The sequence below is a fragment of the Streptomyces fulvoviolaceus genome (genome assembly GCF_000718165.1).
GTDB classification, from domain to species: Bacteria; Actinomycetota; Actinomycetes; order Streptomycetales; family Streptomycetaceae; genus Streptomyces; species Streptomyces fulvoviolaceus.
Genome location: NZ_JOEY01000009.1, coordinates 113,091 through 169,322, shown reverse-complemented (window position 1 = coordinate 169,322; position 56,232 = coordinate 113,091). Strand labels below are relative to the sequence as shown.

Below are 56,232 nucleotides of genomic sequence, written 5' to 3'. Positions count from 1 at the left end.
ATGCGACGGAAGCTGGAGACGGATCCGGGGCGGCCGCATCTCCTGGAGACGGTGTATGGGCGCGGGTACCGGCTCGCGGACGGTTCGGATCCGGCGCGCCCCTGAGACACCCGGTGCGCTAGTGAGCCCTGGGCAGTACGACCGTGAAGGTCGTGCCCACGCCGACCGTGCTGCGTACCTCGATCGTCCCCCGGTGGTCGGTGACGATCTGGCGTGCGATGGACAGCCCCAGGCCGCTGCCGCCGGTCGCCCGGCCCCGGGACGCGTCCGCCCGCCAGAAGCGGTCGAAGAGGTGCGGCAGGTCCTGCGCCGATATCCCCTTGCCGGTGTCCCGTACCTCCACGACGGCCAGCTCGCCCCGCGGGACCAGGGACAGGGCCACGGTGCCGCCCGCCGCGGTGGCCCCCAGCGCGTTGCCGACCAGATTGCCGACGACCTGGCGCAGCCGGTCCGGGTCCGCGGTCACGAACACCGGCCGCGGCGCTTCCAGTTCGAGCGTGATGCCCGCCGTCTCGGCCTGGGCGTGGTGCGCCGTACGGCCGGCCTCCAGAAGCTCACGCAGGTCGATCTCGGCGGGGTGGTAGGTGAGCGCGCCGGCCTCCGCCAGGGCGAGGTCCTGGAGGTCGTCCACGATCCGCTGCTGCAGCAGTGTCTCCTCGTGGAGGGAGGCGAGCAGTTCGGGGGTCGGGTCGACGACCCCGTCCCGCAGCGCCTCCAGATAGCCGCGCAGATTGGCCAGCGGGGTGCGCAGCTCGTGCGCGATGTCACCGGTGAGACGGCGCTGGCGCTCCTCGCCGGCCTGGATGGAGTCGGCCATGCGGTTGAACGCGCCGCCGAGCTGCGCGATCTCGTCCCGGCCGGAGACGGGGACCCGCCGGGCCAGATCACCCTCGCCCAGCTCCTTGGCGGCGAGTGTCATGGCCCGCACCGGATGCAGGACGGCCCTGCTCAGCAGCAGGGCGCCGAGGATGACCGCGAGGGCGACCCCCACCGCGACGGCCACGGTGGGCGCGGTGGCCAGGGCGGGCGGTGACTCGTTGCGGACCCCGAGGCGGATCTCGAGGCGGGGCGGGGCGGCGGAACCGACGCGCTCGTTGAACACCCGCTGCAGACAGGCCGTGATCGGCTGCTCGGACTCGCACGGCCGGAGCGCGTCGAGATCCTGCTGGATCCGCGGGTCCGCTGTTCCTTTCGGCTCCCGGCACTGCGAGGGGCGACGGTCCGTGCTGATCCGGGGCACACCCATGGTGTCCGGCCGGGCCGTCACCTCGGCTCCCGCCCGCGTCAGGCAGGCCGCGTACGCCACGGTGGCGCGGTAGTCGGCGATCGCGGCGGCGGTCTGCTTCAGCGTCAACCGGGGCACCTGGCCCTCGGGGACGCTCAGGACGGGGCGTGCGTCGACCAGCACCGCGGGCTGGCCGCTCAGTGCGCGGGGATCGCGGCCGGCGAGGGCGTCGGAGTCGGCGAGCAGGACGTCGGACTCCGTGGCGACCCGGATGCGCTGGCCGGTGTCCTTCGCGAGCTCGGCCACCGTGGGCGAGAGCCCGTCCCAGGTGCCGTGGGCGAATCCGTACGCACGGAGCTGGCCCGTGATCCGGGAGACCTCCTGCCGGCCGGCCGTGACGGTCTCCTGGACCTGGCGGTTCGCCTGCCGCAGGGTCAGCCAGGCGGTGGCGGCGGTGGCGGCCAGCGCGACCAGCATGAGCAGGCCGAGGACGCGGAGGCGGAAGCTCATCGCGTCCCGTCGGGTCCGGTCGGGGTGCCGGGTCCGCTCACCGTGGCTCCTTCTTTCGGCTCTGTCGGTTCTCTGCTCATGCACCTGGCTCTTTGCTCATACGCCGGACAGCGCCTCCGTCGGCGCGAGCCTGCTCGCCCGGACCGCCGGATACAACCCGGCGATCATGCCGATGACCAGGGTCGAGCCGATACCCGCCGAGCTCGCCCACACCGGGACGACCGTAGGCCAGTCGCGGCCGAGGGCGTACCCCGCCGTGATGAGCGTCCCGAGCACCGTCCCCGCCAGACCGCCGAGGAGCGAGAGCAGCAGTGACTCCGTCACGAACTGCGTACGGATCTGGCCCCGGGTCGCTCCGAGGGCGCGGCGCAGGCCGATCTCCGGACGCCGTTCCAGGACCGAGATGACCATGGTGTTGCCCACGCCCACGCCACCGACGAGCAGGGCGACCCCACCGAGGCCGAGCAGCAGCCCGGTCAGCGCCGACTCGGTGGCCTCGCGGGCCGCGAGTGCGTCGGAGGGCCGTGAGATCCGTACCTCGCCCGGGTTCTCGGGGTAGGCGGTGGCCGGGAGTACCGCGCGTACCGCCGTGACCTCGCTGTCCTGGGCGCGGACGTACACCGTCGACGGATGGCCCTCGAAGCGCAGATAGGTCCGGGCGGCCGACCAGCCGACGAGCGCGGCGCTGTCGAGCTCGGGCGCGAGCGCCACCGGATCGAGGACGCCGATCAGCGAGAACCAGCGACCGCCGAGCCAGAGCCGGGTTCCCGGGGTGTACACGTCGAGCCGCTGGGCGGCCGTGGCCCCGAGGACGACCGCGGGATACCCGTCGGTGGCGGAGTCCAGCCAGCGGCCCTTGCCGACCTGACCACCGACGGCGGGGAGGAGTTCGCGGCCGGCCGCGAGAACGGTCAGTGAGCCGGTGCGGCCGATGGCGATGCGCTCGTTGCGGTACACGTGGGCGGCGACCGCGCCGGTGGCCGCGACCTGCTGGACCGGTGGAATCCGGCGGATCATCGGGACGGCCTCGTACGGCAGTTCGACCTTTCCGCCCTCGAGCGACTCGCCGGGCGCGACCCGCAGCAGGTTCGTCCCGAGGGCGTCGAGCCGCCGGTCCACCTCCGCCTGTCCGGAGCCCGAGATCCCGACCACCGCGATCATGGCGGCGACGCCGATGGCGATACCGAGCGCGGACAGGAAGACCCGCAGCGGCCGGGTCCGCAGTCCGGTCCCACCGAGCCGTACGACATCGGCGGGCCGGAGCCGCGCGGCGCGCAGCGGCCTGGAATGCGTCCCGCGGTCCGTCACCGGTGCGCCCCGATCGTCGTGTTCTGCGCCGTGTCGCCGACCAGCCGGCCGTCGCGCATCTCGATACGGCGGGGGAGCCGGGCGGCGATCTCCCGGTCATGGGTGATGACCACGACCGTCGTACCGCCCGCGTGCAGTTCGCGCAGCAGGTCCAGTACGGCGGCCCCCGACCCGGAGTCGAGGTTTCCGGTCGGTTCGTCCGCCAGCAGAACCGACGGTCCGCCGACCACCGCGCGGGCGACCGCGACCCGCTGCCGCTCGCCGCCGGAGAGCTGGTGCGGCAGATGACGGACGCGGTGGCTGAGCCCGACCCGGGCCAGCGCGGCCGCGGCCCTGGCGCGGCGGAGGCGCAACGGGACGCCCGCGTAGAGCAGGCCGTCCGCCACCGAGTCCAGCACCGGCACACCGACCGCCAGATGGAACTGCTGGAAGACGAAGCCGATCCGGGTGGCCCGCAGTGCGGAGACCTCGCGGTCGGACAGCTTCGCCACGTCGTGGCCGTCGATCAGGACGCGGCCCGTGGAGGGCCGGTCGAGGCTGCCCATGAGATGGAGCACGCTGGACTTGCCGGAGCCCGACGGGCCGACCACGCCGACCAGTTCGCCGCGCCCGATGCGCAGACTCACATCCCGGACCGCGGCCACCGGGCCCGGATACGTCTTGGAGACCGCGTCGAACTCCACGACCGCGGGCGGACCTTCGCTCACTCCGGGATCCTCACCTTCATGCCCTCGCGGACCGCGGAGCCGCTGACCTCCACCTCGCCGTCCGCGAAGAGCCCCGTCCGCACGGCGACGAACCGGCCCTCCGCGGTCTCCAGGCCGTGCCCGCCCTCGGCGAGGGCGACCAGCGCGGCGACCGGAACGGCCAGGGCGTCCTTGACCTCACGGCCCACGTACTCGACGGTGACGGGTCCGCTCTCCAAGCGCCCCACGGACTTCTGGTCCTTGATGGTGACGGTCACCGGCACCGTGGCGGTGTCGCCTTCGGCGCCCCCCTCGGGCGCGGTCGCCTGCTTCCCCACCGACGCCACCTCGCCCTTCACGGTCTTCCCGTCGGGCAGTTGGACACGGACCGCCGTGCCGCGTACGGCCCAGGAGGCGTCCCCGGCCGAGGCGTCGACGACGACCTTCCGGGTCGTACCGGTGTACGTGAGGGTGTTCTCGCCGGCGGCGTCACCGAGCCGGACGCCCGGCTGACCGATCCTCACCGCTCCCGCGGAGTAGAGGACGTCACCGATGCCGACCGTGCCGGTCTCGGGCAGGCCGAGCGACCTCTGCCAGCGCTCTACCGCCTGGGCGGTACTCGCGGTGAAGGTCTCGTCCACCGTGAAGCCGGTGTAGCCGAGGGCGGCGAGGTTGGTCTCGAACTGCAGGACGTCCATGCCGGTGAGCTCGGTCGGCGCCGCGCTCTCACCGTCTTCCCGGGACTCCGTGGCTGTGGTGGCGGTCAGCCCCAGGTCCCGGTACATGGGCAGCCTCCCGTAGAGGAGCACCACAGGGCGGTCGTCGACACGCAACAGCGTGTCGCCACGCTTCGCCGAACTGCCCGGCTCGGGCAGCCAGGTCACCGTGCCGGCCGCCTTGACCGGCAACGGTATCTCCGTGCCGTATCCCAACTGGCCGTCCACCTGGGTGCGTTCGGTCAGCGTCGCGCGGGTGACCGGGACGACCGAGCCGGCCCGGGACGGTGCGCTCGGCCCCTCCTCCCCACCACCGCCGAGCCCGAGAGCACCGACCACGGCGACGGCCGTCACGATGAGGACGGCGGAGGCGATGAGCGCGGTACGCCGCCCTGCTCTGCCACGCGCCGGCTCCGGCAACGTATCTGTTGTGTTGGCCATGATCAGCCCTTGCCGGGGCTCGGAGTCGCCGGAACTCCGATGATCGGCCCACAGATACGGGTGGCCCGCTGCGCGCCGGCCGAGGTCTGGTCCCACTCGCCCTGACCGAGACCGTCGGGCCCCGGGTCGGGGAAGTCGGCGGCGCCGTTCTTCCGCATGCACTCGGCGTACTCGCGCTCCACCTCGATCTGCTCGGCAGAGAGCGGGGGCTGGTTGTCCTTCTCGATGCTCTCGGGGACGGCCGGCAGATCCTTGCCGCACTTCTCCGTGGCGGCCAGGAACTTCGGGTCCTTCTTCAAGGTGCGCAGAATGTCGCCGCTACCGAAGTCGATGTTCCCCTTGGCGTCCGGATCCGGCGCGTCGACCCCGTTCTCCCGCAGGCACTTCACGTACTCCCGCCGGGCCTGCACATACGCGGCCACATCGTCCCCACCACTCGGCGAGGCCGACACACCGGTCCCGCCGTCGACCGTCGGAACGCCCGCCCCGCCACCACCGCTCCCACAACCACCCAACACAAAGACGACAACCGAGGCCGCCACGACTGGCACTATCCGATACGTCCCCATCGGTTCCCCCCGCTCTCCCACCAAACCCGTCCGCGACCACGCCGGGCAGGCCGACCGTAGGCCGGACCCGATGAAGAACCGTTGAAGAACCTGTCAGCCGATCATGCGGCTGCCGGACGGGGGGCGAGGGCAGGGCCGGCAAGGGGGCCGCCGTACCTCGAACGACTTCACTCGGCCCGCTGCTCGGCCTCTCACGTGTCGCTTTCAGCTACCGCAGGTGCAGGTGCAGGCGCAGCGGCTGGGGCGCCGAGATCTACTTCCCTTGGCCCCCTGTTTGGCCCCCGGGCATGACAGAGGGCACATACGGATCTCCGAATGTGCCCTCTGACCAGCGTCGGGGTGGCGGGATTTGAACCCACGACCTCTTCGTCCCGAACGAAGCGCGCTGCCAAGCTGCGCTACACCCCGATCGTCGCTGCTTGTCGCGGCGACGTCGTTTACTTTAGCCCACCGGTGGCTGGAGGCGAAATCCGGTTTTGGCGCGGTGGCGGACCGGGTTCGGGCGGGCGTGGTCGAGGGCGACGAGGAGGATGGCGAGGGCGTAGAAGGAGAGACCGAGGAGGAGGGCGTTGCCGAGGACGCTCTTGTAGCCGAGCTGGTCGACGTCCAGGAACGGGTAGAGATAGCGGTCCGCGGTGCCGGGTGGGATCAGCTCGCCGCGGGTGAAGGAGAAGGTCAGGTAGGCCAGCGGATAGAGCAGCCAGGTCGCGGCCTGGCGCAGGTGCAGGCGGCCGGGGGCGGTGAGCAGGAGCCAGTCCAGGAGTGCGGCCGCGGGGACCGCCGTATGCAGGATCAGGTTGGTGAGGGCGTGCCAGCCGGTCGGTGTCGACGTCTCGTCCGTGATCGCGAACGGGCTTGAGGCGTTCGCCAGGAGCAGGTGGTACACCAGGCCCGTGAGGGTGATGTAGAGGAGGGCCGCGCCGGCCAGGGCCGATGGCAGAGGACGGCGGGCCGACCATGCGCGGCGGGCCGAGACCGCGAGGACCAGGGCCAGCAGGATGTTGCTCTGGATCGAGAAGTAGCTCAGGGTCCGGAGCGGGCTGCCCAGGACCAGTTCGATCGTCACGGCCGCCGACGCCGCGAGGGCGACCAGCAGGCGGTAGACGGCGGCCAGCGGGTGGCGTACGGGAGTCACCACCGCCGTGGCGGGGACGGGGGACGGCAGCAGCGCGGGCATGCGCGGGACGGCGGGGAGGTCCGGGATGTCCCTGGGTATCGGGGCGGTCATGCCCTCACGCTAAGCAGGGCCGACAAAAGGGGCGATACGGGCGGGCCGTGCGGGTTAACCCCGGCCCGCCCGCCCCGGTCACCTCCGAGGCGCCGGCGTCAGCTCCGCGGCACCAGTGTCAGCAGCGTCGCCTCCGGCGGGCACGCGAAGCGCACCGGCGTGTAGCGGTTCGTGCCGCAGCCCGCCGACACGTGCAGATACGACGTACGGCCCTCCGACGTGTGCGTGGACAGGCCCTTCACCCGCTCCGTGTCCAGGTCGCAGTTGGTGACGAAGGCGCCGTAGAAGGGCAGGCACAGCTGGCCGCCGTGGGTGTGGCCGGCCAGGACCAGGGGGTAGTCGTCGGCCGTGAAGGAGTCCAGGACGCGGAGATACGGGGCGTGGACGACCCCCATCGAGAAGTCGGCGACGCCCGACGGGCCGCCGGCCACCTCCGCGTAGCGGTCCCTCTTGATGTGCGGGTCGTCCAGGCCCGTCAGCTCCACGGACACGCCCTCGATCTTCAGCGTGCCCCGCGTGTTCGTCAGGTTCTGCCAGCCCGCCGCGTCGAAGCCGTCGCGCAGGTTCTCCCACGGGTTGTGGATCGCGTGTACGGCGGGGGCGTTGCCGTTCAGGCCGTGGCGACCCTGGGCCTTCTCGATCAAGTAGAGGGCGGGGTTGCGGAGTTTGGGGCCGTAGTAGTCGTTGGAGCCGAAGACGTACGCCCCCGGGAACTCCATGAGGGGGCCGAGTGCGTCCAGGACCTCCGGCACGCCCTCCGGGTCCGACAGGTTGTCGCCCGTGTTGATCACGAAGTCGGGGCGCAGCCCCGCCAGTGAGCGCAGCCAGCGCTGCTTCTTGTGCTGGCCGCCGACCATGTGGATGTCGGAGACCTGGAGCACGCGCAGCGGGCGCATTCCGGAGGGGAGGACGGGGACGGTCACCCGTCGGAGGCGGAAGGAGCGGGCCTCGAAGCCCGCCGCGTACACCAGACCGGCGGCGCCGGCCGCCGCAATCGACAGAGGTACTCCGTATCGCGCGCGCATACGTCCATCGTGTCAGACCCCGCGGGTGCCCCTGAACGTCTGTGCCCCATCGCCCTTTAAATGAAGGGGCGTCCACGCCGAGACACCTGCGACAATCAAACGCATGACCACGCTCAAGTCGAAGCTGCAGGAAGACCTCAACGCCGCGATCAAGGAGCGCGACGAGCTCCGCTCCTCGACGCTCAGGCTGACGCTCACCGCGATCACCAAGGAGGAGGTCGCGGGCAAGACCAAGCGCGAGCTCTCCGACGACGAGGTGCAGAAGGTGATCACCCGCGAGGCGAAGAAGCGCCGCGAGGCGGCCGAGGCCTTCGCGCAGGGTGGTCGTGCCGAGTCGGCCGAGCGGGAGAAGGCGGAGGGCGAGGTGCTCGCCACGTACCTGCCCAAGCAGCTCAGCGACGAGGAGCTGAACGACATCGTCGCCCAGGCCGTCGAGGAGGCGAAGGCGGCCGGTGCCGAGGGGCCGCGGGCCATGGGCGCCGTCATGAAGATCGTGAACCCGAAGGTGGCCGGCCTGGCCGAGGGCGGCCGTGTCGCCGCCGTGGTCAAGCAGCTCCTGGCGGGCTGAGAGGGCGATCAGCAGCCCCGTCCCGCACTTCTCCGCAGGCCGAAAGGTGCCGGGGGTCGCTCTCTCGGCGGCCCCCGGCACAGTTCGTGAAGGAGCCGATCATGGGCGCGGGCATCCTCATCGTGCCGCTGACCGTCTACCTCGTCCTGATGGCGCTGTTGTGCGTCAAGGTGGGTGACAGGACCTCATGGAAGGTGGGCTGGCTCATGGCCGCGGCGGGCGTGTTCCTGCCGATCGGCGTCGCCATCGCCGCCATCGTCCCCTGAGGCCGGCCCGACCTGGTGCAGCAGCACTGAGCCCGACCGGGCGCAGCAGCCGCGACCTCGATCGGGCACAGCAGCCCCGAGGTCAGCCGCGCCCGCCCCCGTTGCTGTTCCCGTTGCTCGTGCCCTGGATGAAGTTCTCCGGGATGGAGAAGGTGGGCGTCGGGAACGTGGTGCCGCCGTCGGTGCCGCCGTTGTTCTGGCCGTCGTCGTCGCCGTCATTGCCGCCGTTGTCACCGTTGTCGCCGTCGTCGTTGCCCTTGTCCTTCTGGCGGTCGGGGATGTTGACGTAGGTGAAGTCGGGGGCGTCCTTGCCTTCCAGCGCGCCGTTCATCATGTCCCGCCAGATCGGGCCGGGGACCTGACCGCCGTACACCTTCTCGTTCCAGACACCACCGATGGTGATGTTCGTCATCTGGCGCTTGTGCGCGGGGTCGCCGACCCAGACGGCGCCGGCCATGTTCGGCGTGTAGCCCACGAACCAGGCCGCGTAACGGAAGTCGGTCGTACCGGTCTTACCGGCGCTGGGGCGGCTGCCGAGGCCCGCCTGCGTGCCCGTACCGTCCTCGACCACGCCCCTCAGGAGCGTGTTGATGGTGTCGGCGGTGGTCTCGGACATCGCCCGCGAGCAGGTCGACTTCGGAACCTCGAGCGACTTCGTCTTCTCGCCGACGCGCTGGGTGATCGACTCGATGGCCACCGGCGTGCAGTACATACCGCGCGAGGCGAAGGTCGCGTACGCGTTCGCCATGGTCAGCGGCGACATCTCCTGGGTGCCGAGGGCGATCGACGGGGCCTGCGCCAGCGCCTTGCCGTTGGCCCGCTCGGCGCCCATCTTCTGCGCCATCTCCGTGACCGGGCAGATGCCGATGTCGCTGATCAGCTGCACGTAGTAGGTGTTGACCGACTTGGCGGTCGCTTCCTTCATCGAGTACGGGCCGACCTCGGACTCGTTCTCGTTGGCGAGCTTGACTCCCTTTTCGTTCCAGGTCTTGCCGTCGCAGGCCGAGACCGGGGTCGGGTAGTCCATCTCGTACGGCGAGGCGTACTCCTTCGTCGCCGGCATCCCGCCCTCGATCGCGGCCGCGGCCACGATCGGCTTGAACGTCGAACCGGGCTGGTAGCCCGCGCCGCCGCCCATGTCCTGGTCGACGGAGAGGTTGATCGTCGTCTCGTTCTTCTTGTTGTTGATGCCGTACGGCCGCGACTGGCCCATCGCCAGGATCTTGCCGGTGCCGGGCTCGACGATGGTGGCGGCGGTGGCCACGTCGTCGCTCTGGTAGACGTGCTCCTTGATGGAGGCCTGGGCCGACTTCTGCGCCTGCGGGTCCAGCGTCGTACGGATCGTCAGGCCGCCCCGGTTCCAGACCTTGGCCCGGGCCTCCTGGGTCTTGCCGAAGACCGGGTTGTTCAGGAAGATCTCGCGGACGTAGTCACAGAAGAAGCCCGCGCCCTTGACCGCCGTGATGCAGCCGTTCTTGGGCTGGCTGACCTTGAGGCCCAGCGGCTGCTTCTTGGCCTTGTCGGCCTCCGCCTGGGAGACGTCGCCGACGTCGGCCATGCGCTGCAGCACGGTGTTACGGCGCTTGGTGGCCTCGGCCTCGTCGTTGACCGGGTCGTACCGGCTGGGCGACTGGACGATGCCGGCGAGCAGCGCGGACTGCTGGAGGTTGAGGTCCTTGGCGGACGTCGAGAAGTAGCGCTGGGCGGCGGCCTCGACGCCGTACGCCTGCTGGCCGAAGAACGTGATGTTCAGGTAGTTCTCGAGGATCTTCTTCTTGCCGAGCTCCTCCTCGACCTGGATCGCGTACTTCAGCTCCGCGATCTTGCGGCCGAGGGTCTGCTGGGTGGCCTGCGCGACCTTCGTCGGGTCGTCGCCGGCCTCCTCGACGAAGACGTTCTTCACGTACTGCTGCGTGAGCGTGGACGCGCCCTGGGAGACCCCGCCGCTCTGCGCGTTCTTGTTGAGCGCGCGCAGGATGCCCTTCAGGTCGACCGCGCCGTGCTGGTAGAAGCGCGAGTCCTCGATCGCGACGATCGCCTTCTGCATGTACGGCGAGATCTCCTTGAGATCGACCACCGTACGGTCGCGCGAGTACACCGTGGCGATCTGCTTGCCCTTGTTGTCGAGGATCGTGGTGCGCTGGCTCAGCGGCGGCGTCTTCAGGTTGGCCGGGAGCTCGTCGAAGCTCTCCACCGACCCCTTGGCCGCAAGGCCCAGCGCACCGGCCGCGGGCAGCGCGATGCCGGCCATCACGGCTCCTGCGAGCACACTGACACCGAGGAACTTCGCGGCCTGCTGTGTTGTCGACAGACCACCACCGGAGCGCTTCTTAGGCATAGGGGCAGCCTACGTTCTCATTCGCCGGACACGCGTATAGGCCTTGGCCTAAGCTGCTCTCAACTGTCACAGCAGTAGGGCCACGTATCAATACGTCCGGCGACCCCGAATCGTTCCGGAGGTTCCCCAACTTTTTTGGTGGGGGCGTGTCCGAATCGGCCTTGTGTGTCATCAGGTGCCCGTTGTGACGCAACACAATTGTCCCGTTCTGTCGGGATAGTCACGTATGCCGTCAGCTCACTCCCCCGGGTGATCTGCCGCTTACGCATAGTCCGTTCGGGCCATTCAAGATTGGGCCCGAAGGGGGTGTTGCGCTGTGCCCACCTTCCGTAACGTCCTCAACTGGCGGCGGTGAATATGCCGCTGCCGCCGTGGGGGAGCCTCGATTCGGGAGAGGACGGCGCCGGTATGGGCTGGGTAACCGACTGGAGTGCGCAGGCGGCCTGCCGCACTACCGATCCGGATGAACTGTTCGTTCAAGGAGCAGCGCAGAACCGGGCGAAGGCAGTGTGCACCGGATGTCCGGTGCGCACGGAGTGCCTCGCCGATGCGCTCGACAACCGCGTCGAGTTCGGCGTGTGGGGAGGCATGACGGAACGGGAGCGTCGCGCACTGCTGCGCAGGCGTCCCACTGTCACCTCGTGGCGCCGGCTGCTTGAGACCGCGCGTACGGAATACGAGCGAGGGGTCGGCATCCTGCCCCTCGACGACGACGAGGTGTACGAGAACTACGCGGCGGTGGGCTGAGGGCAACGCCCCTCGGTTCACTCCCCGGCAGCCTCGGGCAGCTCAGGCCGCCCGGCCGCGAGCCGGTTTCCGATGTCCCGCAGCCCTGCGAGATCGTGTACATCGCCGGGCAGCGCGGCCACTTCGGCCACCGCCACCTCGGGGTGGAGCGCGGTGAAGCGGTCACGCGTGCGCTGCTCGCGGGAGAGCAGCTGCATGCGCTCGGCATGCAGCCTCAAGAGGTCTGCGGTGAGTTGGTCGACGGACCGCTCCTTCTCCGTGTTCTCCGCGACGGCGGGGGAGCCTTCGTCAGGAGCCGGTGTTTCGGAAGCGGGAGATTCTGAACTGCCGTACGTGTCGGGAGAGTTACGAAGTCCAGCTTTCCCGCCCTCCTGATCCACAATGCGGGGCTCTTCAAGATTTTCTGCGGCGGCGAGCGCACGCTCGGCCGACAGCCGGTCGGCGCCGCTGCCGTGGACCCGGTTGAGCACCAGACCGGCCAGCGGCATGTCCTCCGCGGCCAGCCGCTCCACGAAGTACGCGGCCTCGCGCAGCGCGTCCCGCTCCGGCGCCGCGACCACCAGGAACGCCGTCCCGGGCGCCTGCAGCAGCTTGTACGTCGCGTCCGCGCGCGTACGGAACCCGCCGAAGGTCGTGTCCATCGCGGCCACGAAGGTCTGGACGTCCTTCAGCAACTGCCCTCCGAGCAGCTTGCCGAGGGTGCCGGTCATCATCGACATCCCGACGTTCAGGAACTTCATCCCCGCGCGACCGCCCAGCTTGGCCGGGGCGGTGAGCAGCCGGATCAGCCGGCCGTCGAGGAACGACCCGAGCCGCTTGGGCGCGTCCAGGAAGTCGAGCGCCGAGCGGGACGGCGGAGTGTCGACCACGATCAGGTCCCACTCGTCCCGGGCCCGCAGCTGCCCCAGCTTCTCCATCGCCATGTACTCCTGCGTGCCCGCGAAGCCCGCCGAAAGCGACTGGTAGAAGGGGTTGTTCAGGATCGCGGCCGCCCGCTCGGCATCCGCGTGCGCCTCGACGATCTCGTCGAAGGTGCGCTTCATGTCGAGCATCATGGCGTCCAACTGGCCCTCGCCGTCGACGTCCTTGACCCGGCGAGGGGTGTTGTCGAGCGAGTCGATGCCCATGGACTGGGCGAGCCGGCGGGCCGGGTCGATGGTGAGGACGACGACCTTGCGGCCCCGCTCGGCGGCCCGCAGCCCGAGAGCGGCCGCGGTGGTGGTCTTGCCGACCCCGCCCGAGCCGCAGCACACGACGATGCGGGTCTTCGGGTCGTCGATCAGGGGATCGAGAGCGAGCACGCGCGCGGGGGAGAGGCGATGGTGGGTGTGCGCCGGGTCCGGACTCATTTCATCCCCTGTTCCCGAAGCTCGGTGGCCAGTTCGTACAGTCCCGCCAGGTCCATGCCCTCGGCGAGCAGCGGCAGTTCGTGCAGCGGCAGGCCCAGTTCGCCGAGGGCCGCCCGCTGTTCGTGCTCCAGCTCGTACCGCTCGGCGTACTCCTCGGCCTGCCGCAGCAGCGGGGCCACCAGCTTCTCGGCGTTCCCGCCGCGGCGCGCCCCGCCGAGCCCGGCCGCGGACAGTGACTTCGCTACGGCAGAACGCGGCGCGTCGCGTACGAGTTCCAGATCTGCCCGGTCCAACACCTCGGGGCGCACCATGTTCACGATGATCCGCCCCACCGGCAGCCGCGCCGCCTGCAGCTCGGCGATCCCGTCCGCGGTCTCCTGGACGGGCATCTCCTCGAGCAGCGTCACCAGGTGCACGGCCGTCTCCGGCGACTTCAGCACCCGCATCACGGCCTGCGCCTGATTGTGTATCGGGCCGATCTTGGCGAGGCCGGCGACCTCGTCGTTGACGTTGAGGAAGCGGGTGATGCGCCCGGTCGGGGGCGCGTCCATGACGACGTAGTCGTAGGCGAACCGCCCGCTCTTCTCCTTGCGCCGCACCGCCTCGCACGCCTTGCCGGTGAGGAGCACGTCTCTGAGCCCGGGCGCGATGGTGGTGGCGAAGTCGATCGCGCCGAGCTTCTTCAGGGCCCGTCCGGCGCCTCCCAGCTTGTAGAACATCTGGAGGTAGTCCAGAAGGGCCAGTTCGGGGTCGATGGCGAGGGCGTACACCTCCCCGCCCCCCGGAGCGACGGCGATCTTCCGCTCCTCGTAGGGCAGCGCTTCCGTTTCGAAGAGCTGCGCGATGCCCTGCCGGCCCTCGACCTCGACGAGAAGCGTCCGCTTCCCCTCGGTGGCGAGAGCCAGCGCGAGGGCGGCGGCGACCGTGGTCTTTCCGGTCCCACCCTTGCCGCTGACGACCTGGAGCCTGCTCACGTATTCGAGCGTAACCAGTCGGCGCGCGGACTAAGCAGCAGGCTGTGGATAACGCGGGCAGTGCCTGTGGGTGAGCAGCGGCTAAAGTCGGCCGCATGACCAAGTGGGAATACTCGACTGTGCCGCTGCTCGTCCACGCCACGAAGCAGATTCTGGACACCTGGGGCGAAGATGGCTGGGAGCTCGTCCAGGTCGTGCCCGGGCCGAACAACCCCGAGCAGCTCGTGGCCTACCTGAAGCGGGAGAAGGCGTGAGTGCGGTCGAGGCGCGCCTGGCCGAACTGGGCCTGACCTTGCCGGCGGTCGTCCCGCCGCTCGCCGCGTACCAGCCGGCCGTGCAGTCCGGTGTGTACGTGTACACCTCCGGCCAGCTCCCCATGGTGGACGGCAAGCTTCCGGTCACCGGCAAGGTGGGCGGGGAGGTCACCCCGGAGGAGGCCAAGGAACTGGCCCGCACCTGCGCGCTGAACGCCCTCGCGGCGGTCAAGTCGGTCGCGGGTGACCTCGACCGCATCGCGCGCGTGGTGAAGGTCGTGGGCTTCGTGGCGTCCGCCTCGGACTTCACGGGCCAGCCTGCCGTGATCAACGGCGCGAGCGAACTCCTCGGCGAGGTCCTCGGCGACAAGGGCGTGCACGCCCGCAGTGCGGTGGGCGTGGCGGTCCTGCCGCTGGACGCGCCGGTCGAGGTCGAGGTGCAGGTGGAACTGGCCGAGGTGTGATGCCTGCGGCGGCCTGTGCGGGTGTGGTGGGGGTGTGTGTAGCGCGTTCGGTTGTGTGGTGGGTCGGGGCCGTGCCGGGGGGTGTCCGTCCTCGGTCGGGCGGTGCTGTTTCTCCAACTGTGCTCGGTGTCGGACGCCCACCGCTGCGGGCGGACACCCGCCGGCACGTCCCCTTGCCGCCGTACGCGGCTGACGACGCCCACGCCCGCGCCGGGTTGCTCAGCGTCGGCGGCTGACGCCGAGGCCTGTGCGGGGTTGCTCGCCGTGCGCAGTTGATGCTCATGCCCGTGTCGGGTTGCTTGCCGTACGCGGGTGGCGCCCTGGCCCCTGCCGGGTTGCTCGCCGTATGCGGCTGATGCCCCCGCCCGTGCGGGGTTGCTCGCCGTCGGCGGCCGCGGCAACGCCCCTCAGGGGCGCGGGGAACTGCGCGACCAGCCACGACGGTGCCGCAGGCGCCCTACGACCTCATGTGGCACCCCCAGCGGCGCCACTCTCGAACATCCGCGCTCCAAGAGTTAGCCTCCGCCCATGGCAAACGGGCAGTGGTACCCAGCGGAGTGGCCGGACCGTATCCGCGCCCTTGCGGACGGCACGCTCACGCCGGCGGTCCCCAGGCGCGCGGCGACCGTGATGCTGTTGAAGGACACGGCGGCCGGCACTGTCGTGCACATGCTGCGCAGACGCGCCTCCATGGCCTTCGCCGGAGGCGCGTACGCGTACCCGGGCGGTGGCGTGGACCCCCGCGACGACGAGCACCACATCCGCTGGGCGGGCCCCACGCGCGCGTGGTGGGCCGAGCGGCTCGGCGTCGACGAGACAGGGGCCCAGGCGATCGTCTGCGCGGCCGTACGGGAGACGTACGAGGAGGCAGGCGTCCTTCTCGCCGGCCCGGCCCCCGACTCCGTGGTCGGCGACACGACGGGCGAGGAGTGGGAGGCCGACCGCGCCGCCCTGGTCGCCCGGGACGTCTCCTTCGCCGAGTTCCTGGACCGCCGTGGCCTGGTCCTGCGTTCGGACCTCCTCGGCGCCTGGACCCGCTGGATCACCCCCGAGTTCGAACCCCGCCGCTACGACACCTTCTTCTTCGTCGCCGCCCTCCCTCAGGGCCAGCGCACCCGCAACGCCTCCACGGAGGCCGATCGCACGGTGTGGATCCGGCCGCAGGAGGCGGGGGACGGCTATGACAAGGGCGAGTTGCTGATGATGCCGCCCACCATCGCGACCCTGCGCCAGCTGGCCCCGTACGCCACCGCGGCCGACGCCCTCGCCGCCGCGCCCGCGCGGGACCTGACCCCGGTCCTGGCCAAGGCCCGCCTGGAGGACGACGAGATCGTCCTGTCCTGGCCGGGGCACGACGAGTTCACCAAGCACATCCCGACCGGTGGAGCCTCCGCATGACCGACGCAGCAGCCCTTCCCGGCCAGCCGAGGGGCGGCGTGCTCTCGGGCCCCGCCACCCCGCGGGCCGTCAACGTCCTCGCGCCCAACGCCTCCGCGATGACCCTGGACGGGACGAACACCTGGATCCTGTCGGAGCCGGACTCCGAACTGGCCGTCGTGGTCGACCCGGGTCCGCTGGACGAGGGCCACCTGCGTCACGTCGTCGACACCGCCGAGAGGGCCGGCAAGCGCATCGCCCTCACCCTGCTCACCCACGGCCACCCGGACCACGCGGAGGGCGCCGTCCGCTTCGCCGGGCTGACCGGCACGAAGGTGCGGGCGCTGGACCCGGCGCTGCGGCTGGGGGAGGAGGGGCTGGGCGCCGGGGACGTCGTGAGCGTCGGCGGACTGGAGCTGAGGGTCGTACCGACGCCCGGGCACACCGCGGACTCCCTGTGCTTCCATCTCCCGGCCGATCAGGCGGTCCTGACCGGTGACACCATCCTGGGGCGCGGTACGACGGTCGTGGCCCATCCCGACGGCCGTCTCGGCGACTACCTGGACTCGCTGCGGCGGCTCAGATCCCTCACGGTCGACGACGGCGTGCACACCGTTCTCCCGGGCCACGGGCCCGTCCTGGAGGACGCCCAAGGCGTCGTCGAGTTCTACCTCGCCCACCGCGCCCACCGGCTCGCCCAGGTCGAGACGGCCGTGGAAAACGGGTATCGGGCGCCTTCCGAGGTCGTCGCCCATGTGTACGCGGACGTGGACCGCTCCCTGTGGCCGGCTGCGGAGCTGTCGGTACGGGCGCAGCTGGAGTACCTGGAGGAGCACGGCCTGATCTAGTCGGGCCTCGGGGCCTTCACGCCGTGCACGCGCGCGTACTCCTCCGCGAGCCACGGACCGAGGTCGTCGACGTAGGACCGCAGGACGGCCGGGTCACCGCTCGGCTCGTGACCCAGGACGGCCGCGGCACGCATCTGCTCGGCGCGCTCCGGGTAGTACGCGCCGAAGACCTCGGCCATCTCCCCGAGGTCGCTCGTCCAGCCGTTCCAGCGGGGCATGACGAGGGTGAAGCCGGTGCGGACGAGGTGGCGGGACATGAAGCGGACGAGGGGGCGGCGGGCGTCATCCGTGTCCTCCACCCCGGCGATGCGCTGCCGCCAGCGGGGCAGCAGCAGTGCGAGATCCCCGTTGGTCTCGCGGGCGACGAGCGAGTCGGGTCGGTAGCGGGGCAGGTATTCGGCCAGGTCCTCGCCCAGCAGCGGTGTGCACAGACACGCGACGAACCAGCCCAGGTCGTACCGCTCCAGGTCGCTCAGCAGCCGCGCCCTGCCGAACAGCAGCGTCCCGGCCCCGTCGATCTCCGGGAACTCCTTGTCCAGCGCCTCGCCGAGCGCCCGCACGGTGTCCCGGTCCGCGTCCGTCGGCTCCTCGCGCAGGGCGACCAGCAGGTCGAGGTCGCTGCGCCCCACACGCGCGGTGCCGCGCGGAATCGACCCGTAGAGGTACGCGCTGTGCAGCCGCGCCCCGAACAGATCGAGCAGCCGGTCGCGCGCGACGGCGACGACGGGGCGGAAGGCGTGCGGCACGCGCGCGAGGGCCCCCTCGCGCTCGATGTATCCCTGGGTGTCGAGACCCGTGCGCAGAACGGTTTCGGCCATGGGTTCACTGTGCCCCGAGGCGAGTGCCGGAGCAGGGGATTTACGGCACCGCCGAACGGGGTCATCTCCAGCGGAACACGCGGAGGCGACCCGTGTCGTCGACGGCATCACAGCTCAAGGCGATCACATCGCCCCGCGCGGCCGCCCGTGAATGGAATCCGTGGCCGCGCAGCCGGCGACGGGTCACGACCCGGCCGTCGGCGGGATCGAGCACGCTGAGGCGGTCGCCGTAGCGGTGCAGGACCAGCAGCCAGCCGCGGTGGGCCAGGACGGTGGCGTACGAGGACCCCTTGCCCCGCCACTCCCACAGCAGCCGGCCCGAGGAGAGGGAGAACGCCCCGATCTTGGTGCCCTTGTCGTATTCGTCCTCCTTGGTGGGCGCCAGCCTCACCGCGAGGACGTTTCCAGCCACCGCGAGCCGCTCCCCGAACCGTTCGTACCCCTTCGGCAGCGCGATGTTCACGCCTTCAGCCCCGCCCTCGCCCACGACGAGCAGCCGGGGCCTGCTCCGCGCGCCACGCCCCTCCAACCGCGCCACGAGGCTCTGCAAGCAGGGCGGACGCCTTCTCGATCCGAGGGTTCGTGAGCGGATGCTCCCACTCGATCTCGCCGGTACGCGGGTCGAGGGCGCGCAGGGTCCTGCGGCCGTCCCAGTGGTGGTCCTCGGTGGCGATACGGCCTCCGCCGAGGGCCGTGCCGCTCGGGTGCGTGCCGATGTACCCGAGCCGTTCCTTGTCCTGCTCCCGGCTCCAGGCGACCGTGCCCGAGCCGAGGTCCAGGGCGGTGAGGCCGACGTGCTTCGGGTCCCGGGCGCCGTCGTCGTAGTGCAGGACCACTCCCAGGCCGTCCCGCACGTCGGCGGAGGCCAGCACGACCACCTCCTCGCCGGGCGGCCGCCACGTCCACAGCGGCACGCCCGTGGTGACGCGGAAGGCCTGCACCCGGTCGAGACGGACGACCACGACGGCGTCGTCCGTCACCCACAGCCCCAGCGGTCTGTCACCCCGCTCGCCCTTCACATACGGCGATCTCCACAGCCGCCGCGGCGAGCGCCGCCACCACGAGCGCCGCCAGACCGACTCCGGCGCCTTGTCCTCGTACATCCCCACCCCTGGACATGAGAAGAACCCTGCTGCGGGTACGCGAAGGGCCCTGCCGCGCGGCAGGGCCCTTCGTACGACGTGACGCGCCTAGCGGGAGCGCTTCGCGAGCCGCTCCACGTCCAGCAGGATCACGGCCCGCGCCTCCAGGCGGAGCCAGCCGCGCTGGGCGAAGTCGGCGAGGGCCTTGTTGACCGTCTCGCGGGATGCGCCGACCAGCTGGGCCAGCTCCTCCTGCGTCAGGTCGTGGACGACGTGGATGCCCTCCTCGGACTGCACGCCGAAGCGGCGCGAGAGGTCGAGGAGCGCACGGGCCACGCGGCCGGGGACGTCCGAGAAGACCAGGTCGGACATCTGGTCGTTGGTCTTGCGCAGGCGCCGGGCGACGGCGCGCAGCAGGGCGCCGGCGACCTCGGGGCGCACGTTCAGCCAGGGCTGCAGGTCGCCGTGGCCGAGGCCGAGCAGCTTGACCTCGGTCAGCGCGGTGGCCGTGGCCGTGCGCGGGCCCGGGTCGAACAGCGACAGCTCGCCGATGAGTTCACCGGGGCCGACGACGGCCAGCATGTTCTCGCGGCCGTCGGGCGACGTGCGGTGAAGCTTGACCTTGCCCTCGGTGACGACATAGAGCCGGTCGCCGGGGTCGCCCTCGTGGAACAGCGAGTCACCGCGTGCGAGGGTCACCTCACTCATAGAGGCGCGCAGCTCCGCGGACTGCTCGTCGTCGAGCGTCGCGAAGAGCGGATTGCGCCGCAGAACGTCGTCCACGAGTTCTCTCCTTGTCGACCTGCTCAGGGGATCTTGCTCCCCCGCTTACCAGGGGTCCGTGTTCCCCATTTTGCCGGACGGTCCAAACAGTGTGATCTGTCACAAGGATGCCGCACACGTGTCCCGAGGTAAGCGGCAGGGGTCCAATTGGGGGCCGGTCTTCGGGGTCCGGGGCGGATGTCGGTGCCGGGCTCTAGGCTGGCCGGGTGTCCAAATCGCCGGTGAGAGCACAGGCCAAGGGGGCTGGGCGGGTGGCTGTACGTCGAGATTCCGCTGTGGGCGAACAGGGCTCCGGTGGCGGAAAGAAAACGGCAAAAGCGGCAGGGAAGGCTCCGGTGAGCGCGGCGAAGAAGGCCCCGGCGAAGACGACGGCTGCGGTGAAGAAGGCGACGGTGGCTCCCAGGAAGGCCACGGCCGCGGTCAAGAAGGCGGCGCCCGCGGTCAAGAAGGCGGCGCCCGCGAAGACCGTCGCCAAGAAGCCCCCGGCGAAGTCGAACGAGTCGCAGACCGCGCTCGTCCGCCGCGCCCGCCGCATCAACCGCGAACTCGCGGAGGTGTATCCGTACGCCCACCCCGAACTGGACTTCGAGAACCCCTTCCAACTGGTCGTCGCCACGGTCCTGTCCGCCCAGACCACCGACCTCAGGGTCAACCAGACGACACCCGCCCTCTTCGCCAAGTACCCGACCCCTGAGGACCTGGCCGCGGCCAACCCCGAGGAGGTCGAGGAGATCCTCCGCCCGACCGGCTTCTTCCGGGCCAAGACCAAGTCGGTGATAGGGCTGTCGAAGGCGCTGGTGGAGCAGTTCGGCGGTGAGGTGCCCGGCCGGCTGGAGGACCTCGTCAAGCTGCCCGGCGTAGGCCGCAAGACCGCCTTCGTCGTCCTCGGCAACGCCTTCGGGCGGCCCGGCATCACCGTGGACACGCACTTCCAGCGGCTGGTGCGGCGCTGGCAGTGGACCGACGAGACCGACCCCGACAAGATCGAGGCCGCGATCGGCGCGCTCTTCCCGAAGAGTGAGTGGACGGACCTCTCGCACCACGTGATCTGGCACGGCCGCCGTATCTGCCACGCCCGCAAGCCGGCCTGCGGCGCCTGCCCCATCACCCCGCTCTGCCCGGCGTACGGCGAGGGCGAGACGGACCCGGAGAAGGCGCGGAAGCTCCTCAAGTACGAGAAGGGCGGCTTCCCCGGCCAGCGCCTCAACCCTCCGCAGGCCTACCTGGACGCGGGCGGGAAGCCGGCGCCGCCACTGGGGGCCGGATGACACCCGGTTGGGTACGTTCCCAGGAACGATCTCGGGGCGGTCAGGCGTTGGACTCGGCAGAACGGGGGTGGCGATGACGCGCGCGAGCCATACGGAGGGCGTGACGGAGGACGTGACGCTCAGCAAGGAGGGTCTGCCGAACTGGCTGGATCCGGTGGTGCACGCCGTGGAGACGGTCGAGCCGCTGCAGCTGAGCCGCTTCCTGCCGCCGGAGGACGGCGCGGGGCGGCAGTCGGCCGTCCTGATCCTCTTCGGGGACGGCGACAGGGGTCCCGAGCTGCTGCTCATGGAGCGCGCGAGCTCGCTGCGCTCCCACGCGGGCCAGCCCTCCTTCCCCGGCGGTGCCCTCGACCCCGAGGACGGCGACCCGAAGGGCGACGGGCCGCTGCGGGCCGCCCTGCGCGAGGCCGAGGAGGAGACGGGGCTCGACCCGGCCGGCGTCCAGCTCTTCGGTGCGCTGCCCAAGCTGTACATCCCGGTCAGCGGCTTCGTCGTGACGCCGGTCCTGGGCTGGTGGCGCGAGCCGAGCCCGGTCGGGGTCGTCGATCCGAACGAGACGGCGCGCGTCTTCACCGTTCCCGTGTCGGATCTCACCGATCCCGACAACAGAGCCACAACCGTCCACCCCAGCGGTCACCGAGGTCCGGCATTTCTGGTCGAATCGGCACTCGTGTGGGGTTTCACGGCCGGCGTCATCGACCGGTTGCTCCACTACTCGGGCTGGGAACTGCCCTGGGACCGCGAGAAGCAGGTCCCCCTCGACTGGCGCGCATGACAGGGTGACCTTTGTGCTGTGTCTTCCCGGGGGACAACCCCCGGACCCCCGGTCGACCTGTAGTGGATGTGAAGTGATGAGGCGAGGCTTGAACCGGTGAACGTGCTGGACATCCTGCTGCTGGTCGCCGCCGTGTGGTTCGCGATCGTCGGCTATCGCCAGGGGTTCGTCGTCGGCATCTTGTCGGTGATCGGCTTCCTGGGCGGCGGTCTCGTCGCCGTCTACACCCTGCCCGTCATCTGGGACGCGCTGACCGACAACGCGGAGGTCAGCACGACCGCCGCCGTCGTCGCGGTGGTCGTCGTCATCGTCTGCGCCTCCGTCGGCCAGGCGTTGACCACCCATCTGGGCAACAAGCTGCGCCGCTTCATCACCTGGTCCCCGGCCCGCGCCCTGGACGCGACCGGCGGCGCCCTGGTCAACGTCGTGGCGATGCTCCTGGTCGCCTGGCTGATCGGCTCCGCCCTCGCCGGCACCACCCTGCCGACGCTCGGCAAGGAGGTCCGTAACTCCAAGGTGCTGCTCGGCGTCTCCCGGGCGCTGCCCAACGCGGCCGACACCTGGTTCGCCGACTTCTCCTCGGTCCTCGCGCAGAACGGCTTCCCGCAGGTCTTCAGCCCGTTCGCGAACGAGCCGATCAAGGAGGTCCAGCCCCCGGACCCGGCCCTCGCGAGCAGCGCGGTCGCCACCCGCGCCCAGCGCTCCATCGTCAAGGTCATGGGCACCGCCCAGAGCTGCGGCAAGGTCCTGGAGGGCACCGGCTTCGTCTTCGGCGACCGCCGCGTCATGACCAACGCGCATGTCGTCGGCGGCGTCGACGAGCCCACCGTCCAGATAGGAGGCGAGGGCAGGAAGTACGACGCGACAGTCGTCCTCTACGACTGGCAGCGCGACATCGCCGTACTCGACGTACCCGATCTGGACGCGCCCGCCCTGCAGTTCACGACCAAGGACGCGGCCGGCGGGGACAGCGCGATCGTCGCGGGCTTCCCGGAGAACGGTGCGTACGACGTCCGTGCCGCTCGCGTGCGCGGGCGCATCACGGCCAACGGCCCGGACATCTACCACCGCGGCACCGTGCGCCGCGATGTGTACTCCCTCTACGCGACCGTCCGCCAGGGCAACTCAGGCGGCCCGCTGCTCACACCCCAAGGCAAGGTGTACGGCGTGGTCTTCGCGAAGTCGCTCGACGACGCCGACACCGGCTACGCGCTCACCACGGACGAGATCCAGGAGGACATCACCAAGGGGCGCACCGCGAACCAGCAGGTGGACAGCGACAGCTGCGCGTTGTGAGGTCTAGGGGCGCGTCAGCCTCGAGGATGACGCAGGCGTACCGAGACCCATCGGGCCCGGCGGCGCAGGATGCGCGGGATGCCCACCCGGAGGTCCGTGCCGCCCGGCATCTGCGGGCCACCGCCTCGCTGGTGGGAGCTCAGGCCCGAGGCCGAGCGTCGATTGCGTGCTGCGTCACTGTAGTCGTGCGTCCAGCCCATACCCCGACGTCTGCCCCTGCCCCAAGGTCGATAACCGCCCCCACGCCCCCCAATTGGCCTATGCGCCGGGCAAGTGGCTGTTCGTAGTACAGGTGTTCAGATCCGGATACCGGGCGCGATGACTCGGTCACCGATCGGGTTCGGGATCCTTCAGCCAATTGATCAGTTCGGTCGAGAAAGCGACCGGATCCTCTTCGTGTGGGAAGTGCCCCAGTCCGTCGAACAGCCGCCAGCGGTACGGCGCTTCGACGTACTCCCCGGACCCCGCCGCGCTTCGCGTCCGCATCACCGGGTCCAGCGAGCCGTGCAGATGCAGCGTCGGCACCCGCACCGGCCGCTTCATGCGCCGGTTGAACTGGATGCCGTCGGGACGCGCCATCGACCGGACCATCCACCGGTACGGCTCGACCGCGCAGTGCGCCGTCGACGGGATGCACATCGCCTTGCGGTACGTCTCCACCGCCTCGTCGTCCGGCAGGCTCGGCCCGGACCAGTCCCGGATGAGACGGGCGACGAGCGCGCCGTCGTCCGCGGTCAGCTGCCGCTCCGGAATCCAGGGCCGCTGAAACCCCCAGATGTAGGAACCCGCACGCGTCTGCTTGACGTCCGAGAGCATCGCCGAGCGCCAGCGCCGGGGATGCGGCATCGAGGCCACCGCGAGCCGCCGTACGAGCTTCGGGCGCATCGCGGCCGCCGTCCACGCCAGGTATCCGCCGAGGTCGTGGCCGACCAGCGCGGCGTCCGGCTCGCCGAGGGAGCGGATCACGCCGGTGATGTCGAGGGCGAGGTTGGCGGGGTCGTAACCGCGCGGGGTCCGGTCGCTGCCGCCGACGCCCCTGAGGTCCATGGCCACGGCCCGGAAGCCCGCGTCGGCGAGTGCGGGCAGCTGGTGCCGCCAGGTCCACCAGAACTGGGGGAAGCCGTGCAGCAGCAGGACCAGCGGCCCGTCCCCCATCTCGGCGATGTGGAAGCGCGCGCCGTTGGCGGCGACCTCCCGGTGCGTCACCTTTTTCCCGTCGAGGGTGTCAGGCCGTACGACCGAAGCAGGTTGCGCCGAAGGTGTGGCGGGATCCGTCATGACGACGAGCGTGCCACAGCCTCGATGACCTTCGCGTCACGCACCCGCTCCTCCAGGACCTTGTTGTCCGCCCGCGCGTGCGGCTTGGCCTTCTGCAGAACGCCCGCCGACTCCTTCACGGAGGCGGCGACCTTCTGCGGGCCGCCACCCTTCTTGGCCTTCTTCGCGAAGACGACGCCGATCAGCGCGAGGCCGACCGCGACGAGCACGTTCGCCGCGAAGGACAGCAGGAAGCAGATCGCGAGGTTCCAGTCGCTCCAGGTCCGGATGCCGTACGCGAGCGCGAAGTTCAGCATCGGCAGGGAGAACACCAGCACGCCGCCCGCCACCATGAAGGCGCCGCCGCTCGTCGCACCGCGCTTCACATCTCGCTTGAGCTGCGCCTTGGCCAGCGCGATCTCGTCGTGCACCAGCGCCGACATATCGGTCGTCGCCGAGGCGAACAGCTGGCCGATGCTGCGTTCGGCGCCGACCGGGCTGCCGTCGGGCTCGCTCATCGCGGTCTCCCTCATTCTCTTTTGTACCGTCCCGTCAGATCATGCCGGACTGCCGTCCCCGTCGCCTGCCCCGCCCGCCACTTCGGCAAGCCCGTGGCGCGCCGAGGCCTTCTCCTGGGCGATCCGGCGGTGCTCGGCGGCCTTGTTCTCGTAGATCTCGGCCATCCGCAGGTGGTACGCGGGGTCGTGCTCCTCGTAGATGTCCGGGATGCCGTCGAGGTCGTCGTCGCGCTCCTCGGCCTCGACCATGCGGCGGTACTTGGCGTTCCGTATCTTCAGCAGCGCCGTGGCCAGGGTCGCCGCGATGAGGGAGCCGATCAGTACGGCGGCCTTGACCTCGTCGGTGAGCGCCGCGTCCCCGTTGAAGGCGAGCTCGCCGATCAGCAGCGAGACGGTGAAGCCGATGCCGGCGAGGGTCGCCACCGCGAACACGTCGGCCCACTCGAGGTCGTCGCTGAGTGAGGCCCGGGTGAAGCGGGCCGTCAGCCACGTCCCTCCGAAGATGCCGAACGCCTTGCCGACGACGAGCCCGAGGACCACGCCGAGCGTCTCCGGCTTGGTGAACACGTCGCCCAGCGCGCTGCCGGAGAGGGCGACCCCCGCGCTGAAGAGGGCGAAGAGCGGTACGGCCAGGCCCGCCGACAGCGGACGTACGAGATGCTCGATGTGCTCGCCCGGCGAGTGCTTCTCACCTTCGCGGGTGGTGCAGCGCAGCATCAGACCCATCGCGACGCCCGCGATGGTGGCGTGGATGCCGCTGTTGTACATCAGCGCCCAGATGACGACCGCGAGCGGGACGTACACGTACCAGCCGCGTACGCCCTTGCGCAGCAGCAGCCAGAAGACGGCGAGGCCGACCACCGCGCCGCCGAGCGCGACGAAGTCGATGTCCGCCGTGAAGAAGACCGCGATGATCAGGATCGCGAAGAGGTCGTCGACGACGGCGAGGGTGAGCAGGAACGCGCGCAGGGCGCTCGGCAGCGACGTACCGATGACGGCGAGCACGGCCAGCGCGAAGGCGATGTCGGTGGCGGTGGGGACGGCCCAGCCGTCGAGCGATCCGCCGCCGGTGACGTTGGTGAGCGTGTAGACGAGCGCCGGTACGGCCATGCCGCACAGGGCCGCGACCACGGGCAGCGCGGCCGCCCTGGGGTCCTTGAGGTCACCGGCGACGAGCTCGCGCTTGAGCTCGATGCCGGCGACGAAGAAGAAGATCGCGAGGAGGCCGTCGGCCGCCCAGTGCGCGATGGAGAGGTCGAGTCCGAGGGCCGCGGGGCCGAGGTGGAAGTGGCTGACGCTCTCGTAACTGTCGTGCAGCGCCGGGACGTTCGCCCAGACCAGCGCCGCGATGGCGGCGACGAGCAGCAGCACACCGCCGACCGTCTCGGTCCGCAGGGCGTCCGCGACGAAGGTCCGCTCGGGCAGGGACAGCCGTCCGAGGACCTTGCGGGTGGGGGTGGTGCGGGGCGCGGCCACGGGGGAGACCTCCGGTCGGTGGGCATGACTGAGCACTTGCCGACCAGACTTCCCGGCGCACCTTGATTGTTTAGTTTACCTAAAGCGCGCGGGGAGGAATCCGGCGATCACCACGTTAGGTGTGAAAAGGGCACCCGGCGCGTTTGCTGCCGGGTGCCCTTCATCGTCCTGCTCGGTCAGTCCTCGCTGGGCGCCGCCGGCAGTTTCGCCTGGATGAGGTCCATGACCGTCGAGTCGGTCAGCGTCGTCACGTCGCCGAGCTGGCGGTTCTCGGCGACGTCCCGCAGCAGGCGGCGCATGATCTTGCCGGAGCGGGTCTTCGGCAGCTCGGCCACCGGCAGGACCCGCTTCGGTTTGGCGATCGGGCCGAGGGTCGCGCCGACGTGGTTGCGCAGGTCGGCGACGAGGCCCTCGTCCTCGGCGTTCGCCGTGCCGCGCAGGATGACGAAGGCGACGATGGCCTGCCCGGTCGTCTCGTCCGCGGCGCCCACCACGGCCGCCTCGGCGACGGACGGGTGGGAGACGAGGGCCGACTCGACCTCCGTGGTGGAGATGTTGTGCCCGGAGACGAGCATGACGTCGTCCACGCGCCCGAGGAGCCAGATGTCCCCGTCGTCGTCCTTCTTCGCCCCGTCGCCGGCGAAGTACTTGCCCTCGAAGCGCGACCAGTACGTGTCGAGGAACCGCTGGTCGTCGCCCCAGATGGTGCGCAGCATCGACGGCCACGGCTCGGTGAGGACCAGATAGCCACCGCCGCCGTTCGGGACCTCGTTGGCGTCGTCGTCGACGACGGTCGCGGAGATGCCGGGCAGCGGGGTCTGCGCGGAACCGGGCTTGGTCTCGGTCACGCCCGGCAGCGGCGAGATCATCATCGCGCCGGTCTCGGTCTGCCACCAGGTGTCGACGATCGGCGTCCGGTCCGCCCCGATGTGCTTGCGGTACCAGATCCAGGCCTCGGGGTTGATGGGCTCACCGACGGAGCCGAGGACACGGAGGGAGGACAGATCGAACTTCGCGGGGATGTCGTCGCCCCACTTCATGAACGTACGGATGGCGGTGGGCGCCGTGTACAGGATGGTGACCCCGTACTTCTGCACGATCTCCCAGAAGCGGCCCTGGTGCGGGGTGTCCGGCGTGCCCTCGTACATGACCTGGGTCGCGCCGTTCGCCAGCGGGCCGTAGACGATGTACGAGTGCCCGGTGACCCAGCCGACGTCGGCCGTGCACCAGTACACGTCGGTCTCCGGCTTGAGGTCGAAGACGGCGTGGTGGGTGTACGCGGCCTGGGTGAGGTAGCCGCCGGAGGTGTGCAGGATGCCCTTCGGCTTACCCGTCGTACCGGACGTGTAGAGGATGAAGAGCGGCTGCTCGGCTTCGAACGCCTCGGGGGTGTGCTCGGCGGACTGCCGGTCGACGATCTCGTGCCACCAGACGTCGCGGCTGTCGTTCCAGGCGACCTCCTGGCCGGTACGGCGGACCACGAGCACGTGCTCGACATTGCCCGCCTTGTCGGCGGCCTCGTCGACGGCCGGCTTGAGCGCGGACGGCTTGCCGCGCCGCCAGCCGCCGTCGGTGGTGATGACGACCTTGGCGTCGGCGTCCTGGATGCGCGTGGCGAGCGCGTCCGCCGAGAAGCCGCCGAAGACGACGGAGTGCGCGGCGCCGATCCGGGCGCAGGCCAGCATCGCGACCGCCGTCTCCGGGATCATCGGCATGTAGACGGCGACCCGGTCGCCCTTCTGGACGCCGAGCTCCAGCAGGGCGTTTGCGGCCTTGGAGACCTCGTCCTTCAACTCGGCGTAGGTGATCGCACGGCTGTCGCCGGGCTCCCCTTCGAAGTGGATGGCGACGCGGTCGCCGTTGCCCGCCTCGACGTGCCGGTCGACGCAGTTGTACGCCACGTTGAGTTCGCCGTCCTTGAACCACTTGGCGAACGGCGGGTTCGACCAGTCCAGCGTCTCGGTCGGTTCCTTGGCCCAGGTCAGTCGGCGGGCCTGCTCGGCCCAGAAGCCGAGCCTGTCAGCCTTGGCCTGCTCATACGCCTCCGCGATGACATTGGCGTTCGCGGCCAGGTCGGCGGGTGGCGCGAACCTGCGCTCTTCCTTGAGCAGGTTGGCCAGGCTTTCGTTGCTCACGGCATCTGCCTTTCCCAGGGTGTCCGTTGTGTCCCAGGCCACAGCTCATCAGACCGGGGGGTGAGATGACAAGGGTCGACCGAAAATTGGTTTAGACCTGTGTGTCCGTCTGCTTCTACGGTCTGCTTCCACGACTCTTTCGGCGGCCGGGGTCATCCGTACCCACGTACGCCGACCAGGCAGAGTTCAGCCCCTGTAACGCCTTTCACACTCCGGCCCAAGTACGGGTGAAGCACCACCGACGAGAGGGGAGACCTGGTGGAAGGGATACGGGGCGGGCCGGCTGCGGCGGCACGCGACCCACAGCTCTTCGAGGAGTTCTACCGGCGCCATGTGGACGCGATGACGTCTTTCGTGGCCCGGCGTGTCGCGGACCCGCACACCGTCGCCGACCTGACCGCCGAGATCTTCCTCGCGGTCCTGGACTCGGCCCACACCTACCGCCCCGGCCGGGGCAGCGAGACGGCCTGGCTCTACGGCATCGCCCGCAATGTCGTCTCCTCCGAGCACCGGCGCGTGGCCCGCGAGGCGACGCGCGACCGGCGCATCTCGGGGCGCCGGCTGCTGGAGCCCGACGACATCGCCCGCCTCGAGGACAAGCTCGACGCCGAGAGCCCGGGCCGCCGTGCCCTCGCCGCCCTGGAACGGCTCCCCGCGGGGGAGCGAGCCGTCCTGGAACTGATCGCGGTCGACCAGCTCACGGTCGCCGAGGCGGCGGCCGCGCTGGGCACCAGCCAGGTCGCGGCCCGCGTACGACTGCACAGGGCCCGCAAGTCCCTGCGCGAGCAGGCGGATCCGGCCGCCGAGAGCCGGCACAGCACATCCCTGCCATACGTCACCGAAGGAACCGGGGGAGAGGCATGACCGCGAAGACGACGTTCGAGGACCGACTGCTGGCCGAGCTGCAGGGCGAGATCGAGCGACGGGAGGCCACGGTCCCGGCACCTCCTGCCGGGCGCCGCCTGCTCACCGGCCGCCGTCTCGCCCTGGCCGCCGCGGCCTGCGCGGTGGCCGGGCTCGCGGTGGTGCTCGTGCCGGGCTCACCGGCCGACTCACCGGCGTACGCGGTGGAGCGGCACAGCGACGGCACCGTCACGCTCACCCTCAAGGACCTGAACCCCGACCTCGACGACCAGCGCGCACTCGCCGAGCGGCTCCGCTCGAGCGGGATCAACGTGGACATCGAGAACCACGACGGCGACCACGTGTGCCAACAGCCCCGCGGCGAGAGCCTCTCGGAGGGCGAGCCCGTCCGCCAGGGGGACATCTGGAAGGTCACGCTCCAGCGCGGCGACTCCGTGGCCTTCGAGAACCGGAAGGACTCCGGCGGTCACGCGTGGGTCCTGAACTTCTACGCGATCAAGGGCAAGGTCGAGCCCTGCGTGTTGACGGAGAGGAATGTGCCCTCTGTGGAGTTGACGGCTGCTCCCTCGGCCACCGTGCGATGACCTCGGGTGCGCGGCCCCACCTGCCGGGGCCGCGCACCCGCACCGGGGTCACACGGACAGGTCCGCCGCCTCCACGTGGTCGAAGACCTCACCCTTATCGGCCTCCGCCAGCAGATACGCCTGCGCCTCGCCCACGTGGAAGTACATCCCGTGCAGCTCCAGCGCACCTTCCCGCAGGGCCCGGGCGACCGACTCGTGGGCGCTCAGGTGCTCCAACTGCTGGACGACGTTGGTCAGGCACAGCTGCTCGACCGCGTCGGCGGGCGCCCGTCCGGCGAGCCGGGCCCAGGGCCGGCTGTCGTCGGCCATGCGATCCAGGCTGGGCAGCCCGTGCCGCAGCCATCGCTTGAGCGGCGTCTGGGCGCCCCCTGGCTCGGAGTTGAGCAGCGCCTGCATGGCTCCGCACCCGGAGTGCCCGCACACCGTGATGGAGCGCACCTTCAGCACGTCCACCGCGTACTCGATCGCGGCCGCCACCGAGTCGTCCCCGCTCTCCTGGCCGGGGAGCGGGACGAGGTTGCCCACGTTGCGCACCACGAACAGATCGCCCGGACCACTGGAGGTGATCATCGAGGTGACCAGCCGCGAGTCGGCGCAGGTGAGGAAGAGCTGGGACGGCCGCTGGCCCTCACGCGCCAGCCGGGCCAGCTCACCCCGCACGAGCGGTGCGGTGTTGCGCTGGAACGCGCTGATGCCACGCGCCAGTTCATGTCCGCTCGGCCCCCGCGAACCGCTGGGTCTGCCGGTCGAGCCGGTCGCGCCGGGATGCCCGGCCGGCGGCGCGGACTGCGGGCGCTCGCACTGGTGGTTGCGCCACGGCGTCCAGGGACGGCAGCGGCAGTTGGCGGAATCGGACGGCTCGGCGATGCGGGTGCCCGGTCGGCGGCCGGTCACCTCGACGGAGCCGCCCTGCGCGGTGTGCGCGTTCTGCCAGTCCTGCAGTGACTCGTACGCCGCGTGGTCCATGAACGACCCGTCCAACTCGACGACGGCGTCGGCCCCTTGGGGGACGAGATGCAGGGTCCGGCTGAGCCGTGGCACCGCGAGGAACGTCAACTGGCCTCGTACGTGTACGTAATGGACTCCTTCCTGCTCGTCGTGCGTGATGCGGGTGCGGGTGAGGCGGTGCAGGGAGACGGCGACGGCCACGGCGATCCCCAGCGTCACGCCCTCCAGGACGCCGAGGAACACCACGCCGAGTGTGGTGACGGCGTACACCAGCACTTCTCGGTGGCGGGTCACCGTGCGGATGTGGTGCAGGGACACCATCTGGATGCCGACGGCCATCACCAGGGCGGCGAGCGAGGCGAGCGGGATGAGCTCCAGGACCGGGACCATCAGCAGCGCGGCGACTACTACGAGAACGCCGTGCAGCATCGTGGAGTTCCGGCTGACGGCACCGGCCTGGACATTCGCCGAACTCCGCACGGCGACACCGGCGACGGGCAGTCCGCCGAGCGTGCCGGAGACGATGTTGGCGGCGCCCTGCCCGAGCAGTTCGCGGTCCAGGCGGGAGCGTCCGACGCGGGCGGACAGGCTCGAACGGCCGGCCACCATCTTGTCCACGGCGACCGCGCCGAGCAGCGACTGCACGCTGCACACCAGCGTGGTGGTGAGCACGGCGGCGACCAGCCCGAGCACCGGGCCCTCGGGCAGTCCGGCCAGGGCGTGGCTGCTCCAGGACGGCAGGTCGACCTTGGGCAGGACCAGCCCGGCGAGCGAGGCGACGGCGGTGGCCCCGGCGACGGCGACGAGCGCGGCCGGGACCCTGCGCAGCAGACGGCCGACCCGGCCGGGGATGCGCGGCCACAGCAGAAGCAGGGCCAGCGTCAGCACGCTCACCGACACGGCGGCCAGCTGCAGACCCGCCAACTGGGCGGGCAGCGCACGGAGGTTGGCGAGGACGGAGCTCTGCGGGGTGCCGCCGAGGACGATGTGCAGCTGGGCGACGGCGATGGTGACGCCGATGCCGGCGAGCATGCCGTGCACGATCGCGGGGCTGACGGCGAGCGCGGTGCGGGCCACCCGCAGGCAGCCGAGGCCGAGTTGGGCGAGGCCGGCCAGGACGGTGATGGCGCAGGTCGTACGCCATCCGTAGCGGTGGATGAGGTCGGCGGTGACGACCGTGAGTCCGGCGGCGGGGCCGCTGACCTGGAGCGGGGAGCCGCCGAGCCAGCCGGCGACGAGGCCTCCGACGGCGGCGGCGACGAGGCCGGCCTGGAGGGGCGCGCCGGTGGCGAGGGCGATGCCGAGGGACAGGGGGAGGGCGATCAGGAAGACCGCGATCGAGGCGGACACGTCGGCGCCCGCGATCCGGAAGCGGCGGGGCGGGGTCGGCGGTGGGCTGTGGGGCTGGTGGATGCGCTTTTGAGTCGAGTTCGAGTCGGTGGCGCGGGTGGGGACGCAGGCTGACATGTTTTCCCGTCTCCTCCGGGGCAGCGCGGTCGCGGAACAGGGTCGCGGCCGTGGGTCACGGCGTGCAGCGGCGGGATGAATCAACGCTCGGTAAACGGATCGTAATGCAGAGTAAAGGCCAGGCATAGACTTTTCTGGCAAATGGGTTAATAAGTCACTCTGCCGAGTGAAGTGGATATTTCATCGGCTTGTCGTACTAATTCCTTCTCGGTCCCGTGCGAACTTGACGGCGCTCTCGTTGGCCCGAGTAAGGAAGAAGGTGGGCGGAACATGGCCGCCACCCAGAGGATCACCGTGTGCGCCGTGGTCGCCGCGGCCTGTGCCGCGTCCCTCGCCGGTTGCTCGATCGGCACCGACGGTTCCAAGGCGGGCGTGCCCGGCCCGCAGAAGGCGAAGCCGGCCCAGGCGCCGCCCAAGAGCGTGGTCCGCCTGATCGGCGACGGCTCCACCTCGTACACCGGAGCCCAGCCGCACCTGCCCAGGGCCGAACGTCTCAAGCCCGGCCAGAAGCCCCCGCAGTTCGTGGTGTTCTCCTGGGACGGCGCGGGTGAGGACGGCCAGCGGCTGTTCTCCCACTTCCGCAAGGTCGCCAAGGCGAACAACGCGACCATGACGTACTTCCTGAGCGGCGTGTACATGCTGCCGGAGGACAAGCGCGACGAGTACAAGCCGCCGCAGCACTCCCCGGGCCGCTCCGACATCGGCTTCAACGACGAGCAGGGCATCGCCGACACCGTGAAACAGCTGCGCCTGGCGTGGCTGGAGGGCAACGAGATCGGCACCCACTTCAACGGCCACTTCTGCGGCAGCGCGGGCGGGGTCGGCCAGTGGTCGGTGGCGGACTGGAAGGACGAGATCGGCCAGGCGAAGAAGTTCGTGAAGTCATGGAAGACCAACACGGGCATGTCGAAGGCCGCACCCCTGCCCTTCGACTACGACAAGGAGCTCGTCGGAGCTCGGACACCCTGCCTCGAGGGCCAGAAGAACTTCATGAAGGCCGCCCGCGAACTGGGCTTTCGCTACGACACCAGCGGCGTCAACAACCAGGTCTGGCCGAAGAAGAAGGGAGGCCTGTGGGACCTGTCGATGCAGCTCGTGCCCTTCCCCGGGCACCGCTACGAGCAGCTCACCATGGACTACAACTTCATGGTCAACCAGTCCGGCACCACGACCCAGGGCGACCCCGGCAAGTACGAGTTCTGGGGCGACCAGATGCGTGACGGACTGCTCAAGGGCTTCCACCGGGCCTACGACGGCAACCGCGCGCCCCTGATCATCGGCAACCACTTCGAGTCCTGGAACGGCGGCACCTACATGCGCGCCGTCGAGGAGACCATCGAGCGGGTGTGCAACAAGCCGGACGTGCGCTGCGTCTCCTTCAGGCAGCTCGCCGACTGGCTGGACGCCCAGGACCCGAAGACCGTGGCCAAGCTGGGCCACCTGAACGTCGGCGAGTCCCCGAAGCAGGGCTGGACGTCCTTCCTCTCGGGCCGCCCCGCCCCGGCCCCGAAGGGCGTGCCCGGGGCGCCGGCGGCCAAGCGGTAGGAGCCGTACGGCAGTCGGCGCCGGCCGTCAGGCCGTCGCCACGACACTCTCGCCGAGCACGAAGGAGGGGTCGACCTGCGCCGCCAGGTCGGCCCCTGTGCGTTCGTTGCCCCAGGACCGGGCGTTCTTCAGGTGGAAGTGGACCATCTGGTGCGTGTAGCGCTCCCGGTCACGCAGGTCGTACGTCGCGTCCACGGCCGTCTGCAGCAGGCGCAGGGCGCGGCGGTTGGTGTCCTCCAGGAGCTCGAACCGGGGCGGCCGGCCCTTCTCCAGGGCACGCACCCAGTCGGAGTGCCCGACCGTCACGAGCAGGTCGTCCCCGACCTCGGCGCGGAGGAAGTCGAGGTCGTCCTGGCCCTGCACCTTGTTGCCGACGACCTTCAGTACGACGCCGAAGTCGCGGGCGTACTCCTTGTACTGGCGATAGACGGAGACTCCCTTCCGGGTCGGCTCGGCGACGAGAAACGTGATGTCGAAGCGGGTGAACATGCCGGAGGCGAAGGAGTCCGAGCCCGCCGTCATGTCCACCACGACGTACTCGCCCTGCCCGTCCACCAGGTGGTTCAGGCACAGCTCCACCGCTCCCGTCTTGGAGTGGTAGCAGGCGACCCCCAGGTCGGCGTCCGTGAAGGGGCCCGTGACCATCAAACGGACGGCGCCACCGTCGAGTTCCACCGGCCGGGCGCAGGCGTCGTAGACCGGATTGTCCTCGCGCACCCGCAGCAGCCGGGAGCCCTCGCCGGGCGGTGTGGTCTTGATCATCGTCTCGGCGGAGGCGATGCGCGGGTTGGCGCCGCGCAGGTACTCCTTGATCAACGGCAGCCGCTCGCCCATCGCCGGCAGCGCGGCCGCCTCCGCCTCGTCCAGGCCGAGTGCCGGCCCCAGGTGCTGGTTGATGTCCGCGTCGACGGCGACGACCGGCGCGCCGGTCGTGGCGAGATGGCGGATGAACAGGGAGGACAGGGTGGTCTTGCCGCTGCCGCCCTTCCCGACGAAAGCAATTTTCATGTTCACAAAGGGTAGTGGGGTGATAGCTGTACGTGGCAGGCGTGCGTGAAGAAGACCACTCCTTCGTGGGGTGTGAGCCCTGGTTGCGTAGTGTCGTACTTATGAGTACGACAGGCGCGTCCGCCGATCCGCTCGCGGCCCTGGGTTCGCTGCCCGGTGTGGCCGAGTCCGTGGAGTCCATGCGCAAGGCCGTGGACCGGGTCTATGGGCACCGGGTCATGCGGCGCCGCAGCAACGAGATCACTTCCGAGGCGGCGCTGCGCGGCGCGCGCGGCTCCGCGGCGCTGTCCGGCGCGGACTGGGCCCTCGAAGAGGTGCGCCGGCGTACGGACTTCAGCGGCGACGACGAGGCGCGCGTCATGGGCGCGTCCCTCCGGCTGACCGCCGAGGCCGGTCAACTGCTGTCCATCTGGCGGCAGTCGCCCCTCAGGGTGCTGGCCCGGCTGCACCTGGTGGCCGCGGCGACCAACGAGGACGAGGTCGGGCGTCCGCGCCAGGCGGGCGAGGTGGTCGACGAGCCGCTGATCGAGCTGCCGCCGCCGAGTGCGGCCGAGGTCTCCGGTCGGCTGGAGGGCCTGTCCGACCTGATCATCGCGGGCGGCTCCGCCCCCGCCCTGGTGACGGCCGCCGTCGTACACGGCGAACTCCTCGCGCTACGGCCCTTCGTGTCCCACAACGGTCTGATCGCGCGCGCGGCCGCGCGCATCGTCCTGGTCGGCAGCGGCCTCGACCCGAAGTCCGTGTGCCCCGCGGAGGTCGGCCACGCCGAGCTGGGACGGGCGGCCTACCTGGCGGCGCTCGACGGTTACGTCTCCGGCACCCCGGAGGGCATGGCCGCGTGGATCGCGCACTGCGGCAGCGCGGTCGAACTTGGCGCGCGCGAGTCGACGGCGGTGTGCGAGGCGCTGCAGCGCGGGGCGGCGTAGGGAGAAGTCCCGGCAAAGGGTTGCGGCGGTACGAGGATTCGTACCGCCGCTGGCATGTTCACCCGGTTACCAAGCGTCCTCGAAATATTGCCCATCAGGTCGGAAACTTCGCCCGTCCCTGGTGCGGCTGGCCCGTAATCGACGGGTCGACGTCGCGTGGGTGCCCAGTGTTCATGCTCGGTCCGTGTGGCCAAATGCGATTTAAAGGTGATCCTCTCGGATGTCCTTGGTCCCGCGGGCCGTTAACTTCTTTCTACTCCAGGTCCGGAGTAAGCGGAAGCCCTGGCCGTGGTTCTTTACTTTTACTCTCAAACAGGGCCAAACGGTCACACGGCCGTCGCCCGCCGCCGGCTCGCGTACCAGACAAGGCCCGCGGTGGCCGCAGCGGCGCCTATCGCGGCAACCGCGACGAGCGCCGGGCGGGGCGGTACGGAGAATCCGGGAAGCCGCTGCTTGAGCCGGACGGGCCGGTGGAAATCGAGAATCGGCCACCCGCGCGCGAGTGCCTCGCGGCGCAGGGTGCGGTCCGGGTTGACCGCATGGGGATGGCCCACGGCCTGGAGCATCGGCAGGTCGGTCGCCGAGTCGCTGTATGCGTAGCAGCGCTCCAGGCCGTATCCCTCCGACTCGGCCAGCTCCTTGATCGCCTCGGCCTTCGTCGGGCCGTACGCGTAGTACTCCACCTCTCCGGTGAAGCAGCCGTCCTCGCCCACGACCATCCGGGTGGCCACCACGCGGTCCGCGCCGAGCAGTTCGCCGATCGGCTCGACCACCTCGGCGCCCGACGTGGACACGATGACGACGTCGCGTCCGGCGGTGTGGTGCTCCTCGATGAGAGAGGCGGCCTCGTCGTAGATGATCGGGTCGATCAGGTCGTGGAGGGTCTCGGCGACGATCTCCTTGACCTGCTGGACGTTCCAGCCACGCACGAGCGCGGACAGGTACTCGCGCGTGCGCTCCATCTGGTCGTGGTCCATACCGCCCACGAGGAAGACGAACTGGGCATATGCGGTCCGCAAGGCGGCCCTGCGGTTGATCAGCCCGCCCTGGTAGAACGACTTGCTGAACGTGAGCGTGCTCGACTTCGCAATGACCGTCTTGTCCAGGTCAAAGAAGGCCGCTGTGCGGGGCAAGGAGTGGTTTTCCACAACCCAGAGCATAGGGGCAGCCCATTCGGCGTAAGGTGTGGCGCGTGGGTTTGCCTGAGAGGGCTCTCGGGTACACCATGGAAGTCACGGATCGTTCGCGACCGTGCTAACCCGGCCCGGCTCCTCCCCCCCCGAGTCGTGCCGTGGAGGCGACCCCCACTCTCCCCCCCGGTGGGGGTCGTCGCACGTCCGGGTGGGTTTCTTCTCTTCCTTTCGCGGTGGTACGACCGTGTCGAGGCGGCTGCGGCCGCCTCTTTCGCATGCCCATGATTCATCACTGTGCGTAGCCGTCAGGCTGCTCTGAGGGAGTCGCACAGGGGGCGGTGCGGGGCCCACCGGTTTGGGTGACGGCGATATTCACAACCGCCGAGTTGTCCACAGTTATCGACCAAGATCCACACGATTTCCGGGATCGCTGCACCGTGATTCCGACGCGTCCCGCTCGCACCGACTTCATGACCGGTTCCGGTTAGTCGGGTTAGTCGGGGACGTCGTTTGGCCGGTTCGTATCGGCCGTTCATATGGAGGCCGGTTGCCGGTTCTTCACACGTTGGGGAATCGCGGCGCCGCAAGGGCCGCGTGAGAGACGCGACTTACGGGGTTCACGGAGCCCCGCGGGACGCAGCGAAGGGGGATGAGAACCGTGGCCGCAGCCGTCACACACGATCCGCCGCCCGCCGCCGGAGGGCGACAGGGCAAGCCGTTGATCGTCACGGAGGACACCGAACTGCTGGACGACCTGCTGCGCCTGTGCGCGGCGGCCGGCGCCACACCCGAGGTCCATCACGGGGTGCCGGAGCACAGAGGCGGCTGGGAGGCCCCGCCGCTCGTCCTGGTCGGCGACGACGCCGCACGCCGGGTGCGCGGGGCCGCGCGCCGCCGTGGAGTGGTGCTGGTCGGCCGGGACCAGGACGACTCCGGGGTGTGGAAACGGGCCGTCGAGATCGGCGCCGATCACGTCCTGATGCTCCCGGACGGCGAGCAGTGGCTGGTCGACCGCATCGCCGACGTGGCCGAGGGTGTCGGCCGGCCCGCCCTCACGGTCGGCGTCATCGGCGGCCGCGGTGGCGCCGGAGCCTCCACGCTCGCGTGCGCCCTCGCCGTCACCTCCGCGCACGAGGGGCTGCGCACGCTCCTGGTGGACGCCGATCCCCTGGGTGGCGGTCTCGACGTGCTCCTCGGCGGCGAGAGCGCCGAGGGGCTGCGCTGGCCCGCTTTCGCCGCCTCGCGTGGCCGGGTCGGCGGCGGGGCCCTGGAGGAGTCGCTGCCGCAGCTGCACTCGCTGCGGCTCCTGAGCTGGGACCGCGGCGACAGTGTCGCCGTCCCGTCCCAGGCCGTCCGAGCGGTTCTCGCCGCGGCCCGACGCCGGGGCGGCACGGTCGTCGTCGACCTGCCCCGCCGTATCGACGACGGCGTCGCCGAGACGCTCGCCCAGCTCGACCTCGGGATCCTCGTGGTCCCCGCCGAGCTGCGGGCCGTCGCCGCGGCCAGCCGCGTGGCCTCCGCCGTCGGCATGGTGCTGCGTGACCTCAGAGTGGCGGTCCGCGGGCCCTACGCGCCCGGACTCGACGACCGCGAGGTGGCCCGGTTGCTCGGACTGCCCCTGGTCGGCGAGGTGCCCGTCGAGTCCGCGCTGCAGCGCCCGCATGCGAGCAGGACACCGCCGGCCGCGGGCGGGCGAGGGCCGCTCGCGCGCTTCTGCAAGGGGTTCTGGGAGCGCGCGCTGGTGGAGGCGGGTGCCGTATGAGCGTGTACCCCGGACTTGAGCGGGTGACCGGTGCCGCGTCCCTCGATCGGTGGCGGCCGGGTGGTCCGGCGACCGGTGCGGACATGTCACCGGGACTGCTGGACGGCGTACGGCAGTGGCTGGCCGAGAGCGGGGCCGAACCGACACCCGCGCGCGTGGCCCAGGCGCTGCGGGAGCAGGGGCGGGTGCTCGGGGACGCCGAAGTCCTCGGCGCGGCCGAGCAGTTGCGGTCCGAGCTGATCGGCAGCGGCCCCTTGGAACCGCTGCTCGCCGACCCGTCGGTGACCGACGTCCTGGTGTCGGCCCCGGACCGGGTCTGGGTGGACCGGGGCGGCGGACTCGAACTGACCGCCGTCTCCTTCCCGGACGCTGCCGCCGTACGACGTCTCGCGCAGCGCCTGGCCGCGGTGGCCGGGCGGCGGCTCGACGACGCGCGGCCCTGGGTCGACGCGAGGCTTCCGGACGGGACTCGCCTGCACGCGGTGCTGCCTCCGGTCGCCGTCGGCTGCGCCTGTCTGTCGCTGCGGGTCGTACGGCCGCGCGCGTTCACGCTGGACGAGCTGGTGGCGGCCGGCACGGTGCCGCCGGGCGGGGACCGGGTGCTGCGGGCGCTGCTCGACGCGCGGCTGTCCTTTCTGATCAGCGGCGGTACCGGCACAGGCAAGACGACGTTGCTGAGCGCGCTGTTGGGGCTCGTCGGGCCGGGCGAGCGGATCGTGCTCGCCGAGGACTCGGCGGAGCTGCGGCCGGACCATCCGCACGTCGTACGGCTGGAGTCCAGACCCGCCAACCAGGAGGGTGCGGGGCTCGTCACGCTCCAGGACCTGGTGCGACAGGCGCTGCGCATGCGGCCGGACCGGCTGGTCGTGGGCGAGGTGCGGGGGCCCGAAGTGGTGCATCTGCTGGCCGCCTTGAACACCGGCCATGAGGGCGGTTGCGGGACCGTGCACGCGAATGCGGCGGCCGGTGTGCCGGCCCGGCTCGAGGCGCTCGGTACGGCCGCGGGGCTCGACCGGGACGCGCTGCACAGCCAGTTGGCGGCCGCGCTGTCGGTCGTACTGCATCTCGTGCGCGACCGGGCCGGGCGACGGCGGATCGCCGAGGTGCATGTGCTGGAGCGGGATCCGTCGGGACTGGTGCGGACGGTGCCGGCGCTGCGGTGGGGCGCGGAGGCGTTCGCGTACGAACGGGGGTGGGAGCGGCTGCGGGGGCTGCTCGCCGACGCACTCCCGGTTCGCTTCGAAACGGGGGAGAGCGGTGACCGGGATGGGTGAGATGTCGATGGGCGCGGCGGTCGCGGCCGTGGTGTGCGTCGGAGCGGCGGTCTGGCTGCTGGGCGGGCGGCACTCCGGGGCACGGCGGGCGCAGATGCTGCTCGCCGGTGGCGGGGTGGTGGGGGCCGGGGCGCCTCCTTGGCAGCAGCTGGCCGGGGAGCTGCGGCGGGTCAGTGGGCGGCTGCGGTTCGAGTGGTGGGCGGCGGTCGCCGGGCTGGTGCTGGCGGTGCTGGGTGCTTCTGTACTGCCGGTCGTCGCGGGGGCGGCCGGGGTGCCGTTGTTGCGGCGGGTGCGGCTGGCCGGGGAGGAGCGGCGGGCTCGGGAGCGTCGAGGGGACGCGGTGATCGCGCTGTGCGCGGCGCTCGCCGGGGAGGTGCGGGCGGGGCGGCAGCCGGGGGAGGCGTTGCTGCGGGCGGTGCGGGAATCCGGGGGGCTGGGGGATGCGCCCGGCGCGGCCGTGCTGGCAGCGGTGTTGGCGGCGGCTCGGTTCGGTGGGGATGTGCCGGGTGCGCTGGCGGCCGTGGCGCGGCAACCGGGGGCCGAGGGGCTGCTGGGTCTCGCGGCCTGCTGGCGGGTGGCTGTGGACCAGGGCGCGGGCCTCGCGGCCGGACTCGACCGGCTCGAAGGGGCGCTGCGTGCCGAGCGGGACCAACGGGCCGATCTGCGCGCCCAGTTGGCGGGGGCACGGTCCACGGCGGTGATGCTCGCCGCCCTGCCCGTCCTGGGACTGGCTCTCGGCGCCGCCCTCGGGGCCGACCCGCTGCATGTGCTGCTGCACACCGGGGCCGGGCTGGGCTGTCTGCTGGTCGGCGGCCTGCTGGAAGGCCTCGGGATGTGGTGGGCGATGAGGATCGTGCGGGGAGCTGAGGCGGCATGAGCGCGGAAGTTGTCCACAGGCTGGGGGCGGTTGTGGGGACGGCGCTGGCCGTCGTGTGGCTCGTGCGGCGGGTGGAGGCGGTACGGCGCGAGCGGAGGGTGCGGCGGCGGTTGGGGGAGTTGTTGGCCGAGGTCGAGGCGGCCGCCGTGGGTCCGCGTTTCGAGGTGCGGGAGCTCGCGCGGCGGTGGCTGCCGACGGCGGGCGTGGCGTGTGCCGCGTGGGTCCTGGTCGGAGGCGTCGCCGGTGTCGTGCTCGGGCTGGTCGTCGCGGCGGGGCTGTGGCGATGGCGGCTTCGGCAGCCGGCCACCACGGGTGCGGCGGAGGCCGACGCCCGCGAGGCCGCCGGGCAACTGCCGCTCGCCGCCGATCTGTTGGCGGCCTGTATCGCGGCGGGCGCCGGGCCGGTGATCGCGGCGCAGGCCGTCGGCGAGGCCCTGGGCGGGCCCGTGGGAGAAGCGCTGGCACGTGGGGCGGCGGAGGTGCGGCTCGGCGGTGAACCGGGCGAGGCCTGGCGGCGGCTCGCCTCCGTGCCGGGCGCCGGAGCCCTGGCACGGCTGCTGGAGCGGGCCGGCGTGTCCGGGCTCCCCGCGGCCGGACCGGTCGCCGGGATCGCCGCGGACGCCCGCGCCGACTGGGCGCGTGCCGCGACGGCACGGGCCCGGCGGGCGGCCGTGATGGTCACCGCGCCGGTGGGGCTGTGCTTCCTGCCCGCGTTCATCGCGGTCGGCGTACTGCCCATCGTGATCGGGCTCGCGGGCGGAGTGCTGGGAGGGGGTGGTGGATGACGGGACCTGGCAGCGACGAACAACGAGTGGTCCAACAGAACTGAACTGAACTGATTCCTTACGGGGGTTGAGATGTACAAGGCGATGCGGGCACGGCTGAGTGTCCTGGTGTGCAGGGCGCGTGCGGTGCGGAGGGACGGCGGCATGGTCACCTCCGAGTACGCGATGGGAATCGTCGCGGCGGTGGCGTTCGCGGTGGTCCTCTACAAGGTGGTGACGAGCGGGGCCGTCAGCGCGGAGCTGCAGGCCATCGTGAAGCGGGCCCTCGATGCGGGGGCGTGAACGGGCGGCGGCGGACCGGGGGTTCGTGACGGCGGAGTCGGCCATGGTGCTGCCCGTGCTGGTGATGTTCGCGATGGCGCTGGTGTGGGGGCTGCTCGTCGTGGCCGCGCAGATCCAGTGCGTGGACGCGGCCAGGACGGGCGCCCGCGCGGCGGCCCGCCAGGACCCGGCCGACGCGGTCGTCCGGGTCACCCGGGAGACGGCACCGCGCGACGCGGAGATCACGATCGGCCGGGCGGGCGACCAGGTCCGTGTGGTGGTCGTGGCCGAGCCGCCGCTGCTGCACGGTCTGCCCTTCGAGGTGCGGGAGGAGGCCGTGGCGTCGGTCGAGTCGGCCGAGTCGGTCGAGTCGGTCGAGGAGACGGTGGAGGCGGCGGGATGAGAGACCGTTTCTCGGACCGCGGGTCCGCCACCGTGTGGAGCGTGGGGATGATCGCCGTGCTGTGCGTGGTATTCGGTGTTGTCCTCGCCCTGGGACAGGCCGTCGTCGTCCGGCACCGTGCGGCCGGCGGCGCGGATCTCGCGGCGCTCGCGGCGGCGGACCACTGGGCGGACGGAGGCACGGGGGCCTGTGCGCGGGCGGACCGGGTGGCGCGGGCCCAGGGCGCTCGGCTCGTGCGGTGCGCGGTCGTGGGCGAGATCTCGGACGTGACGGCGGCGTCGGGACGGGGGCCGTTCACGGCGGAGATCAGGGCACGGGCGGGCCCGGCGGGGCCGGTTCCGCCATCGCTTCCGGCTTCTCCTCCGGCGCGCCCTGCAACAGCACCGTGAGCAGTCGTACGGCCCCCCTCTTGTGCAGCGGGTCGTTGCCGTTGCCGCACTTGGGGGACTGGATGCAGGACGGGCAGCCGGCCTCGCACTCGCAGGAGGCGATGGCCTGGCGGGTGGCGGTGAGCCAGGCGCGGGCGGTGTGGAAGGCGCGCTCCGCGAAGCCCGCGCCGCCCGGGTGGCCGTCGTAGACGAAGACCGTCGGGAGGAGCGTGTCGGGGTGGAGGGGGATCGAGACCCCGCCGATGTCCCAGCGGTCGCAGGTCGCGAAGAGGGGCAGCATGCCGATCGACGCGTGCTCGGCGGCGTGCAGGGCGCCGCCGAGGATCTCCGGGTTGATGCGGGCGGCGTCCAGCTGGTCCTCGGTGACCGTCCACCACACGGCACGGGTGCGGAGCGTACGAGGAGGGAGGTCGAGTTTCGTCTCGCCCAGTACTTCGCCGGTGATGAGCCGGCGGCGCAGGAAGGAGACCACTTGGTTGGTGACCTCGACGGAGCCGTAGCACAGGCGGCCGTCGCCCCACGGGATCTCGGTGTCCGTCTCCAGGACGGAGATCGACGTGGTGTCGCGGGCCACCGTCGAATACGTGGGGTTCGCCTCCTCGACCAGGGCGACCGAGTCCTCCAGGTCCAGGGAGCGGACGAGATACGTGCGGCCCTGGTGCAGGTGGACCGCGCCCTCGTGGACGGTCGTGTGCGCGGCGCCCGCGTCGACGGTGCCGAGCAGTCGGCCCGTGCCGGACTCGACGATCTGTATCGGCCGGCCGCCCTCCCCGCGGATGTCGGTCAGGTCGGCGGCTCGTTCCCGGCGGGTCCAGTGCCAGGCCTTCAACCGGCGGCGGAGCAGCTTCGCGGCCTCCAGTTGCGGCAGCAGGCTCTCCGTCTCGGGGCCGAACAGCGCCAAGTCGTCCTCTGTCAGCGGCAGTTCCGCGGCCGCCGCGCACAGGTGCGGGGCGAGGACGTACGGGTTGTCGGGGTCGAGGACCGTGGACTCCACGGGCTGGTCGAACAGGGCCTCGGGGTGGTGGACGAGGAAGGTGTCCAGCGGGTCGTCGCGGGCCACCAGGATCGCCAGCGCCCCCTGCCCGGCGCGGCCCGCCCGGCCCGCCTGCTGCCACAGGGACGCCCGCGTGCCCGGATAGCCGGCGATCAGCACGGCGTCCAACCCCGAGACGTCGATGCCGAGTTCCAGCGCGGTGGTCGCGGCGAGGCCGAGGAGTTCGCCGGAGTGGAGCGCCTGTTCGAGAGCGCGGCGCTCCTCGGGGAGGTAGCCGCCGCGGTACGCCGCGACACGCCGGGCGAGGGAGCGGTCGACCTCGGCTAGCCGTTCCTGGGCGATCACCGAAATCAGCTCGGCGCCGCGCCGGGAGCGTACGAAGGCGACCGTGCGGACGCCCTGGACGGTGAGGTCGGTCAGCAGGTCGGCCGTCTCGGCGGTGGCCGTGCGGCGGACCGGCGCGCCCTTCTCGCCCTGCATCTCGGTGAGCGGGGGCTCCCAGAGGGCGAACACCAGTTCGCCGCGCGGGGAGGCGTCGTCGGCGACCTCGACCACCGGGAGGCCGGTGAGACGGCCGGCGGCCACCGAGGGCTCGGCCGCGGTCGCGGAGGCCAGGAGGAACACGGGCGAGGAGCCGTAGCGGGCGCAGAGGCGGCGCAGGCGGCGCAGCACCTGGGCGACGTGCGAGCCGAAGACGCCGCGGTAGGTGTGGCACTCGTCGATGACGACGTACTTGAGCGCCTTCAGGAAGGAGGACCAGCGGGGATGGGAGGGGAGTATGCCGCGGTGCAGCATGTCGGGGTTGGTCAGGACGTAGTTGGCGTACTGGCGTACCCACTCGCGTTCCTCGAACGGCGTGTCGCCGTCGTACACCGCAGGCCGGACAGAATTGCCCAGCGGTTGTGAAAGTTCCTTCACCGATCGGCGCTGGTCGGCCGCGAGGGCCTTCGTGGGGGCCAGGTAGAGGGCGGTGGCCCCGCGGCCGTTCGGGGCCTCGGAGCCGTCCAGGAGCGTCGAGAGGACCGGTACGAGGTACGCCAGGGACTTGCCGGACGCCGTGCCGGTGGCGACGACCACCGAGTCGCCGTCCAGGGCGTGCTCGGCCGCGCGTGCCTGGTGGGCCCAGGGGTGTTCGATACCGCATGCCTGCACAGCGGCGATGACCTCGGAGCGGATCCGATCGGGCCAGACGGCATGGCGGCCCTCGCGCGGGGGCAAGTGCTCCGTATGAGTGATGCGCGAAGCCCGGCTCGGCCCGGAGGCGAGCCGGTCCAGGATCGTGCCCGGCGACGGGCGGGAGCCGTGGTCCGTCGAGGGTCGATCGGATCGGTGATTCTTGGCCATCGGGACCGAGTGTGTCACTGGCGTGACGGACAATGGGACCAAGGCGTCGTGCACGCCTGCCGGTAAGTGATTGAATGCCATCGCGGCTGGCGAACCGTCCAGGGGGCTTCAAGCCGAGGTGTCCCGAGGGGCGACCGCTCGATAGCAAGGTGCTGGAGGATCCGTGGACCTGTCTCTGTCGACCGAAACCATCGGCGATCGCACGATCGTCAGGGTCGGTGGCGAAATCGACGTATATACCGCGCCCAAGCTGCGCGAGCAGCTGGTCGAGCTGGTGAACGACGGCAGTTTCCACCTTGTCGTCGACATGGAGGGCGTGGACTTCCTCGACTCCACCGGTCTCGGCGTACTGGTCGGCGGACTGAAGCGGGTGCGTGCCCATGAGGGCTCGCTGCGCCTGGTCTGCAACCAGGAGCGCATTCTCAAGATCTTCCGTATCACCGGCCTCACCAAGGTGTTCCCGATCCACACCTCGGTCGAGGAAGCGGTGGCGGCAACCGACTGATCACCGTCCCCGGGCCCTCGGCCCGGGACGGCAGAAGTTAAAGAAGGGGTCCGGGCTTTCGGCGGCCCGGTCCCCCGACAGCACGCCCGTAGTTCCGAGGGGGATGCATGGCCACCGTTGAACTCCGCTTCAGCGCGCTGCCCGAGCACGTCAGGACCGCCCGGTTGGTGGCGGCAGCGGTGGCGCGCAGGGCCGGAGTGGACGAGGCCGTTCTCGACGAGGTCAGACTCGCTGTCGGCGAGGCCTGCACCCGTGCCGTCGGACTGCACCAGAGCGGCGGCATCACGGCGCCCGTGAAGGTGCTGCTGATCGAGGAGGAGAAGCAGTTCTCCATCGAGGTCGGCGACGAGGCCCCGCGTTCGGCCCCGGGTGACCGGGCACCCGGCGCGGCGGGCGGCGATCTCGATGCCGAGACCGAGGAGGACGAAATGGGCCTCGCGGTCATCAGCGGGCTCGTCGACGACGTCGAGGTGACCGCGGGGGAGCACGGCGGACTGATCCGCATGACCTGGCCGACCACGCCGCCGGCCGCGGTCCTTCCCTGATCCCATCTTCGTACGTACGACTTCAAGGGCCCTGCTGAGCAGGGCCCTTGGTGTTTTTCAGCCGCGCCCTCGTCGGCCCTCCGGAATTCGTGAATAAATTCACGATCAATCCCCCGATAATTCGATCAAGCGCCAATGCGGGCGTCAATGCTTTTGGGGCGTTACCTCTTTCGGGTTCTGTGGCGTGACCCCGATCATTTACTGAAGAGCATGTGAAGGCCAATTCCGCTTACCGCGCCCTGTTTTGATCAGAGCGGGGTACCTACAATCCGTCCACATCTTGAGCTCGGTCCAAGCGTCAAGGAGGACGAATGGCGGGGCTTTCTACCCCTCAGCAGTTTGATCACCCCACAACCTTCGCGGCCGCAGTGCTCACCGACGACAACCGGATCATCGTGGCGGTCATCGCGGCCGTCGCGCTGGCCGCGCTCGTGGTGGCAGGCATCCTGGTGCGCCAGGTACTCGCGGCGGGCGAGGGCACCGACAGCATGAAGAAGATCGCGACGGCGATCCAGGAAGGCGCCAATGCCTATCTGGCCCGCCAGATGCGCACGCTCGGCGTATTCGCCGTGGTCGTGTTCTTCCTGCTCATGCTGCTGCCCGCGGACGACTGGAATCAGCGCGCCGGTCGATCCGTCTTCTTCTTGATCGGCGCGGCGTTCTCGGCGGCCACCGGCTATATCGGCATGTGGCTCGCCGTGCGCAGCAATGTGCGCGTTGCCGCGGCGGCACGGGAAGCGACCCCGGCGGAAGGTGAGCCCGAAAAGGATCTCACCGCCGTCTCGCACAAAGCAATGAAGATCGCTTTCCGCACGGGCGGCGTGGTCGGCATGTTCACGGTGGGGCTCGGTCTGCTGGGCGCCTCCTGTGTGGTGCTGGTCTACGCGGCCGACGCGCCGAAGGTGCTCGAGGGCTTCGGCCTCGGGGCCGCGCTGATCGCCATGTTCATGCGTGTCGGCGGCGGCATCTTCACCAAGGCCGCCGACGTCGGCGCCGACCTGGTCGGCAAGGTCGAGCAGGGCATTCCGGAGGACGACCCGCGCAATGCCGCGACCATCGCCGACAACGTGGGCGACAACGTCGGCGACTGCGCGGGCATGGCGGCCGACCTCTTCGAGTCGTACGCCGTGACGCTGGTCGCCGCGCTGATCCTCGGCAAGGCGGCCTTCGGCGACTCCGGGCTCGCGTTCCCGTTGATCGTGCCCGCGATCGGCGTGATCACCGCGATGATCGGCATCTTCGCCGTGGCACCGCGCCGGTCCGACCGCAGCGGCATGTCCGCGATCAACCGTGGTTTCTTCATCTCCGCGGCGATCTCGCTCGTGCTGGTGGCCCTGGCCGTCTTCATCTACCTGCCGTCGTCGTACGCCGACCTCGACGGCGTCACCGACGCGGCGATCAGGGCCAACGACGGCGACCCGCGGATCCTCGCGGTCGTCGCGGTGGCGATCGGCATCCTGCTCGCCGCCGTCATCCAGCAGCTGACCGGCTACTTCACCGAGACGACCCGTCGTCCGGTCAAGGACATCGGCAAGAGCTCGCTCACCGGCGCGGCCACGGTCGTCCTCGCCGGTATCTCCATCGGCCTCGAATCGGCCGTCTACACCGCCCTGTTGATCGGCCTCGGCGTCTACGGGGCCTTCCTGCTCGGCGGTACGTCGATCATGTTGGCGCTGTTCGCGGTGGCGCTGGCCGGCACCGGCCTGCTCACCACGGTCGGTGTGATCGTCGCCATGGACACCTTCGGGCCGGTCTCCGACAACGCCCAGGGCATCGCCGAGATGTCCGGCGACGTCGAGGGCGCGGGCGCGCAGGTGCTCACCAACCTGGACGCGGTCGGCAACACGACCAAGGCCATCACCAAGGGCATCGCCATCGCCACCGCGGTCCTCGCGGCGTCGGCGCTCTTCGGGTCGTACCGGGACGCGATCACGACGGGCGCGCAGGACGTCGGCGAGAAACTCAGCGGGGCGGGAGCGCCGATGAGTCTGATGATGGACATCTCGCAGCCCAACAACCTCGTCGGCCTCATCGCGGGCGCCGCGGTCGTCTTCCTCTTCTCGGGGCTGGCGATCAACGCCGTGGCGCGGTCGGCGGGTTCTGTGGTGTACGAGGTGCGGCGGCAGTTCCGCGAGCATCCCGGGATCATGGACTACAGCGAGGAGCCGGAGTACGGCAAGGTCGTGGACATCTGCACCCGGGATGCCCTGCGCGAGCTCGCCACGCCCGGGCTGCTCGCCGTGCTGGCGCCCATCTTCATCGGGTTCACGCTCGGGGTCGGCGCCCTGGGCTCGTTCCTGGCGGGTGCGATCGGCGCGGGCACGCTGATGGCGGTGTTCCTGGCCAACTCCGGTGGTGCCTGGGACAACGCCAAGAAGCTCGTCGAGGACGGTCACCACGGCGGCAAGGGCAGCGAGGCCCATGCCGCGACGGTGATCGGCGACACGGTCGGCGACCCCTTCAAGGACACCGCCGGTCCCGCGATCAACCCGCTGCTGAAGGTGATGAACCTGGTGGCGCTGCTGATCGCGCCCGCGGTGATCAAGTTCAGCTACGGCGACGACAAGAACGTCGGCGTGCGGATCTTCGTCGCGGTTCTCGCGTTCCTCGTGATCGCGGGCGCGGTCTACGTCTCCAAGCGGCGCGGGATCGCCGTGGGCGACGAAGGCGGTAGCGAACGGGTGGCCAAGTCAGTGGATCCTGCGGTGGTTTCGTAGGCCGCCTTACGGACCTCTGCAAGAGGACCGGCTCAGAGGGGCGGGCGTACGGCGCGTAAGTGACGCGGCGTGCGCCCGCCCTGCGTGTGTTCACGCTCTCGCCGTGAGCCTTCTCTCGCTTGGTGCAAATGGCTTCAATAAGGGTTTTAACGGACGTTAGACATGTGGAGGTCGCCCACTTGGCGTGTATGTTCCGGGGCCGAGAGCCATGGAAGGGACCAAACCGGTGAACAAGAAGCTCGCGGCCGCACTGTCCGGCGGTGCGGTACTGGTACTGGCGCTGTCGGGATGCAGCAGTGACGACAGCAGCGAAAAGCTGAACTCCTGGGCCAAGGAGGTCTGCGACGCCGTACAGCCGCAGGCCAAGAAGATCGAGGCCGCCAACGCCGCGATCCAGAAGGAGACCTCGGACAACAGCACGCCGGAGGAAGTCCAGAAGACCGACGCACAGGCCTTCCAGGACATGGCGGACGCCTACAAGGCGATCGGGGCCGCCGTGACCAAGGCCGGCGCTCCGGACGTCGAGAACGGCGAGACGAAGCAGAAGAACGCGGTGAAGGAGCTCAACGACATCTCCGCCTCGTACGCCACCCTGGTGACGCAGGTCAACAAGCTCGTCACGAAGGACCAGGCGAAGTTCGCGGATGGCCTCAAGAACGTGGCAACCGCGCTGAACAAGCTGAGCGCGAGCGGGAGCGACGCGCTGAAGACGCTCGAGGAGGGTGACGTCGGCAAGGCGATGGGGAAGCAGAAGAGCTGCCAGTCGGCTTCCGCGTCGCCGTCGGCCACCCAGGGCTGACGTTCCGGGCCCGGGCATTCCGGGCCCGGACGTTCTCGGCCCAGCGGTGAGCGCCCGCTGCCCGTCCCGGCCACAATGGAGGGCGTGAGTACCTCCAGCCTGCCCGCCCTGCCCGCCCTGCCCGCTGTCCCCGCTGCCGGCCGTCCCGATGTCGCCGCCCGGCTGCGGGACGCCCTCCTCGGGGCCTCCTTCACCGCCGACGGACTGCTCGAGCTGCTCGGCGCGCCCGCGTACGCGGCGCTCGCCCGGAGCGAGACCGTGCCCGCGCTGCGGGCGACCCGTGGCGACTCGCCGCTGGAGGTGCTCGTCCGGCTGTTCCTGCTGCAGCAGCCGGTGCCGCACGCGCGCGTGGAGGGCGTTCTGCCCGTGGACGCGTGTCTGGAGAGCGGGTGGCTGGTGCGGGTGGGCGGCCCGTCCGGCGACGAGCTGGCCGCGACCGTGGACGTACGGCCGTACGGCGGGCCCGGTGGCGAGGACTGGTTCATCGTGTCCGACCTGGGCTGCGCGGTCGGCGGAGCCGGCGGTATCGGCAGCAAGGACGAGGGGGTCGTCCTCGGGGTCGGCGGCGCCTCCACGACCCTCGCGGGCATCACCGTGCGGACGCCCGTCTCCGCCGCCCTCGATCTCGGCACCGGTTCCGGGATCCAGGCGCTGCACGCGGCGCAGCACGCCACGCGGGTGTGCGCGACCGACCTCAACCCGCGCGCGCTGCACATCACCGCGCTCACGCTGGCGCTGTCCGGCGCCCCGGCCGCCGACCTGCGCGAGGGCTCGCTCTTCGAGCCGGTGCACGGCGACGAGACGTACGACCTGATCGTGTCGAACCCGCCGTTCGTGATCTCGCCGGGGGCCCGGCTCACCTACCGCGACGGTGGCATGGCCGGGGACGATCTGTGCCGCTCGCTCGTTCAAGGGGCGGGGGAACGGCTGAACGAGGGCGGGTTCGCGCAGTTTCTCGCCAACTGGCAGCACGTGGAAGGGGAGGACTGGCAGGACAGGCTCCGGTCGTGGGTGCCGCGCGGGTGCGACGCGTGGATCGTGCAGCGCGAGGTGCAGGACGTCACGCAGTACGCCGAGCTGTGGCTCAGGGACGCCGGCGACCACCGGGGCGACCCGGCCGAGTACCAGGCGCTCTACGACGCGTGGCTCGACGAGTTCGAGGCGCGCAAGGTGAAGGCCGTGGGCTTCGGATGGATCACCCTGCGCAGGACGGGCTCCGCCGTGCCCTCCGTCACCGTGGAGGAGTGGCCGCACCCGGTCGAGCAGCCGCTCGGCGAGACCGTCCGGGCGCACTTCGGCCGCCTCGACTATCTGCGGGCGCATGACGACGCGGCCCTGCTCGAGGAGCACTTCAAGCTCGCCGCCGAGATCGTCCAGGAGCAGGTCGGGCTGCCCGGTGCCGAGGACCCGGAGCACGTGGTGCTGCGCCAGAACCGCGGCATGCGCCGGGCCACCAAGGTGGACACGGTCGGCGCGGGTTTCGCGGGCGTGTGCGACGGCTCGCTGAGCGCGGGGCGCATTCTGGACGCGATCGCCCAACTGGTGGGCGAGGACCCGGTGTTGCTGCGCGACCGCACGCCCGCGCAGATCCGGCTGCTGGTGGAGCAGGGGTTCCTCGAACCGGCCTGAACCGGCGGGCGTGACGCCTGAGGCGTGCCGACGCCCCTGATACGCCTGTGCCCGTTCTGGCGGAATTGGCAGGATTGGTCGGGAAAAGGGCTCCTGTCAGTGGCACGTGCGAAGCTACCTTCGAGAGACAGAGTTCACGCGTCCTCGGGGGAGGCACGCTGTCTCGGGGGAGGCGTGATGGCGGGGGAGACGCCGGATCAGGGCGAAGGCAGGGTCATCAACGGGCGGTACCGGCTGCTGCGGACGCTGGGCGCGGGCGGCATGGGCCGCGTATGGCTCGCGTACGACGAGGAGTTGGCCTGCGAAGTCGCGATGAAGGAGATCGCGCTTCCGGACGTCCCGACGGACGCGAGCGAGCCTGCGCACAGGATCGCGCGGGCCCGCAGCGAGGCCCGGCACGCGGCGCGGCTGCGAGGGCATCCGCACGTGGCGACGGTGCACGACGTGGTGGTGCACGAGGGGCTGCCCTGGATCGTCATGGAGCACGTGCCGGACGCGGTCGACCTCCAGGCGGTCGTACGGAGTTCGGGACCGCTGTCGCCCGCGCAGGCGGCCCGCGTGGGGCTCGCCGTCCTCGACGCGCTGACCGCCGGACACCGCATCGGCATCCTCCACCGGGATGTGAAACCGGCCAACATCCTTCTGGCGCCGGACGCTTCGGGCGACCCGTACGCGCGCGTGCTGCTCACCGACTACGGCATCGCCCTCCAGCCCGAGTCCCGCGAGCCCCGGCTCACCGCCACCGCCGGCATCCTCGGCACCCCGGGTTACCTCGCCCCGGAACGCGCGCGTGGCGAGCCGCCGACACCGGCCGCCGACCTGTTCTCCCTCGGCGCCACGCTGTACTCCGCCGTCGAGGGCCGCGGGCCCTTCGACCGCCACGGCGACTACGCGACGCTGACGGCATTGCTGGGCGAGGATCCGACACCGCCCGTCCGGGCCGGTGAACTGGCGCCGGTTCTGCTGGGGTTGCTCGTCAAGGACCCCGTGCGCAGGTTCGCGCCGGAGGCGGTGGCGCGGGGGCTGGAGCGGGTGGCGCGGGGCGTGCCGGGGTGGGGCTCGGGGCCCGGGGAACCGGCCGGCTTCGGCTCGCCGCCGGGCGGGTTCGGGCCGCCGCCCCAGGGGTTCGGCGTGGTGCCGGCCGGGTCCGGCGGGTCGCCCGAGGGCCGGGGCGGGTATCCGGGAGGCGCGGGCTCGCAGGCGGCGGGTTCCGGTGCCGGCGCGGGTGGCCCGGTCGACTCGGGATCGCCCGGCGGCCCGGTGGCGGACAGGCCACCGCCGGGGTACCTCGCGAGCGCACCGCCCGGCCCCGGGGCGGGCCCGCCCGTCGGCTGGGGCGGCCCTGCGGCACCGGGGACTCCGCAGACGCCGGGCGCGCCTCCGACACCGGACACCCCGCAGACGCCGCACACTCCGGCGGGCGGTCCCGGCCACCCCGGGAGCCCGGCCACCCCGGGAGCCGCCGGTCCGGACGGCAGCGGCTTTGGATCCGGCAGCCCGGCCACGCCCGGCGCGACGCCGTACAACGCTTGGCCGCAGCCCGCTCAGCAGTCGCCTGACCCGGGCAACCCCTATGCGCAGGGGCCCGGTTCTCCGTATGCAGGTGGTGGTGCGCAGTTCCCGTCCGTCAGCAGTGAATCCCCGTCGCCGTACTCGAGCGGCGGCCCCCAGGCCCCGTACGCGAGCGCCCAGCCGCCGTACGGAGGCAGCGGCGCCCCGTCGCCGTACTCGAGCGGCGGCACCGCGCAGCCGTACAGCGGCGGGCAGCCCGGCGGATACGGGAGCCCGGGCGGACCGACGCCCCCGGGCGGCCCCTTCGGCCCCGGGGGCCAGGTCCCGCCTCCTCCGCCTCCGCCACGTACCGCCGCCAGGAAACGGCTCGCGCTCGTCGCCCTCGTGGTGGGCGTCATGCTCGTCATCGCAGGTGGTGCGTGGGCGGCCGTCTCGCTGACCGGGGACGACGGCAAGAAGGACACCGCGACGAAGTCCTCGCCCTCGCCGAGCGCGAGCGGGTCGTCGCCGTCGCCGACGGGGCCCGTGCTGCCGTACGGCGATGTCGTCGGACTCGAAGCGCCCCTGGAGACCGGCGACTGTGTGCAGGCGGTCTGGTCGGGGACGCCGTTCAAGTCGGCCCCGAACCTGGGGGTGGTGGACTGCGCCGACGACTGGCCGGACGGCCAGGTCGTGGCGGTCGACACGGCCACCGACTTCGCCGACGCCCGGGCCGAGGGCGCGAAACGGTGCGCGAACCTGAGCCGCGCGGTCGTGGACGCGCTGCCGGACGCGGCCGGGTACGCCGTCGTACCGACGAAGGAGGGCTTCAGCACGGCCGACAGCGGTACGGCATGTCTCGTACTCGGCCGCCATGCGGCGATAGGCGGTGAGGTGGGCCGCTTCCGCGACACGGGCACGGACTTGTGGGTCGGTCAGATGAGCGTCGGCGACTGCTGGGTCTACGAGGAACAGGAGGAGGGTTACAAGGCGGCGCTCACCGACTGCGCGAAAACCCATACCGACCAGGTCATAGGCACGGTTCAGGCCCCGGCCGAAATGACCTACAAGAAGGGCACCGACAACGCGAGCAAGCTGTGCAGCAACAAATTCGAGTCGACCTGGGCGCCGGGCCGGGAGCGCCTCGTGTACGGCTGGGTGGCCGACGAGGACGACTGGGACCGGGGTTTCACCAAGGTCGTGTGCACGGTGAGCCTGACCGGCGACAAGACGTCGACCGGAAAGATACCCCCGCCCGGAGCGGTCTGAGGCCGGCCGGGCCGGGCAGTCCACAGCCGCGTCGGTCCCGCGTTCACCCGGGGTTCGCCTGTGCGCCGCCCGTACGTGTCAGCCTCCACGGGTTGAGGACTCTCGGACGGGAGAAAAGGGGCACGGGGAGCCATGGAGAGCGGACCGGCGATCTTCGCGGGAGTGGTGTTCGCGCTGTTCGGAGGAGGGCTGCTGATGTGGACCGTGGCCCGTGTACGGCACCGTGAACCCGTCGCCCTCGGTGTGAGTCCCGTCGCATCGGCGACCGTCGCGACCCTCGCCGCGCTGATCGCGCTGGCCCTCGGAACCTGGTGCTTCACGCGTGTGTGAGAACCGCGCGGGAGCTGCGGATCCGGTAATGGGGAGATCACCCTCCGGATAGCCTCGAAAAGGCCGGTGGGCACTCCGGGCGGCAGGAATGGCGGTAGTCGGGTTACCGTTCGAGTGGCCGTTGCGGGCTTTTCCCGTTTGACACGGGGGCGGGATGTACCGTCACACTCCGCAGCGTCAGCATGACCCGACCCCGGGACCAAGGCCTGGGGAGAGACCCCAGCGCCGACCGGAGAGAAGAGCGAAGTTGTCCCCGACCAGCGACACCGCACACGGCGGCCGCCGACTCGTCATCGTCGAGTCGCCTGCCAAGGCGAAGACGATCAAGGGCTATCTCGGCCCCGGCTACGTCGTCGAAGCGAGCGTCGGGCACATCCGTGACCTTCCCAACGGCGCCGCGGAGGTGCCCGAGAAGTACACCGGCGAGGTCCGGCGACTCGGCGTGGACGTCGAGAACGACTTCCAGCCGATCTACGTGGTCAACGCCGACAAGCGGGCCCAGGTCAAGAAGCTCAAGGATCTCCTCAAGGACTCCGACGAACTCTTCCTCGCCACCGATGAGGACCGCGAGGGCGAGGCCATCGCGTGGCACCTCCTCGAGGTCCTGAAGCCCAAGGTCCCGGTCAAGCGCATGGTGTTCCACGAGATCACCAAGGACGCGATCCGCGAGGCCGTCGCCAACCCGCGCGACCTCAACCAGCGCATGGTCGACGCCCAGGAGACCCGCCGCATCCTCGACCGTCTCTACGGCTACGAGGTCTCGCCGGTCCTGTGGAAGAAGGTCATGCCGCGCCTGTCGGCCGGCCGTGTCCAGTCCGTCGCCACCCGGCTCGTGGTGGAGCGGGAACGCGAGCGCATCGCGTTTCGTTCTGCCGAGTACTGGGACCTGACGGGCACCTTCGCGACCGGCCGCGCCGGGGATTCGTCGGACCCGTCGTCGCTGGTCGCCCGCCTCCAGACCGTCGACGGCAGGCGGGTCGCGCAGGGCCGCGACTTCGACTCCCTGGGACAGATCAAGGGCGCGAACACGCTGCACCTCGACGAGGCCAACGCCCGTGCGCTGGCCGCCGCCCTGGAGGACACGCGGTTCTCCGTCCGGTCCGTCGAGTCGAAGCCGTACCGCCGCTCGCCGTACGCCCCGTTCCGTACGACGACGCTCCAGCAGGAGGCCAGCCGCAAGCTCGGCTTCGGCGCGAAGGCGACCATGCAGGTCGCCCAGAAGCTGTACGAAAACGGCTACATCACCTACATGCGTACGGACTCCACGACGCTGAGCGACACCGCCATCACGGCGGCCCGCGCCCAGGTCACGCAGCTGTACGGCGCCGACTACCTGCCGGCCCAGCCGCGGACGTACGCCGGAAAGGTCAAGAACGCGCAGGAGGCGCACGAGGCGATCCGCCCGTCGGGTGATCGTTTCCGCACGCCCGCCGAGACCGGCCTGACCGGCGACCAGTTCAAGCTCTACGAGCTGATCTGGAAGCGGACGGTCGCCTCGCAGATGAAGGACGCGACCGGCAACAGCGTGACCGTGAAGATCGGTGGCGCCGCCGCCGACGGCCGGGACGTCGAGTTCAGCGCCTCCGGCAAGACGATCACCTTCCATGGCTTCCTGAAGGCCTACGTCGAGGGCGCCGACGACCCGAACGCCGAGCTGGACGACCGCGAGCGCCGGCTGCCCCAGGTCAGCGAGGGCGACGCGCTGTCCGCCGAGGAGATCACGGTCGACGGGCACGCCACCAAGCCCCCGGCCCGCTACACCGAAGCCAGCCTGGTCAAGGAGCTCGAAGAGCGCGAGATCGGCCGTCCGTCGACGTACGCGTCGATCATCGGCACGATCCTCGACCGCGGCTATGTCTTCAAGAAGGGCACGGCACTCGTGCCGTCCTTCCTGTCCTTCGCCGTGGTCAACCTCCTGGAGAAGCACTTCGGGCGGCTCGTCGACTACGACTTCACCGCCCGGATGGAGGACGACCTCGACCGCATCGCCCGCGGTGAGGCGCAGTCCGTGCCGTGGCTGCGGCGCTTCTACTTCGGCGAGGGCAGCGGCAGTGGCACCGGCGGCGCGGCCGAGGCCGGCAA

53 protein-coding genes and 1 tRNA gene (2 of these 54 running past the window's edge) are annotated in these 56,232 nt (G+C 70.9%); 30 read left to right on the top strand and 24 right to left on the bottom strand.

Features of this window, described 5'->3' with window-relative positions; all coding sequences use genetic code 11:
- On the top strand, positions 1–105 hold the end of the coding sequence (locus tag IG08_RS0111885; RefSeq protein WP_030599869.1) for a response regulator transcription factor. 603 nt of this gene lie to the left of the window's left edge; only the last 105 of its 708 coding nucleotides appear in the window; its start codon lies off the left edge, out of view; its stop codon occupies positions 103–105.
- 13 nt (positions 106–118) lie between these two features.
- Here the strand turns inward: IG08_RS0111885 and IG08_RS0111880 are convergent, their stop codons facing one another.
- The 8 genes from IG08_RS0111880 to IG08_RS0111845 form a co-directional block, all read right to left on the bottom strand.
- Positions 119–1,735: a sensor histidine kinase gene (locus IG08_RS0111880; protein ID WP_030599867.1), complete on the bottom strand. Its 1,617-nt coding sequence runs from the start codon at positions 1,733–1,735 to the stop codon at positions 119–121.
- Positions 1,736–1,831: 96 nt separating this feature from the next.
- Positions 1,832–3,043 (bottom strand): ABC transporter permease, encoded by a 1,212-nt coding sequence (locus IG08_RS0111875; RefSeq protein WP_030599865.1) that lies wholly within the window; start codon positions 3,041–3,043, stop codon positions 1,832–1,834.
- Entirely contained in the window at positions 3,040–3,750 is a 711-nt protein-coding gene (locus IG08_RS0111870) for an ABC transporter ATP-binding protein (protein WP_030599862.1), read from the bottom strand. Before IG08_RS0111870 ends, IG08_RS0111875 begins: the two co-directional genes overlap by 4 nt.
- Positions 3,747–4,886: a peptidoglycan-binding protein gene (locus IG08_RS0111865; RefSeq protein ID WP_052424624.1), complete on the bottom strand. Its 1,140-nt coding sequence runs from the start codon at positions 4,884–4,886 to the stop codon at positions 3,747–3,749. Before IG08_RS0111865 ends, IG08_RS0111870 begins: the two co-directional genes overlap by 4 nt.
- Before the next feature lie 2 nt (positions 4,887–4,888).
- The gene (locus tag IG08_RS0111860) at positions 4,889–5,308 is read right to left on the bottom strand and encodes a hypothetical protein (protein ID WP_234342853.1); all 420 of its coding nucleotides are present in this window, start codon (positions 5,306–5,308) and stop codon (positions 4,889–4,891) included.
- Between the two features lie 481 nt (positions 5,309–5,789).
- Positions 5,790–5,863 (bottom strand) — tRNA-Pro (locus IG08_RS0111855).
- A 34-nt stretch (positions 5,864–5,897) separates the two neighbouring features.
- On the bottom strand, positions 5,898–6,683 hold the full coding sequence (locus IG08_RS0111850; protein WP_030599856.1) for a Pr6Pr family membrane protein: 786 nt from the start codon (positions 6,681–6,683) through the stop codon (positions 5,898–5,900).
- A 98-nt stretch (positions 6,684–6,781) separates the two neighbouring features.
- Positions 6,782–7,708, bottom strand: a complete 927-nt coding sequence (locus tag IG08_RS0111845; RefSeq protein WP_030599852.1) for a metallophosphoesterase — start codon at positions 7,706–7,708, stop codon at positions 6,782–6,784.
- A 103-nt stretch (positions 7,709–7,811) separates the two neighbouring features.
- Between IG08_RS0111845 and IG08_RS0111840 the strand changes: the two genes are divergently transcribed.
- Together IG08_RS0111840 and IG08_RS60055 are read left to right on the top strand one after the other, a co-directional pair.
- Positions 7,812–8,276, top strand: a complete 465-nt coding sequence (locus tag IG08_RS0111840; RefSeq protein WP_030599851.1) for a GatB/YqeY domain-containing protein — start codon at positions 7,812–7,814, stop codon at positions 8,274–8,276.
- 101 nt (positions 8,277–8,377) lie between these two features.
- Positions 8,378–8,542, top strand: coding sequence for a hypothetical protein (locus IG08_RS60055; protein WP_158812214.1), 165 nt, complete (start codon positions 8,378–8,380; stop codon positions 8,540–8,542).
- Positions 8,543–8,624: 82 nt separating this feature from the next.
- Here the strand turns inward: IG08_RS60055 and IG08_RS0111830 are convergent, their stop codons facing one another.
- Complete coding sequence (locus tag IG08_RS0111830) at positions 8,625–10,880, bottom strand: transglycosylase domain-containing protein (RefSeq protein WP_030599849.1); 2,256 nt, start codon at positions 10,878–10,880, stop codon at positions 8,625–8,627.
- A 408-nt stretch (positions 10,881–11,288) separates the two neighbouring features.
- Between IG08_RS0111830 and wblA the strand changes: the two genes are divergently transcribed.
- Positions 11,289–11,627 (top strand): transcriptional regulator WblA, encoded by a 339-nt coding sequence (wblA, locus tag IG08_RS0111825; protein ID WP_063757766.1) that lies wholly within the window; start codon positions 11,289–11,291, stop codon positions 11,625–11,627.
- A 17-nt stretch (positions 11,628–11,644) separates the two neighbouring features.
- On the opposite strand, the gene bagB is transcribed toward wblA, so the two are convergent.
- Positions 11,645–12,976, bottom strand: coding sequence for an ATPase BagB (gene bagB / locus IG08_RS0111820; RefSeq protein WP_030599844.1), 1,332 nt, complete (start codon positions 12,974–12,976; stop codon positions 11,645–11,647).
- Positions 12,973–13,950 carry an ATPase BagA gene (bagA, locus tag IG08_RS0111815; RefSeq protein ID WP_030599842.1) on the bottom strand — a complete coding sequence of 326 codons (978 nt, stop codon included), beginning with the start codon at positions 13,948–13,950 and terminating at the stop codon, positions 12,973–12,975. Before bagA ends, bagB begins: the two co-directional genes overlap by 4 nt.
- Before the next feature lie 95 nt (positions 13,951–14,045).
- Between bagA and IG08_RS58955 the strand changes: the two genes are divergently transcribed.
- The 4 genes from IG08_RS58955 (at position 14,046) to IG08_RS0111795 (ending at position 16,893) form a co-directional block, all read left to right on the top strand.
- Positions 14,046–14,204 carry a Sp36 family protein gene (locus tag IG08_RS58955; RefSeq protein WP_019063748.1) on the top strand — a complete coding sequence of 53 codons (159 nt, stop codon included), beginning with the start codon at positions 14,046–14,048 and terminating at the stop codon, positions 14,202–14,204.
- A complete protein-coding gene (locus tag IG08_RS0111805; RefSeq protein WP_030599840.1) occupies positions 14,201–14,668 on the top strand; it encodes a RidA family protein in 468 nt (155 codons plus the stop codon). Before IG08_RS58955 ends, IG08_RS0111805 begins: the two co-directional genes overlap by 4 nt.
- Before the next feature lie 528 nt (positions 14,669–15,196).
- Entirely contained in the window at positions 15,197–16,066 is an 870-nt protein-coding gene (locus IG08_RS0111800) for an NUDIX hydrolase (protein ID WP_030599838.1), read from the top strand.
- A complete protein-coding gene (locus IG08_RS0111795) occupies positions 16,063–16,893 on the top strand; it encodes an MBL fold metallo-hydrolase (RefSeq protein WP_030599836.1) in 831 nt (276 codons plus the stop codon). Before IG08_RS0111800 ends, IG08_RS0111795 begins: the two co-directional genes overlap by 4 nt.
- Here the strand turns inward: IG08_RS0111795 and IG08_RS0111790 are convergent.
- The 4 genes from IG08_RS0111790 to IG08_RS0111775 form a co-directional block, all read right to left on the bottom strand.
- Positions 16,890–17,711, bottom strand: a complete 822-nt coding sequence (locus IG08_RS0111790; protein WP_030599834.1) for a nucleotidyltransferase domain-containing protein — start codon at positions 17,709–17,711, stop codon at positions 16,890–16,892. The genes IG08_RS0111795 and IG08_RS0111790 overlap by 4 nt on opposite strands.
- Before the next feature lie 61 nt (positions 17,712–17,772).
- Positions 17,773–18,174 (bottom strand): PQQ-binding-like beta-propeller repeat protein, encoded by a 402-nt coding sequence (locus IG08_RS0111785; protein ID WP_158812213.1) that lies wholly within the window; start codon positions 18,172–18,174, stop codon positions 17,773–17,775.
- A gap of 4 nt (positions 18,175–18,178) precedes the next feature.
- Entirely contained in the window at positions 18,179–18,814 is a 636-nt protein-coding gene (locus tag IG08_RS0111780) for an outer membrane protein assembly factor BamB family protein (RefSeq protein ID WP_078655555.1), read from the bottom strand.
- 87 nt (positions 18,815–18,901) lie between these two features.
- A complete protein-coding gene (locus tag IG08_RS0111775; RefSeq protein WP_030599827.1) occupies positions 18,902–19,576 on the bottom strand; it encodes a Crp/Fnr family transcriptional regulator in 675 nt (224 codons plus the stop codon).
- A gap of 251 nt (positions 19,577–19,827) precedes the next feature.
- On the opposite strand from IG08_RS0111775, the gene nth reads away from it, so the two are divergent.
- From nth to IG08_RS0111760, 3 genes are all read left to right on the top strand, one after another.
- Entirely contained in the window at positions 19,828–20,844 is a 1,017-nt protein-coding gene (gene nth / locus IG08_RS0111770; RefSeq protein ID WP_078655554.1) for an endonuclease III, read from the top strand.
- Between the two features lie 73 nt (positions 20,845–20,917).
- Positions 20,918–21,619, top strand: coding sequence for an NUDIX hydrolase (locus IG08_RS0111765; RefSeq protein WP_030599823.1), 702 nt, complete (start codon positions 20,918–20,920; stop codon positions 21,617–21,619).
- A gap of 96 nt (positions 21,620–21,715) precedes the next feature.
- Complete coding sequence (locus IG08_RS0111760; RefSeq protein ID WP_030599822.1) at positions 21,716–22,915, top strand: MarP family serine protease; 1,200 nt, start codon at positions 21,716–21,718, stop codon at positions 22,913–22,915.
- A 14-nt stretch (positions 22,916–22,929) separates the two neighbouring features.
- Here the strand turns inward: IG08_RS0111760 and IG08_RS61260 are convergent, their stop codons facing one another.
- The 5 genes from IG08_RS61260 to acs all read right to left on the bottom strand — a co-directional run bounded on the left by IG08_RS61260 (position 22,930) and on the right by acs (position 28,301).
- Positions 22,930–23,115, bottom strand: a complete 186-nt coding sequence (locus tag IG08_RS61260) for a hypothetical protein (protein ID WP_078655553.1) — start codon at positions 23,113–23,115, stop codon at positions 22,930–22,932.
- 127 nt (positions 23,116–23,242) lie between these two features.
- Positions 23,243–24,193 (bottom strand): alpha/beta fold hydrolase, encoded by a 951-nt coding sequence (locus IG08_RS0111755; RefSeq protein WP_030599821.1) that lies wholly within the window; start codon positions 24,191–24,193, stop codon positions 23,243–23,245.
- Complete coding sequence (locus IG08_RS0111750; protein ID WP_030599820.1) at positions 24,190–24,690, bottom strand: phage holin family protein; 501 nt, start codon at positions 24,688–24,690, stop codon at positions 24,190–24,192. Before IG08_RS0111750 ends, IG08_RS0111755 begins: the two co-directional genes overlap by 4 nt.
- A gap of 39 nt (positions 24,691–24,729) precedes the next feature.
- Positions 24,730–26,166 (bottom strand): Na+/H+ antiporter NhaA, encoded by a 1,437-nt coding sequence (gene nhaA, locus IG08_RS0111745; RefSeq protein ID WP_030599818.1) that lies wholly within the window; start codon positions 26,164–26,166, stop codon positions 24,730–24,732.
- A gap of 176 nt (positions 26,167–26,342) precedes the next feature.
- A complete protein-coding gene (gene acs / locus IG08_RS0111740; RefSeq protein ID WP_030599815.1) occupies positions 26,343–28,301 on the bottom strand; it encodes an acetate--CoA ligase in 1,959 nt (652 codons plus the stop codon).
- Positions 28,302–28,559: 258 nt separating this feature from the next.
- Between acs and IG08_RS0111735 the strand changes: the two genes are divergently transcribed.
- Together IG08_RS0111735 and IG08_RS0111730 are read left to right on the top strand one after the other, a co-directional pair.
- On the top strand, positions 28,560–29,165 hold the full coding sequence (locus IG08_RS0111735) for an RNA polymerase sigma factor (RefSeq protein ID WP_030599813.1): 606 nt from the start codon (positions 28,560–28,562) through the stop codon (positions 29,163–29,165).
- A complete protein-coding gene (locus IG08_RS0111730) occupies positions 29,162–29,749 on the top strand; it encodes a hypothetical protein (RefSeq protein WP_030599811.1) in 588 nt (195 codons plus the stop codon). The genes IG08_RS0111735 and IG08_RS0111730 overlap by 4 nt, the downstream gene beginning before the upstream one ends.
- 48 nt (positions 29,750–29,797) lie before the next feature.
- On the opposite strand, the gene IG08_RS0111725 is transcribed toward IG08_RS0111730, so the two are convergent.
- A complete protein-coding gene (locus IG08_RS0111725) occupies positions 29,798–32,164 on the bottom strand; it encodes a bifunctional SulP family inorganic anion transporter/carbonic anhydrase (protein ID WP_030599810.1) in 2,367 nt (788 codons plus the stop codon).
- A 270-nt stretch (positions 32,165–32,434) separates the two neighbouring features.
- Between IG08_RS0111725 and IG08_RS0111720 the strand changes: the two genes are divergently transcribed.
- Positions 32,435–33,709: a polysaccharide deacetylase family protein gene (locus tag IG08_RS0111720; RefSeq protein ID WP_030599806.1), complete on the top strand. Its 1,275-nt coding sequence runs from the start codon at positions 32,435–32,437 to the stop codon at positions 33,707–33,709.
- A gap of 27 nt (positions 33,710–33,736) precedes the next feature.
- Here the strand turns inward: IG08_RS0111720 and IG08_RS0111715 are convergent, their stop codons facing one another.
- Positions 33,737–34,717: an ATP-binding protein gene (locus IG08_RS0111715; RefSeq protein WP_030599804.1), complete on the bottom strand. Its 981-nt coding sequence runs from the start codon at positions 34,715–34,717 to the stop codon at positions 33,737–33,739.
- Between the two features lie 101 nt (positions 34,718–34,818).
- Between IG08_RS0111715 and IG08_RS0111710 the strand changes: the two genes are divergently transcribed.
- Positions 34,819–35,643, top strand: a complete 825-nt coding sequence (locus IG08_RS0111710; RefSeq protein ID WP_030599802.1) for a Fic family protein — start codon at positions 34,819–34,821, stop codon at positions 35,641–35,643.
- A 326-nt stretch (positions 35,644–35,969) separates the two neighbouring features.
- On the opposite strand, the gene IG08_RS0111705 is transcribed toward IG08_RS0111710, so the two are convergent.
- On the bottom strand, positions 35,970–36,803 hold the full coding sequence (locus IG08_RS0111705) for an HAD family hydrolase (protein ID WP_030599799.1): 834 nt from the start codon (positions 36,801–36,803) through the stop codon (positions 35,970–35,972).
- A 622-nt stretch (positions 36,804–37,425) separates the two neighbouring features.
- On the opposite strand from IG08_RS0111705, the gene ssd reads away from it, so the two are divergent.
- From ssd to IG08_RS56985, 7 genes are all read left to right on the top strand, one after another.
- Positions 37,426–38,538, top strand: a complete 1,113-nt coding sequence (gene ssd / locus IG08_RS0111700; RefSeq protein WP_030599797.1) for a septum site-determining protein Ssd — start codon at positions 37,426–37,428, stop codon at positions 38,536–38,538.
- Entirely contained in the window at positions 38,535–39,812 is a 1,278-nt protein-coding gene (locus IG08_RS0111695; RefSeq protein WP_030599795.1) for a TadA family conjugal transfer-associated ATPase, read from the top strand. Before ssd ends, IG08_RS0111695 begins: the two co-directional genes overlap by 4 nt.
- On the top strand, positions 39,805–40,689 hold the full coding sequence (locus IG08_RS0111690; RefSeq protein ID WP_030599794.1) for a type II secretion system F family protein: 885 nt from the start codon (positions 39,805–39,807) through the stop codon (positions 40,687–40,689). The genes IG08_RS0111695 and IG08_RS0111690 overlap by 8 nt, the downstream gene beginning before the upstream one ends.
- Positions 40,686–41,474 carry a type II secretion system F family protein gene (locus IG08_RS0111685; RefSeq protein WP_030599792.1) on the top strand — a complete coding sequence of 263 codons (789 nt, stop codon included), beginning with the start codon at positions 40,686–40,688 and terminating at the stop codon, positions 41,472–41,474. The genes IG08_RS0111690 and IG08_RS0111685 overlap by 4 nt, the downstream gene beginning before the upstream one ends.
- 72 nt (positions 41,475–41,546) lie before the next feature.
- The gene (locus IG08_RS0111680; protein WP_030599789.1) at positions 41,547–41,756 is read left to right on the top strand and encodes a DUF4244 domain-containing protein; all 210 of its coding nucleotides are present in this window, start codon (positions 41,547–41,549) and stop codon (positions 41,754–41,756) included.
- The gene (locus IG08_RS0111675) at positions 41,743–42,138 is read left to right on the top strand and encodes a TadE family type IV pilus minor pilin (RefSeq protein ID WP_030599788.1); all 396 of its coding nucleotides are present in this window, start codon (positions 41,743–41,745) and stop codon (positions 42,136–42,138) included. The genes IG08_RS0111680 and IG08_RS0111675 overlap by 14 nt, the downstream gene beginning before the upstream one ends.
- Positions 42,135–42,527, top strand: coding sequence for an Rv3654c family TadE-like protein (locus tag IG08_RS56985; RefSeq protein ID WP_078655551.1), 393 nt, complete (start codon positions 42,135–42,137; stop codon positions 42,525–42,527). The genes IG08_RS0111675 and IG08_RS56985 overlap by 4 nt, the downstream gene beginning before the upstream one ends.
- Here IG08_RS56985 and IG08_RS0111670 read toward each other — a convergent pair.
- Entirely contained in the window at positions 42,445–44,946 is a 2,502-nt protein-coding gene (locus IG08_RS0111670; RefSeq protein WP_078655550.1) for a DEAD/DEAH box helicase, read from the bottom strand. The genes IG08_RS56985 and IG08_RS0111670 overlap by 83 nt on opposite strands.
- A gap of 82 nt (positions 44,947–45,028) precedes the next feature.
- On the opposite strand from IG08_RS0111670, the gene bldG reads away from it, so the two are divergent.
- The 8 genes from bldG to topA form a co-directional block, all read left to right on the top strand.
- The gene (bldG, locus tag IG08_RS0111665; protein ID WP_024885807.1) at positions 45,029–45,370 is read left to right on the top strand and encodes an anti-sigma factor antagonist BldG; all 342 of its coding nucleotides are present in this window, start codon (positions 45,029–45,031) and stop codon (positions 45,368–45,370) included.
- Between the two features lie 107 nt (positions 45,371–45,477).
- Complete coding sequence (locus IG08_RS0111660; RefSeq protein ID WP_030599781.1) at positions 45,478–45,915, top strand: ATP-binding protein; 438 nt, start codon at positions 45,478–45,480, stop codon at positions 45,913–45,915.
- Positions 45,916–46,226: 311 nt separating this feature from the next.
- On the top strand, positions 46,227–48,632 hold the full coding sequence (locus tag IG08_RS0111655) for a sodium-translocating pyrophosphatase (protein WP_030599778.1): 2,406 nt from the start codon (positions 46,227–46,229) through the stop codon (positions 48,630–48,632).
- A 208-nt stretch (positions 48,633–48,840) separates the two neighbouring features.
- Positions 48,841–49,431, top strand: a complete 591-nt coding sequence (locus IG08_RS0111650; RefSeq protein WP_030599776.1) for a hypothetical protein — start codon at positions 48,841–48,843, stop codon at positions 49,429–49,431.
- A 75-nt stretch (positions 49,432–49,506) separates the two neighbouring features.
- Positions 49,507–51,060, top strand: a complete 1,554-nt coding sequence (locus IG08_RS0111645) for a DUF7059 domain-containing protein (protein WP_030599773.1) — start codon at positions 49,507–49,509, stop codon at positions 51,058–51,060.
- A gap of 177 nt (positions 51,061–51,237) precedes the next feature.
- Entirely contained in the window at positions 51,238–53,820 is a 2,583-nt protein-coding gene (locus IG08_RS0111640) for a serine/threonine-protein kinase (protein ID WP_030599771.1), read from the top strand.
- A 132-nt stretch (positions 53,821–53,952) separates the two neighbouring features.
- Positions 53,953–54,150 (top strand): hypothetical protein, encoded by a 198-nt coding sequence (locus IG08_RS0111635; RefSeq protein ID WP_030599768.1) that lies wholly within the window; start codon positions 53,953–53,955, stop codon positions 54,148–54,150.
- Positions 54,151–54,397: 247 nt separating this feature from the next.
- Positions 54,398–56,232, top strand: partial view of a type I DNA topoisomerase gene (topA, locus tag IG08_RS0111630; protein ID WP_030599765.1) — the 5' portion only. It continues 997 nt past the right edge of the window; 1,835 of the gene's 2,832 nt are visible here — the first part of the coding sequence; it begins with the start codon at positions 54,398–54,400; its stop codon lies off the right edge, out of view.

Excerpts from the sequence above, each read along its gene's own strand:
- IG08_RS0111880 (WP_030599867.1), bottom strand. The coding sequence starts at position 1,735 with ATGAGCTTCCGCCTCCGCGTCCTCGGCCTGCTCATGCTGGTCGCGCTG.
- IG08_RS0111865 (WP_052424624.1), bottom strand. The coding sequence starts at position 4,886 with ATGGCCAACACAACAGATACGTTGCCGGAGCCGGCGCGTGGCAGAGCA.
- IG08_RS0111850 (WP_030599856.1), bottom strand. The coding sequence starts at position 6,683 with ATGACCGCCCCGATACCCAGGGACATCCCGGACCTCCCCGCCGTCCCG.
- IG08_RS0111845 (WP_030599852.1), bottom strand. The coding sequence starts at position 7,708 with ATGCGCGCGCGATACGGAGTACCTCTGTCGATTGCGGCGGCCGGCGCC.
- IG08_RS0111840 (WP_030599851.1), top strand. The coding sequence starts at position 7,812 with ATGACCACGCTCAAGTCGAAGCTGCAGGAAGACCTCAACGCCGCGATC.
- IG08_RS60055 (WP_158812214.1), top strand. The coding sequence starts at position 8,378 with ATGGGCGCGGGCATCCTCATCGTGCCGCTGACCGTCTACCTCGTCCTG.
- IG08_RS0111830 (WP_030599849.1), bottom strand. The coding sequence starts at position 10,880 with ATGCCTAAGAAGCGCTCCGGTGGTGGTCTGTCGACAACACAGCAGGCC.
- wblA (WP_063757766.1), top strand. The coding sequence starts at position 11,289 with ATGGGCTGGGTAACCGACTGGAGTGCGCAGGCGGCCTGCCGCACTACC.
- bagB (WP_030599844.1), bottom strand. The coding sequence starts at position 12,976 with ATGAGTCCGGACCCGGCGCACACCCACCATCGCCTCTCCCCCGCGCGC.
- IG08_RS58955 (WP_019063748.1), top strand. The coding sequence starts at position 14,046 with ATGACCAAGTGGGAATACTCGACTGTGCCGCTGCTCGTCCACGCCACG.
- IG08_RS0111800 (WP_030599838.1), top strand. The coding sequence starts at position 15,197 with ATGGCAAACGGGCAGTGGTACCCAGCGGAGTGGCCGGACCGTATCCGC.
- IG08_RS0111795 (WP_030599836.1), top strand. The coding sequence starts at position 16,063 with ATGACCGACGCAGCAGCCCTTCCCGGCCAGCCGAGGGGCGGCGTGCTC.
- IG08_RS0111790 (WP_030599834.1), bottom strand. The coding sequence starts at position 17,711 with ATGGCCGAAACCGTTCTGCGCACGGGTCTCGACACCCAGGGATACATC.
- IG08_RS0111780 (WP_078655555.1), bottom strand. The coding sequence starts at position 18,814 with ATGTACGAGGACAAGGCGCCGGAGTCGGTCTGGCGGCGCTCGTGGTGG.
- IG08_RS0111765 (WP_030599823.1), top strand. The coding sequence starts at position 20,918 with ATGACGCGCGCGAGCCATACGGAGGGCGTGACGGAGGACGTGACGCTC.
- IG08_RS61260 (WP_078655553.1), bottom strand. The coding sequence starts at position 23,115 with ATGGGCTGGACGCACGACTACAGTGACGCAGCACGCAATCGACGCTCG.
- IG08_RS0111755 (WP_030599821.1), bottom strand. The coding sequence starts at position 24,193 with ATGACGGATCCCGCCACACCTTCGGCGCAACCTGCTTCGGTCGTACGG.
- IG08_RS0111750 (WP_030599820.1), bottom strand. The coding sequence starts at position 24,690 with ATGAGCGAGCCCGACGGCAGCCCGGTCGGCGCCGAACGCAGCATCGGC.
- IG08_RS0111730 (WP_030599811.1), top strand. The coding sequence starts at position 29,162 with ATGACCGCGAAGACGACGTTCGAGGACCGACTGCTGGCCGAGCTGCAG.
- IG08_RS0111725 (WP_030599810.1), bottom strand. The coding sequence starts at position 32,164 with ATGTCAGCCTGCGTCCCCACCCGCGCCACCGACTCGAACTCGACTCAA.
- IG08_RS0111720 (WP_030599806.1), top strand. The coding sequence starts at position 32,435 with ATGGCCGCCACCCAGAGGATCACCGTGTGCGCCGTGGTCGCCGCGGCC.
- IG08_RS0111715 (WP_030599804.1), bottom strand. The coding sequence starts at position 34,717 with ATGAAAATTGCTTTCGTCGGGAAGGGCGGCAGCGGCAAGACCACCCTG.
- IG08_RS0111710 (WP_030599802.1), top strand. The coding sequence starts at position 34,819 with ATGAGTACGACAGGCGCGTCCGCCGATCCGCTCGCGGCCCTGGGTTCG.
- IG08_RS0111705 (WP_030599799.1), bottom strand. The coding sequence starts at position 36,803 with ATGCTCTGGGTTGTGGAAAACCACTCCTTGCCCCGCACAGCGGCCTTC.
- ssd (WP_030599797.1), top strand. The coding sequence starts at position 37,426 with ATGAGAACCGTGGCCGCAGCCGTCACACACGATCCGCCGCCCGCCGCC.
- IG08_RS0111695 (WP_030599795.1), top strand. The coding sequence starts at position 38,535 with ATGAGCGTGTACCCCGGACTTGAGCGGGTGACCGGTGCCGCGTCCCTC.
- IG08_RS0111690 (WP_030599794.1), top strand. The coding sequence starts at position 39,805 with ATGGGTGAGATGTCGATGGGCGCGGCGGTCGCGGCCGTGGTGTGCGTC.
- IG08_RS0111685 (WP_030599792.1), top strand. The coding sequence starts at position 40,686 with ATGAGCGCGGAAGTTGTCCACAGGCTGGGGGCGGTTGTGGGGACGGCG.
- IG08_RS0111680 (WP_030599789.1), top strand. The coding sequence starts at position 41,547 with ATGTACAAGGCGATGCGGGCACGGCTGAGTGTCCTGGTGTGCAGGGCG.
- IG08_RS0111675 (WP_030599788.1), top strand. The coding sequence starts at position 41,743 with ATGCGGGGGCGTGAACGGGCGGCGGCGGACCGGGGGTTCGTGACGGCG.
- IG08_RS56985 (WP_078655551.1), top strand. The coding sequence starts at position 42,135 with ATGAGAGACCGTTTCTCGGACCGCGGGTCCGCCACCGTGTGGAGCGTG.
- IG08_RS0111670 (WP_078655550.1), bottom strand. The coding sequence starts at position 44,946 with ATGGCATTCAATCACTTACCGGCAGGCGTGCACGACGCCTTGGTCCCA.
- IG08_RS0111660 (WP_030599781.1), top strand. The coding sequence starts at position 45,478 with ATGGCCACCGTTGAACTCCGCTTCAGCGCGCTGCCCGAGCACGTCAGG.
- IG08_RS0111655 (WP_030599778.1), top strand. The coding sequence starts at position 46,227 with ATGGCGGGGCTTTCTACCCCTCAGCAGTTTGATCACCCCACAACCTTC.
- IG08_RS0111650 (WP_030599776.1), top strand. The coding sequence starts at position 48,841 with ATGGAAGGGACCAAACCGGTGAACAAGAAGCTCGCGGCCGCACTGTCC.
- IG08_RS0111645 (WP_030599773.1), top strand. The coding sequence starts at position 49,507 with ATGGAGGGCGTGAGTACCTCCAGCCTGCCCGCCCTGCCCGCCCTGCCC.
- IG08_RS0111640 (WP_030599771.1), top strand. The coding sequence starts at position 51,238 with ATGGCGGGGGAGACGCCGGATCAGGGCGAAGGCAGGGTCATCAACGGG.
- IG08_RS0111635 (WP_030599768.1), top strand. The coding sequence starts at position 53,953 with ATGGAGAGCGGACCGGCGATCTTCGCGGGAGTGGTGTTCGCGCTGTTC.